General features: G+C 73.9%; 53 protein-coding genes and 1 pseudogene. 26 read left to right on the forward strand and 28 right to left on the reverse strand.

The genetic code is table 11. The annotated features are described in order from the left end of the window. From ACZ4W5_RS28500 to ACZ4W5_RS28520, 5 genes are all read right to left on the reverse strand, one after another. On the reverse strand, window positions 1-307 hold a 307-nt coding region (locus tag ACZ4W5_RS28500), incomplete at its 3' end, for an ADP-ribosylglycohydrolase family protein (protein WP_465657742.1). Then, window positions 304-1143, reverse strand: coding sequence for an ammonia-dependent NAD(+) synthetase (gene nadE, locus ACZ4W5_RS28505; protein WP_360233994.1), 840 nt, complete (start codon window positions 1141-1143; stop codon window positions 304-306). The genes ACZ4W5_RS28500 and nadE, both read right to left, overlap by 4 nt. 61 nt (window positions 1144-1204) lie before the next feature. After that, window positions 1205-3187 (reverse strand): ATP-dependent zinc metalloprotease FtsH, encoded by a 1983-nt coding sequence (ftsH, locus tag ACZ4W5_RS28510; protein ID WP_360233997.1) that lies wholly within the window; start codon window positions 3185-3187, stop codon window positions 1205-1207. Window positions 3188-3396: 209 nt separating this feature from the next. Then, the gene (locus ACZ4W5_RS28515; RefSeq protein WP_360234000.1) at window positions 3397-4053 is read right to left on the reverse strand and encodes a mycothiol-dependent nitroreductase Rv2466c family protein; all 657 of its coding nucleotides are present in this window, start codon (window positions 4051-4053) and stop codon (window positions 3397-3399) included. A gap of 40 nt (window positions 4054-4093) precedes the next feature. Continuing rightward, window positions 4094-5665: an alpha/beta hydrolase gene (locus tag ACZ4W5_RS28520; RefSeq protein WP_465657746.1), complete on the reverse strand. Its 1572-nt coding sequence runs from the start codon at window positions 5663-5665 to the stop codon at window positions 4094-4096. 386 nt (window positions 5666-6051) lie between these two features. Here ACZ4W5_RS28520 and ACZ4W5_RS28525 point away from each other — a divergent pair, with 386 nt between their 5' ends. The 3 genes from ACZ4W5_RS28525 to ACZ4W5_RS28535 all read left to right on the forward strand — a co-directional run bounded on the left by ACZ4W5_RS28525 (window position 6052) and on the right by ACZ4W5_RS28535 (window position 7872). Then, window positions 6052-6786 (forward strand): NUDIX domain-containing protein, encoded by a 735-nt coding sequence (locus ACZ4W5_RS28525; RefSeq protein WP_465657747.1) that lies wholly within the window; start codon window positions 6052-6054, stop codon window positions 6784-6786. Between the two features lie 103 nt (window positions 6787-6889). Then, entirely contained in the window at window positions 6890-7276 is a 387-nt protein-coding gene (locus tag ACZ4W5_RS28530; protein WP_360234009.1) for a PadR family transcriptional regulator, read from the forward strand. Then, window positions 7273-7872, forward strand: coding sequence for an HAAS signaling domain-containing protein (locus tag ACZ4W5_RS28535; protein ID WP_465657750.1), 600 nt, complete (start codon window positions 7273-7275; stop codon window positions 7870-7872). The genes ACZ4W5_RS28530 and ACZ4W5_RS28535 overlap by 4 nt, the downstream gene beginning before the upstream one ends. Window positions 7873-8145: 273 nt before the next feature. On the opposite strand, the gene ACZ4W5_RS28540 is transcribed toward ACZ4W5_RS28535, so the two are convergent. Next, window positions 8146-8823: a DUF6461 domain-containing protein gene (locus tag ACZ4W5_RS28540; protein ID WP_360234015.1), complete on the reverse strand. Its 678-nt coding sequence runs from the start codon at window positions 8821-8823 to the stop codon at window positions 8146-8148. 268 nt (window positions 8824-9091) lie between these two features. Here ACZ4W5_RS28540 and ACZ4W5_RS28545 point away from each other — a divergent pair, with 268 nt between their 5' ends. After that, the gene (locus ACZ4W5_RS28545) at window positions 9092-9265 is read left to right on the forward strand and encodes a hypothetical protein (protein ID WP_360234018.1); all 174 of its coding nucleotides are present in this window, start codon (window positions 9092-9094) and stop codon (window positions 9263-9265) included. Window positions 9266-9674: 409 nt separating this feature from the next. On the opposite strand, the gene ACZ4W5_RS28550 is transcribed toward ACZ4W5_RS28545, so the two are convergent. Next, window positions 9675-11129 (reverse strand): purine-cytosine permease family protein, encoded by a 1455-nt coding sequence (locus tag ACZ4W5_RS28550; protein WP_465657752.1) that lies wholly within the window; start codon window positions 11127-11129, stop codon window positions 9675-9677. A gap of 71 nt (window positions 11130-11200) precedes the next feature. Between ACZ4W5_RS28550 and ACZ4W5_RS28555 the strand changes: the two genes are divergently transcribed. From ACZ4W5_RS28555 to ACZ4W5_RS28570, 4 genes are all read left to right on the forward strand, one after another. Beyond that, the gene (locus ACZ4W5_RS28555) at window positions 11201-11905 is read left to right on the forward strand and encodes a TetR/AcrR family transcriptional regulator (protein ID WP_465657753.1); all 705 of its coding nucleotides are present in this window, start codon (window positions 11201-11203) and stop codon (window positions 11903-11905) included. Between the two features lie 56 nt (window positions 11906-11961). After that, window positions 11962-13629 carry an amidohydrolase gene (locus ACZ4W5_RS28560; RefSeq protein ID WP_465657755.1) on the forward strand — a complete coding sequence of 556 codons (1668 nt, stop codon included), beginning with the start codon at window positions 11962-11964 and terminating at the stop codon, window positions 13627-13629. Between the two features lie 289 nt (window positions 13630-13918). Further along, on the forward strand, window positions 13919-15316 hold the full coding sequence (locus ACZ4W5_RS28565) for an erythromycin esterase family protein (protein ID WP_465657757.1): 1398 nt from the start codon (window positions 13919-13921) through the stop codon (window positions 15314-15316). A 403-nt stretch (window positions 15317-15719) separates the two neighbouring features. Next, entirely contained in the window at window positions 15720-16931 is a 1212-nt protein-coding gene (locus ACZ4W5_RS28570; protein WP_465657759.1) for an MFS transporter, read from the forward strand. 40 nt (window positions 16932-16971) lie between these two features. Here the strand turns inward: ACZ4W5_RS28570 and ACZ4W5_RS28575 are convergent, their stop codons facing one another. Next, window positions 16972-18006: an alpha/beta hydrolase gene (locus ACZ4W5_RS28575; RefSeq protein WP_465657760.1), complete on the reverse strand. Its 1035-nt coding sequence runs from the start codon at window positions 18004-18006 to the stop codon at window positions 16972-16974. Window positions 18007-18048: 42 nt separating this feature from the next. Here ACZ4W5_RS28575 and ACZ4W5_RS28580 point away from each other — a divergent pair, with 42 nt between their 5' ends. Then, window positions 18049-18531 (forward strand): MarR family winged helix-turn-helix transcriptional regulator, encoded by a 483-nt coding sequence (locus ACZ4W5_RS28580; RefSeq protein WP_465657762.1) that lies wholly within the window; start codon window positions 18049-18051, stop codon window positions 18529-18531. 285 nt (window positions 18532-18816) lie between these two features. Here the strand turns inward: ACZ4W5_RS28580 and ACZ4W5_RS28585 are convergent, their stop codons facing one another. The 4 genes from ACZ4W5_RS28585 to ACZ4W5_RS28600 form a co-directional block, all read right to left on the reverse strand. Continuing rightward, entirely contained in the window at window positions 18817-19296 is a 480-nt protein-coding gene (locus ACZ4W5_RS28585) for a tectonin domain-containing protein (RefSeq protein WP_465657764.1), read from the reverse strand. Window positions 19297-19588: 292 nt separating this feature from the next. Continuing rightward, the gene (locus ACZ4W5_RS28590; RefSeq protein WP_465657766.1) at window positions 19589-20089 is read right to left on the reverse strand and encodes a hypothetical protein; all 501 of its coding nucleotides are present in this window, start codon (window positions 20087-20089) and stop codon (window positions 19589-19591) included. 36 nt (window positions 20090-20125) lie between these two features. Beyond that, window positions 20126-20482 (reverse strand): hypothetical protein, encoded by a 357-nt coding sequence (locus ACZ4W5_RS28595; protein WP_465657767.1) that lies wholly within the window; start codon window positions 20480-20482, stop codon window positions 20126-20128. 618 nt (window positions 20483-21100) lie between these two features. Then, the gene (locus tag ACZ4W5_RS28600; protein ID WP_465657769.1) at window positions 21101-22111 is read right to left on the reverse strand and encodes an aldo/keto reductase; all 1011 of its coding nucleotides are present in this window, start codon (window positions 22109-22111) and stop codon (window positions 21101-21103) included. A gap of 324 nt (window positions 22112-22435) precedes the next feature. Between ACZ4W5_RS28600 and ACZ4W5_RS28605 the strand changes: the two genes are divergently transcribed. Together ACZ4W5_RS28605 and ACZ4W5_RS28610 are read left to right on the forward strand one after the other, a co-directional pair. Then, window positions 22436-23287 carry an IS5 family transposase gene (locus ACZ4W5_RS28605; protein WP_465657804.1) on the forward strand — a complete coding sequence of 284 codons (852 nt, stop codon included), beginning with the start codon at window positions 22436-22438 and terminating at the stop codon, window positions 23285-23287. A gap of 125 nt (window positions 23288-23412) precedes the next feature. Then, the gene (locus tag ACZ4W5_RS28610; RefSeq protein ID WP_360234049.1) at window positions 23413-23838 is read left to right on the forward strand and encodes a BrxA/BrxB family bacilliredoxin; all 426 of its coding nucleotides are present in this window, start codon (window positions 23413-23415) and stop codon (window positions 23836-23838) included. Window positions 23839-24041: 203 nt separating this feature from the next. Here the strand turns inward: ACZ4W5_RS28610 and ACZ4W5_RS28615 are convergent, their stop codons facing one another. The 3 genes from ACZ4W5_RS28615 to ACZ4W5_RS28625 form a co-directional block, all read right to left on the reverse strand. After that, complete coding sequence (locus ACZ4W5_RS28615; protein ID WP_465657771.1) at window positions 24042-24239, reverse strand: hypothetical protein; 198 nt, start codon at window positions 24237-24239, stop codon at window positions 24042-24044. Further along, window positions 24236-24376, reverse strand: coding sequence for a hypothetical protein (locus ACZ4W5_RS28620; RefSeq protein WP_465657773.1), 141 nt, complete (start codon window positions 24374-24376; stop codon window positions 24236-24238). The genes ACZ4W5_RS28615 and ACZ4W5_RS28620 overlap by 4 nt, the downstream gene beginning before the upstream one ends. A 104-nt stretch (window positions 24377-24480) precedes the next feature. Further along, entirely contained in the window at window positions 24481-24669 is a 189-nt protein-coding gene (locus ACZ4W5_RS28625; protein WP_360234055.1) for a hypothetical protein, read from the reverse strand. A gap of 137 nt (window positions 24670-24806) precedes the next feature. Here ACZ4W5_RS28625 and ACZ4W5_RS28630 point away from each other — a divergent pair, with 137 nt between their 5' ends. Beyond that, window positions 24807-25250 carry a hypothetical protein gene (locus tag ACZ4W5_RS28630; RefSeq protein WP_465657774.1) on the forward strand — a complete coding sequence of 148 codons (444 nt, stop codon included), beginning with the start codon at window positions 24807-24809 and terminating at the stop codon, window positions 25248-25250. 47 nt (window positions 25251-25297) lie between these two features. Here the strand turns inward: ACZ4W5_RS28630 and ACZ4W5_RS28635 are convergent, their stop codons facing one another. Beyond that, window positions 25298-26335, reverse strand: a complete 1038-nt coding sequence (locus tag ACZ4W5_RS28635; RefSeq protein WP_465657775.1) for a medium chain dehydrogenase/reductase family protein — start codon at window positions 26333-26335, stop codon at window positions 25298-25300. A gap of 119 nt (window positions 26336-26454) precedes the next feature. On the opposite strand from ACZ4W5_RS28635, the gene ACZ4W5_RS28640 reads away from it, so the two are divergent. Both ACZ4W5_RS28640 and ACZ4W5_RS28645 read left to right on the forward strand, forming a co-directional pair. After that, window positions 26455-27096 carry a TetR/AcrR family transcriptional regulator gene (locus ACZ4W5_RS28640; protein WP_360234061.1) on the forward strand — a complete coding sequence of 214 codons (642 nt, stop codon included), beginning with the start codon at window positions 26455-26457 and terminating at the stop codon, window positions 27094-27096. A 74-nt stretch (window positions 27097-27170) separates the two neighbouring features. Next, a pseudogene (locus ACZ4W5_RS28645) lies at window positions 27171-27449 on the forward strand (ankyrin repeat domain-containing protein); the annotation flags it as partial. Between the two features lie 7 nt (window positions 27450-27456). Here the strand turns inward: ACZ4W5_RS28645 and ACZ4W5_RS28650 are convergent. Both ACZ4W5_RS28650 and ACZ4W5_RS28655 read right to left on the reverse strand, forming a co-directional pair. Further along, a complete protein-coding gene (locus ACZ4W5_RS28650) occupies window positions 27457-28200 on the reverse strand; it encodes a maleylpyruvate isomerase family mycothiol-dependent enzyme (protein WP_465657777.1) in 744 nt (247 codons plus the stop codon). A 121-nt stretch (window positions 28201-28321) separates the two neighbouring features. Beyond that, window positions 28322-28852, reverse strand: a complete 531-nt coding sequence (locus ACZ4W5_RS28655; protein WP_465657778.1) for an SRPBCC family protein — start codon at window positions 28850-28852, stop codon at window positions 28322-28324. A gap of 311 nt (window positions 28853-29163) precedes the next feature. Between ACZ4W5_RS28655 and ACZ4W5_RS28660 the strand changes: the two genes are divergently transcribed. Beyond that, complete coding sequence (locus ACZ4W5_RS28660; protein ID WP_465657779.1) at window positions 29164-30096, forward strand: LysR family transcriptional regulator; 933 nt, start codon at window positions 29164-29166, stop codon at window positions 30094-30096. Between the two features lie 34 nt (window positions 30097-30130). Here the strand turns inward: ACZ4W5_RS28660 and ACZ4W5_RS28665 are convergent, their stop codons facing one another. The 4 genes from ACZ4W5_RS28665 to ACZ4W5_RS28680 all read right to left on the reverse strand — a co-directional run bounded on the left by ACZ4W5_RS28665 (window position 30131) and on the right by ACZ4W5_RS28680 (window position 33729). After that, complete coding sequence (locus ACZ4W5_RS28665) at window positions 30131-30520, reverse strand: hypothetical protein (protein WP_465657780.1); 390 nt, start codon at window positions 30518-30520, stop codon at window positions 30131-30133. Between the two features lie 78 nt (window positions 30521-30598). Continuing rightward, the gene (locus ACZ4W5_RS28670) at window positions 30599-31369 is read right to left on the reverse strand and encodes a GNAT family N-acetyltransferase (protein ID WP_465657781.1); all 771 of its coding nucleotides are present in this window, start codon (window positions 31367-31369) and stop codon (window positions 30599-30601) included. Window positions 31370-31456: 87 nt separating this feature from the next. Continuing rightward, on the reverse strand, window positions 31457-32575 hold the full coding sequence (locus ACZ4W5_RS28675) for a hypothetical protein (protein ID WP_465657783.1): 1119 nt from the start codon (window positions 32573-32575) through the stop codon (window positions 31457-31459). 179 nt (window positions 32576-32754) lie between these two features. After that, window positions 32755-33729, reverse strand: coding sequence for a helix-turn-helix transcriptional regulator (locus ACZ4W5_RS28680; RefSeq protein WP_465657784.1), 975 nt, complete (start codon window positions 33727-33729; stop codon window positions 32755-32757). 132 nt (window positions 33730-33861) lie between these two features. Here ACZ4W5_RS28680 and ACZ4W5_RS28685 point away from each other — a divergent pair, with 132 nt between their 5' ends. Then, window positions 33862-34425: a DinB family protein gene (locus tag ACZ4W5_RS28685; RefSeq protein ID WP_465657785.1), complete on the forward strand. Its 564-nt coding sequence runs from the start codon at window positions 33862-33864 to the stop codon at window positions 34423-34425. A gap of 84 nt (window positions 34426-34509) precedes the next feature. Here ACZ4W5_RS28685 and ACZ4W5_RS28690 read toward each other — a convergent pair whose 3' ends face one another. Beyond that, window positions 34510-34725: a heavy-metal-associated domain-containing protein gene (locus ACZ4W5_RS28690; protein WP_360236992.1), complete on the reverse strand. Its 216-nt coding sequence runs from the start codon at window positions 34723-34725 to the stop codon at window positions 34510-34512. 293 nt (window positions 34726-35018) lie between these two features. On the opposite strand from ACZ4W5_RS28690, the gene ACZ4W5_RS28695 reads away from it, so the two are divergent. The 4 genes from ACZ4W5_RS28695 (at window position 35019) to ACZ4W5_RS28710 (ending at window position 39824) form a co-directional block, all read left to right on the forward strand. Beyond that, window positions 35019-36026, forward strand: a complete 1008-nt coding sequence (locus ACZ4W5_RS28695; protein ID WP_465657786.1) for a TIGR03619 family F420-dependent LLM class oxidoreductase — start codon at window positions 35019-35021, stop codon at window positions 36024-36026. Window positions 36027-36141: 115 nt separating this feature from the next. After that, window positions 36142-36858 (forward strand): DUF3152 domain-containing protein, encoded by a 717-nt coding sequence (locus ACZ4W5_RS28700; RefSeq protein ID WP_465657788.1) that lies wholly within the window; start codon window positions 36142-36144, stop codon window positions 36856-36858. A 251-nt stretch (window positions 36859-37109) separates the two neighbouring features. Next, window positions 37110-38030 carry a glutaminase gene (locus ACZ4W5_RS28705; RefSeq protein ID WP_465657806.1) on the forward strand — a complete coding sequence of 307 codons (921 nt, stop codon included), beginning with the start codon at window positions 37110-37112 and terminating at the stop codon, window positions 38028-38030. Window positions 38031-38315: 285 nt separating this feature from the next. After that, complete coding sequence (locus ACZ4W5_RS28710; RefSeq protein ID WP_465657789.1) at window positions 38316-39824, forward strand: NHL repeat-containing protein; 1509 nt, start codon at window positions 38316-38318, stop codon at window positions 39822-39824. Window positions 39825-39892: 68 nt separating this feature from the next. On the opposite strand, the gene ACZ4W5_RS28715 is transcribed toward ACZ4W5_RS28710, so the two are convergent. Then, window positions 39893-40915, reverse strand: a complete 1023-nt coding sequence (locus ACZ4W5_RS28715) for a MerR family transcriptional regulator (RefSeq protein WP_465657790.1) — start codon at window positions 40913-40915, stop codon at window positions 39893-39895. 26 nt (window positions 40916-40941) lie between these two features. Further along, window positions 40942-41610, reverse strand: coding sequence for a HEAT repeat domain-containing protein (locus tag ACZ4W5_RS28720; RefSeq protein WP_465657792.1), 669 nt, complete (start codon window positions 41608-41610; stop codon window positions 40942-40944). A 182-nt stretch (window positions 41611-41792) separates the two neighbouring features. Here ACZ4W5_RS28720 and ACZ4W5_RS28725 point away from each other — a divergent pair, with 182 nt between their 5' ends. Both ACZ4W5_RS28725 and ACZ4W5_RS28730 read left to right on the forward strand, forming a co-directional pair. Next, window positions 41793-43139, forward strand: a complete 1347-nt coding sequence (locus ACZ4W5_RS28725; protein ID WP_360237007.1) for a DUF2254 domain-containing protein — start codon at window positions 41793-41795, stop codon at window positions 43137-43139. A 420-nt stretch (window positions 43140-43559) separates the two neighbouring features. Next, window positions 43560-45131, forward strand: coding sequence for a serine/threonine-protein kinase (locus ACZ4W5_RS28730; RefSeq protein ID WP_465657794.1), 1572 nt, complete (start codon window positions 43560-43562; stop codon window positions 45129-45131). A 3-nt stretch (window positions 45132-45134) separates the two neighbouring features. Here the strand turns inward: ACZ4W5_RS28730 and glmS are convergent, their stop codons facing one another. Further along, window positions 45135-46961 carry a glutamine--fructose-6-phosphate transaminase (isomerizing) gene (gene glmS / locus ACZ4W5_RS28735; protein ID WP_360237013.1) on the reverse strand — a complete coding sequence of 609 codons (1827 nt, stop codon included), beginning with the start codon at window positions 46959-46961 and terminating at the stop codon, window positions 45135-45137. A gap of 38 nt (window positions 46962-46999) precedes the next feature. After that, window positions 47000-47275, reverse strand: a complete 276-nt coding sequence (locus ACZ4W5_RS28740) for a hypothetical protein (protein WP_360237016.1) — start codon at window positions 47273-47275, stop codon at window positions 47000-47002. A gap of 239 nt (window positions 47276-47514) precedes the next feature. Here ACZ4W5_RS28740 and asnB point away from each other — a divergent pair, with 239 nt between their 5' ends. The 4 genes from asnB (at window position 47515) to ACZ4W5_RS28760 (ending at window position 52817) form a co-directional block, all read left to right on the forward strand. After that, on the forward strand, window positions 47515-49371 hold the full coding sequence (gene asnB, locus ACZ4W5_RS28745) for an asparagine synthase (glutamine-hydrolyzing) (protein WP_465657796.1): 1857 nt from the start codon (window positions 47515-47517) through the stop codon (window positions 49369-49371). A gap of 238 nt (window positions 49372-49609) precedes the next feature. Further along, window positions 49610-50743: a hypothetical protein gene (locus tag ACZ4W5_RS28750; protein ID WP_465657798.1), complete on the forward strand. Its 1134-nt coding sequence runs from the start codon at window positions 49610-49612 to the stop codon at window positions 50741-50743. 140 nt (window positions 50744-50883) lie between these two features. Continuing rightward, the gene (locus ACZ4W5_RS28755) at window positions 50884-52314 is read left to right on the forward strand and encodes a pyridoxal phosphate-dependent decarboxylase family protein (RefSeq protein WP_465657800.1); all 1431 of its coding nucleotides are present in this window, start codon (window positions 50884-50886) and stop codon (window positions 52312-52314) included. 77 nt (window positions 52315-52391) lie between these two features. Beyond that, window positions 52392-52817 (forward strand): hypothetical protein, encoded by a 426-nt coding sequence (locus ACZ4W5_RS28760; RefSeq protein ID WP_360237028.1) that lies wholly within the window; start codon window positions 52392-52394, stop codon window positions 52815-52817. A 15-nt stretch (window positions 52818-52832) separates the two neighbouring features. Here ACZ4W5_RS28760 and ACZ4W5_RS28765 read toward each other — a convergent pair whose 3' ends face one another. After that, on the reverse strand, window positions 52833-53525 hold the full coding sequence (locus ACZ4W5_RS28765; RefSeq protein WP_465657802.1) for a hypothetical protein: 693 nt from the start codon (window positions 53523-53525) through the stop codon (window positions 52833-52835). Between the last annotated feature and the right edge of the window lie 224 nt (window positions 53526-53749).

The following is a 53749-nucleotide window of genomic DNA, read 5'->3' on the forward strand; positions in this document are numbered from 1 at the left end:
AGGGTGCGTGCATCGCAAGGCGGAGGAGGGAGTCCATGCGGAGCATCGGCGACCGACGACAACGCGGCGAGGTGCGTGCCCTGGCGTCGCGGGCCCGGCCTGATCCACAAGACACGCCCCCGGTGTCGTCGGTGGCCTCGCCGCGTTCCCAGCCGCCGCCCGCCACCGGCTCCGCGCGGCCGAGCGGGAAGCGGGCGGTCAGGGCGCCGGCCGGGCCGAACTCGTACGGCGCGCCGAGGGCGTCGCCCACGGCCGCGCCGAGGACCGCCCCGGCCGCGCGCCCCGGCCGCGCATCCGGCTCGGTCACACCTGGCCCGGGGTGACCGGCAGGGCGCGCTTGTGCTCGGTGCGGCGGTAGTGGCCGAGGACGGTGTCGAAGACCTGCTCGCTGACCGGGCGGCCCTCCAGGAAGTCGTCCAGGTCGCCGTACTCGACGCCGAGGGCGTCCTCGTCGGGCTTGCCGGGGGCGAGGTTCTCCAGGTCCGCGGTGGGGACCTTGCCGACCAGCTCCTCGGGTGCGCCCAAGTGGGCCGCCACCGCGCGGACCTGACGCTTCGTCAGGCCGGAGAGCGGCATCACGTCGGCCGCGCCGTCGCCGAACTTGGTGAAGAAGCCGACGGCCGCCTCGGCCGCGTGGTCGGTGCCGACCACCAGGCCGCCGCTCGCCCCCGCGACCGCGTACTGGACGACCATCCGCTGGCGGGCCTTGACGTTGCCCCGCACGAAGTCCTCGTGGGCGTGGTCGCGGAAGCTGACGCCCGCCGTCAGCAGGGCGTCGAAGGCGGCGTCGGTCGCGGGCTTGACGTCGACCGTCAGCACCTCGTCGGCCCGGATGAAGTCGAGGGCCCGCTGGGCGTCCGCCTCGTCCGCCTGGACGCCGTACGGCAGCCGCATGGCGGTGAACGCCACCTGGTGCCCCTCGGCGCGCAGCCGCTCGACGGCGAGCTGGCAGAGCCGCCCGGTGGTGGTGGAGTCCACGCCGCCGCTGATCCCCAGCACCAGGGTGCGGGCGCCCGAGGCCCGCAGCTGGTCGGCGAGGAAGGCGATCCGGCGCTCGGCCTCCTTCGCGGGGTCGGTGACGGGCACCACTCCGAGGGCCAGGGCGATCTCGCGCTGGACGTCCGCGGGCAGGGTTTCGGTCATGGTCGGGCTCCTTCGGGTCGGTACCCCGCCATCATCCACCCCGGCCGCGCCGCCCCCCGCCTCAGGGTGCCGTCCCGGCGCCCCCACTCACGTCCGTCCCGGGCGCCGGATGCCGCAGGATGTCGAGCACCAGCTTGCCGTCCACCGTCTCCTGGGCGACCAGCAGCGCCGCCAACTCGTCCAGGTGGTGCCGGTGTTCGCGCAGCAGTCCGAGGGCCCGCCGCTCGGCGCCGCGCAGCAGCCCGGCCACCGCCTCGTCCACCGCGTGCTGGGTCTGCTCGGAGTACGGGCGGCGCAGCAGGTCGTCGGGGTGGTCGCCGAGGTACTGCGGGGAGCCGCTGGAGTAGCCGACCGGGCCGAGGTCCGGGGAGAGGCCGAACTCGCGGACCATCCGGGTGGCCACCGAGGTGGCGTTGGCGAGGTCGTTGGCGGCGCCGGTGGAGCCCTCGCCGAAGACCACCAGTTCGGCGGCGCGCCCGCCGAGCTGCACGGCGAGCAGGTCGTTCAGGTAGCTCTCGCTGTACAGGTGCCGTTCCGCCTCGGGGAGTTGCTCGGTGGCGCCGAGGGCGACCCCGGCCGGGAGGATGGTCACCTTGGCGACCGGGTCGGCGTGCTCGCACAGCGCGGCCATCAGCGCGTGCCCGGACTCGTGGACGGCGACGGAGTGCCGCTCCTCGGGCAGCAGCGCGTTGGAGGACTCCCGGCGGCCGAGCAGCACCCGGTCGCGGGCCTCGTCGAGGTCGGCGGCGGTGAGGGTGGACCGGTCGGCACGCACGGCGTTGATGGCGGCCTCGTTGACCAGGTTGGCGAGGTCGGCGCCGGAGAAGCCGGGGGTGCCGCGGGCGATCCGGTCCAGGTCGGCGTCCGGGGCGAGGGTCTTGCCGCGGGTGTGCACGGCCAGGATGGCCGCCCGCTCGGCCTGGTTGGGCAGCGGTACGACGACCTGCCGGTCGAAGCGGCCGGGGCGCAGCAGGGCGGGGTCGAGGGCGTCCGGCCGGTTGGTGGCGGCGATGACGACGATGCCGGTGCTCTGGTCGAAGCCGTCCATCTCGGAGAGCAGCTGGTTGAGGGTCTGCTCGCGTTCGTCGTTGCCGCCGACCCGGGTGCCGCCCGCGCGGCGCCCGCCGACGGCGTCGATCTCGTCGATGAAGACGATGGACGGTGCGCGCTTGCGGGCCTCGTCGAACAGGTCGCGGACCCGGGAGGCGCCGACGCCGACGAACATCTCGACGAAGCCGGAGCCGGTGACGGACAGGAAGGGCACCGAGGCCTCGCCGGCGACCGCCCGGGCGAGCAGCGTCTTGCCGGTGCCCGGCGGGCCGACCATGATCACTCCGCGCGGCCCCTTGGCCCCGGCGGCGGCGTAGCGCTCGGGGCTGCGCAGGTAGTCGACCACCTCGCTGACCTCCTGCTTCACCCCCTCGTACCCGGCGACGTCGGCGAAGCCGGTGGCGGGCCGCTCGGCCTCGATGATCTTCGCCCGGGAGCGGCCGATGGCACTGAGGCCGCCGCCGAGCGAGCGCGCGGCCATCCGTCCGGACCAGAGGAACAGCCCGCCGAAGAGCAGCAGCGGCAGGAACAGCAGCAGGGTCGACCAGATCGAGCTGCCGCCGGAGCGGCTGCCGGTGACGTTCACGTGCTGGTCGGAGAGCGCCTTGCTGAGCTGGGAGGTGTCCAGGGCGGTGGGGATCTGGCTGGTGAACCGGGTGCCGTCCTTGAGGGTGCCGGACACGCCGCCGGTGTCGCTGACGTTCACGGTCTGCACCTGGCCGGTGTCGACCCGGTTGAGCAGGTCGGTGTAGCCGTAGCGGGGGCCGGTCGCGGCGGGCTTGGCGAGCAGCACCAGGAGCAGCAGGGTCAGCAGCACGGCGACCGGCAGCAGCCAACGGCGCAGCGCGGGCGGCGGCGGCTTGGGCGGGGTGCCGCCGGGGCCCTGCCCCGGTCCGCGGCCGGGGCCGCCCCAGCCGCCGGGGCCCGGGCCCTTGCCGCCGCCGGGCGGGGTCGCGGCGTGGCGGGCGGCACCCGGGCGCATTCGGAGGATCATCCACGCTCACCGCCTCTCGGACGCCGCCGGGCCCAGCCGGGCCCGGCTCGGCGCCCACCCCTCCATGGTCGACCCCTGCGGCCCCGGACGGGAGCCCGAGCCGGTACCGGCGGGGCGGCGGGGGCGGCCAGGAGAGTTCGGGGGCCGGCCAGGAGGAGTCGGGGACCGGTCAGGAGAAGTCGGGACCGATCAGGAGAGGTCGGCACCGGTCAGGAGAAGTCGAGCGACCCCGTCCTGGTCCGCTTGAGCTCGAAGAACTTCGGGTAGCCGGCCAGCAGCCGGACGCCCTCGAAGACCCGCAGCGCGTCCTCGCCGCGCGGGATCGCGGTCAGCACCGGGCCGAAGAAGGCCGTGCCGTCCACGTGGATGGTCGGGGTGCCGACCTCCTCGCCGACCGGGTCCATGCCCTCGTGGTGGCTCTTGCGCAGCGCGATGTCGTACGCGGTGCTGTTGGCCGCCTCGGCGAGCTCCTCGGGCAGCCCGGCGGCGACCAGGGCCTCGCGGATGACGGTGTCGTCGACCTCCCGGTCCTGGTCGTGGAAGCGGGTGCCGAGCTCGGTGTACAGGTCGCGCAGCACGTGCTCGCCGTGCTGTTCGGCGGCGGCGATGCAGACCCGGACCGGGCCCCAGCCGGTGGTCATCAGGCGCTGATAGCGCTCCGGCAGGTCGGTACGGCCCTCGTTGAGCACGGACAGGCTCATCACCCGGAAGGTGAGGTCGAGTTCGCGCTGACGGGCGACCTCCAGGATCCACCGCGAGGTGATCCAGGCGAAGGGGCAGACGGGGTCGAAGTAGAAGTCGACCTTGGGGGTGTTCTCGTTCGCTCGCGTGTTCACACGGATGATCCTAGGGGCCGATTGGACCATTCCGCAGGACCAATCGAATACTGCCGCAGTGGGCCACTTCTCAGCTGCAGGTGGTCCCGTCCGCAGGCACCGTACCGTCCAGCAGGTAGGCGTCAACAGTCTTCTTCAAGCACGGGTTTCCGGTGTTGTAGCCACCGTGGCCCTCGCCCTTGAGCGTGACGGTGACGCCGACGCCCGCGCCCAGCTGCTGGGCCATGGTCCGGGCGCCCTCGACCGGGGTGGCCGGATCCCCGGTGGTGCCGACCACCAGGATCGGGGCGGCGCCGGGGGCGGCGACCTCCGGGTGGTCGGCCTTGCCCGGGACGGGCCAGCCCGTGCAGCCGGTGAGGCCCCAGGCGGTGAAGGCGCCGAAGACCGGGGAGGCGGCGCGGAACTGCGGCAGCTGCTGTGCCACGTCCTGGTCGGAGTACCGCTGCCGCGCGTCCACGCAACTGATCGCCCGGTTGGCCGCGTTGAGGTTGTTGTAGTGGCCCTGCGGGTCGCGTCCGTTCAGCGAGTCGGCGAGCTGGAGGAGGGTGTCGCCGGTGCCCGCCTGCATCGCCTCGGTGAGTCCGGAGGCCAGCGCGGGCCAGGTCTGCTGGCTGTACAGGGCGCCGGCGATGCCGGTGACGGCCAGGCCCTCGGTCAGCTTCCGGCCGCTGCTGGTGGGCAGCGGCGACTGGGCGAGCTTCTGCAGCAGGTCGGTGATCCGCGCGGTGCCCTCGGCACCGCCGCCGCCGGTCGGGCAGGCGGCCGCCTCCTGGGTGGCGCAGGCCTTCATGAAGTCGTCGAGGGCGAGTTGGAAGCCCTGGGCCTGGCCGAGCGCGCTCTGCTCCGGGTCCTTCGTCGGGTCGACCACCGAGTCCAGCACGACCCGGCCGACCTCCTGCGGGAACAGGTGCGCGTAGACACCGCCGAGCTCGGTGCCGTAGCTGATGCCGAAGTAGGAGAGCTTCTGGTCGCCGAGCACCTGGCGCATCAGGTCGAGGTCCCGGGCCGCGCTCTCGGTGTCCACGTAGGGCAGCACCGGGCCGGAGTTGTGCTCGCAGGCGGCGGCGAACTGGGCGTTGCTGTCATCCAGCGCCTTGACCTCGGCGGGGGTGTCCGGGGTGCTGTCGACGGCGGCGTTGGCGTCCATCGCCCGGTCGTCCAGACACTTCACCCCGGCGCTGTCACCGACCCCGCGCGGGTCGAAACTCACCAGGTCGTAGCGGGTGTTGAGGGAGGCGTAGGCGGCGGCCAGGGCGGGCAGGGTGGCCACCCCGGAGGCGCCGGGGCCGCCGAAGTTGAACAGCAGCGAGCCGAGCCGGTGCTGTTCGTCCTTGGCCTTGGTGCGGATCAGCGCCAGGTCGATGGTCCCCCCGTCGGGCTTGGCATGGTCCAGCGGGGCCTTGAGGGTGGTGCACTCCCAGTCGCTCGGGGGCGCGGTGCCGCCGCCCTGCGCGGCGCTCGGGGCCGGGCAGGCCCGCCAGTCCAGCCGCTGGGCGGCCAGGCCGCCGGCGCTCGCACCGCTGACCGGGGAGGTGGGCGCGGGCTCGGCGGCGGACGGGCTGCCGCCCTGGCAACCGGAGACGGGGGCGAGCAGCAGCGCGGCCAGGCCGAGCGCGCCGGCGCCGCGGACGACGGAGGGCATGGGGCGGTCCACCTCTCGGGTTGGCCGGGCGGTACTGCCGGGTGCACCGGCGCGTGGCAGGACGGCGTACGCCTGGCGTACGCGTGGTGCGTCGGGGAGGCGTGCGCGCCCCGGCGCCCGGCACCGTCGGCGCACCACAGACCCTAGGGGCCCGGGCGCGGCGACGCCCGTCGGAATCTCCGGACGGAGGGCGTGCGCCGGACGGACTGCCATCGGCCGACCGGGTGAGGGCGCGGGGTTGGGTGCGCCGCGTCCGGGGTCGGGGGCCGGGTCGGGGGCCGGGTCGGGTGCGCTGCGGGTACGTCGCGGGTACGCCGCAGGCAGTTCGGGAGTCCGCCGCCGCGACACGGCGGGGATCGCGGGGCACCGTCGAAACGGAGGGCACGTTGAGCACCGACAGCGATTTCGACAGCGTGGACGTCTTCATCACCACCGGCCGGCAGGAGGTCCTGCTCCAACTGCGCGACGACAGGCCCGACATCGCGTGGCCCGACCACTGGGTGGTCCCCGGCGGCCACCGCGAGCCCGGTGAGACGCCGTACCGCACGGCGGTGCGCGAACTGCGCGAGGAAACCGGGCTGGACGTGCCCGGGCTGCTCCCCTTCCACCCGGTCCTGGCCGCCACCGACCCGGAGGGCCGGCGGCGCCGCGCCTTCCACGCCCTGGTCGACGTCGACCCGGCGGAGCTGGTCCTCGGGGAGGGCCGGGAACTGCGGCTGGTCCCCTTCACCGAGGCCCAGCGGATGAAGCTGCCGCCCGCGCTCAAGGGGTACCTGCGGCAGCTGGAGGCGCGGCTGACGGTCGGGCGGACGCCGGAGTGGGCGGTGGTCGACGACATCCACCGCCACCTGTCCGAGCACCGGGCGGGCAGCGGACTGCCGCTGCTGCCCCTCCAGGTGGTGAAGATCCAGGAGGAGGCCGGGGAGGTCGCCGAGGCCCTGCTCGGCGTGCTCGGCGCCAACCCGCGCAAGGGCGTCAGCCACACCGTGGCCGAGCTGCAGGGCGAGCTGTGCGACGTGATCACCGCGGCCATGGTCGCGCTGCGGGACACCACGGCGGACCCGGGCGCCGTCCTCGCCGAGCACCTGGCCGGCTGGCGGCCGGTGCGGCGGGAGGGGTAGTCCGCCCGCGCGACCGGCGGCGCTTTCCCTCCCGGCGCCCGCTCCCCGCCGTCGGGACGCGCCCCCTGGCCGGTACCTTGCTTCGCCTGCTATCTTGCATTGCATGGTACCTGGCATCGCAAGCACCGACGGCGGCGACGAGCCCGGCGCGGTCGACGGTCCGGTCGCGACCCAGCTGCGCAAGGGCGTCCTGGAGTACTGCGTCCTCGCCCTGCTGCGCGACGGCCCGCGCTACGGGGTCGAGCTGCTCCAGGAGCTCGGCCGCCACCCGATGCTGGCGACCAGCCAGGGCACCATCTACCCGCTGCTGTCCCGGCTGCGCCGCGCCGGGCTCGCCGACACCTTCCTGCGCGACTCGGCCAGTGGCCCGTCCCGCCGGTACTACACCCTCACCGAGGCGGGGCGGAGCGCCCTGGCGGAGTTCACCGCGCTCTGGCCCGCCTTCCGCGCCACCATCGACCACGTCCTCGCCCCGGGAGAGCACCCGTGAACAACCCCGTCGACCACCCCCTGGTCCGCGCTCACCTCGACGCCGTCGCCCGCGGTACCGCCACACTGCCGCCCGAGCGCCGCCGCGAGCTGCTGGCCGACCTGCGCGAGCACATCGAGGTCTCGCTCACCGAGGTCCCGATCGACGACGACGCCGTCCGCTCCGTCCTGGCGCAGCTCGGCACCCCCCGGCAGATCGCCGAGGCCGCCCTCGCCGAGGAGGGGCAGACGCCGCCCGCCCCGGAGTCGGCCCGCCGGACCAACCTCACCCTCGCGCTGGCCGTCCTCGCCCTGCCGGTCTCGCTGGTCCCGCTCGCCGGGCCCGTGCTCGGCTTCGCCGCGGCCGTCGTCGCGGCCGTCCGGGTGACCAGGTCCCGTCAGTGGACGCGCCGGGAGAAGCGGCAGGCCGCCGTGCTCATGGTCTCCCCGCTGCTGCTCACCCCCGCGATCACGGTGGCGTTCACGCTGTTCTCCACGGGCCTCACCCCCAGCGCCCTGCTCCTCGCCTGTGCCCTGGGCTTCTGCCCGAGCCCGATCGCCGCGCTCCGACTGTCCCGCGCCGCCACTCGGGTGCGCACGGCCGACCTCCCCGCCTGAGGGCGGGGGCACCGGGCGCCGGCTCCGGCCCTGTCCGGCCCGGCCCGGCCTTGACCCGCGAGTGGGCCGATCGGCACCCCTACAAGGGAGTTGTGCGCGGCGGAACCTCCCGATCGGCACATGTGCGGGCGCCTGCTGGCGGGCGAGGATGACGGTCATCGGGGCCCCGCCGGTGGGGCCCCGGAAGGGAGCCCCGCCATGACCGCCATCACCACCGTCCCCACCGTCACCATCGCGCCGCCGTCGCCCCTACTCGCATCCCCGCCGTCGAGCTCAGTGCAGTTCCAGCCCCGGTCTGCCACGCACCACGTACGCCGGCAGCCGCACCTCACCCAGGACGGCCCGGGGCAGGCACAGCCCGAAGCGCCGCCCGACCGCGCCGAGGGTCCGCCGCCGGACTCCGGCCGCGGGCGCGCGCCCAGGGGTGCAGGAGGTGACGCCGTCCGCTTCCAGGACGTTCGCGGCGATCAGCTCCGGTACCAGCAGATCGGGCTGCCGGCCCCAGCGCCACCGCTCCTGCCCCAGGCCGAAGCCGCACAGCACGGCGCCGTCCCGGGCGTAGTCGAGCAGGGCGGGCGGCTGCTCCGGCATCGGCCGGAAGTGCACCACCTCCACGCCCTCGCGCGCTATCTCGGTGAGCAGTTCGCCGCCGGTGGAGTCCCCGTACTCGATCGCGAAGGACCAGCCGTCCGCCTCGCCGACCCGGATCACGCCGTCGCCGTCGTCACCGGGCCGGTAGACCTCGATGTCCAGGTCCCAGATCTCCCGCCCGCTGATCGGCCCGGTGGCGGCAGCCGGGTCGGCACCCATCCGGCGGGCGAGTTCCTCCGGCGGGATCCCGCGCGCGAACACCACTCCGCCCACCTCGCCATCGGCGTCCGCCAACCATTGGATGCCCTCACCGCCCCGCTCCTCGGCCCCGCGCGAACTGTCACCGATGACGTCGATCATGACGCCCCTCCCCTCGCGCCGGCCCTGAAATGGCCAGGCGCAGCCGGTCCGCACCCTAACCGAGATCGCCGACAGCCAACGGCGAACGGCCGGGCGGAGGGGCGGCCCCGAAGTGGAACTCACCTGGGGCGCATAACCGTTCGCCCGGCACCACCTCCGCCCGCCGCCGACCGTCCCGGCCTCGGCGATCCGACTGCGGTCGCTTGCGGCCGACGCGAGGGCACGACTACCGCCTGCGCCACGGCAGTTCCCCCGCCCCAGCCGCCGGGTGACTACACCGGACCTCGCTCGGGTCAAGCGCATCCGCAACACGGTGCGCCGGCCGGTCGGCCCGTGGACCTCAGCGGTTCACAACCTGCTCCGCCGTCCGGAGGCCGTCGGTCAGGAACACGCCCGCCGCGCGCTCGGCCTCGACGAGCAGGGCCGCGAGGTCCTGACCTGAATTCGCGGCGAATCCGGCCCGGGCGGTTGGGCCAGGTCGTCGACGACCGGCGCCTGATCACCTTCGCCCGCCTCCCGCGCGACGTGGCCTACGCGCTCGAGTACGTGGCACCGTTCCGCGACGACGACGTGTGCTGCGGTGGCTGCGCTACCCGCAGCCGCTCCGGGCCCGCCTCGCATGGAGCCGGGCCGACCGGCGCCCGGTCGATCCCTGAGGCACCACCCAACTCCTTCTCCAGCGAGGCGAACTGCTCTGCCGCCACCGTGACCACCCGGAAGTGGAGGACGACCGGTGAGCGGGCCGACGCGGGACGTCGGGCCGGCCGACCTCCCGCGCGCTGCCCACCCTCGGCCACCCTCGGCCACCGTTGGCCCCGCCGCCGGACCGACGGGGCCAACTGCCCCGAGCCTCAGCCCTTCCCGCGCGACACCACCCGCCGCATCAGCAGGGCGTAGACCACGGCGGCGACCGCGATCCCGACCGGGAGGGCCAGGTCGACGCCGGTCAGCGCCGCGACCGGGCCGGTGTAGAGCGTGTCGACGCAGAGGGCCGAGGTCGTCACGCCCGCCACCAGGGCGAGCGCACCGGCCGGGTTGACGCCCGCGCGGTACCAGAACGGGCTGCCGGGCGACTCGTCGGTCAGCGCCCGCCCGTCGTAGCGGTTGCGGCGCAGCAGGATGTCGACGGCGTAGATGGCGGTGCTGGGGCCGAGGAGGACGACGGTCAGTTGGAGCACGTTGCTGACCGTGTCCAGGAAGTTGGAGACCAGCAGGGCGTAGAGGGTCAGCGCGACGGCGACGGTGCCGTCCACCAGGACGCTGAGCGTGCGACGGATGCGGATGCCCACGGCCTGGAGGGCGAGGCCGGCGCTGTACGCGGTGAGGGCGTTGACGGCGACGGTGCCGATGACCAGTGAGAGGAGGAAGACCGGGTTGAACCAGCCGGGCAGGATCGTCTGGAGCGCGGCCTGCGGGTCGGTCATGTCGACGGCGGTGGCCCCGAGCACGCCCAGGCCGCCGACCACGACGCTGGGCAGGAAGCCGCCGAGGGCGGTCCAGCCGAGCACGGCACGCGGGGAGGTGTCGGCCGGCAGGTAGCGGGAGAAGTCGGCGCTGGTGGTGTACGAGAGCGGCCCGGAGGCGATGAGGGTGACGCCGGCCAGGACGGCCGCCCACATCCCGCTGCCGCTGAGCGGCTGTGGCTGGCTCCAGCCGAAGTCGGCGTGCCGGAGGATCGCGTAGCCGACGACGGCGAAGGCGGCGGCGAGGACCAGCGTGATCGGCAGGTAGAGCCGCACGATCACGGCGTGCCCGTACACGCTGATGGTCAGCGTGAGCACCACGATCGCGATCACGATGGCGATCTTGATCGGGGTATTCGGGGTGATCCCGACCTGCTCGGCGAGGGAGAACGCCGCGACGGCGGCCGCCGCGAGGTTCAGCGCGAAGTAGCAGACGGAGATCATCCACCCGGTGACTGCGTTGTTCACCCGGTTGCCCCGGACGCCGTACAACGCCCGCGTGATCACCTCGCTGGGCGCGCCGGCGGCCGGTCCGGAGACGGCCAGCAGTCCGGTGCCCAGCCAGAACAGGTTGCCGACCACGACCACCGCGAAGGCCTGCCACAGGCTGAGCCCGCTCAGCACCAGGGCGCCGCCGACCACCAGGTTGAGGTAGTTGACGCTGGCCGCCGCCCAGACCGCGAAGAGTTCACGGGCGCGGCCCCTCCGTTCCGTCTCGGGGATGTGGTCGATGCCGTGGACCTCGACCCGCCCGGCCCGGTCCTGTGGGGACTGCGCGGACTGCGGGAGCGGTGGTCCGGTGGGGGAGTCGGACTGGGGGTGGTCCGGGAGCGTGGACGCCATTGGGGGCCCTCCGTGGGGGTGTCGTGCCCACCTGCTTGCTTATTGGTCGCACACTCAATAGCATCCGGCACATGACGTCAAGCGTTCAGCGCAAACGGATCCGGAAGTCCCCCGACGACCGCCGCGCGGAGATCGTCGAGGCCGCAGCCACCGTCGCCCTCACCGAGGGCCTGGAGTGCATCACCCTGCGCCGGATCGCCGAGCAACTCGACGTCAGACCCGGCCTGATCAGCCACTACTTCCCGGCCGTGGAGGACTTGGTCGCCGAGGCCTTCGGCAGCGCCGCCACCGCCGAACTGGAGTCGCTGCTGCCCGCCGACCCGCCGGACGGCTCCTCGCTCAACCACCTCGCCCGTTTCTTCGCCCGCACCACCGGCCCGGCGTACGACGACATGAGCCGCCTCTGGCTCAACGCCCGCCACCTCAGCCGCTACCGTCCCGTCCTGCGCGAGCGCGTGCTCGGCCAGGAGTCGCTGTGGCGGGGTCGGCTCACCGGCGCCGTCCGAGCGGGCGTCGAACGGGGCGAGTTCCGCACCGAGGACCCGGACCTCACGGCCATCCGGATCCTGGTGGTGATCGACGGCCTCGCCTCCCACGCCAACACCGGCCTGGGCAACCACCCCTCGGCCGTCATCCGGCTGGCCGCCGCCACCGCCGAACGCGAACTCGGCCTGGCGGACGGCACGCTGGCCCTCGCCTCCGAGCCGAAACCCCCCACCGCCGAACCCGGATCCCCCACCACCGAGCCCGGATCCGGCACCGAAGAGCAGTCCTGACCCCACCTCCGCCTCACCCTCCCACGCCCCCACCCCGCACCACCGCTGGAGTCGACGTGCGAACCTCCCTGGTCCTCCTCTCCGCCCGACTGCTCGACCCCGCGTCCGGCGGCTTCCTCCCGCAGACCGCGCTCGCCGTGGTCGACGGCCGGATCGCCGCCCTGGGCGACGACCGGACGATCCGCGAACTCGCCGACGCCGCAACGACGGTGATCGACCTCAAGGGCGCCGTGGTCACCCCCGGCCTGGTCGACGGCCACCTCCACCCGGTCACCGGCTCCGAACTCACCCACGGCCTGGACCTCTCCGGCTGCACCGACCTGCCGTCCGTCCGCGCCGCCCTCGCCGCCGAGGTCGAGCGCCTCGCCCCGGGCGCCTGGCTGCACGCCTGGGGCCTGGACCCGAACGCCTTCGGCGACCGCCCGGTCGAGTCCGCCGCCCTCGCCCCCGTCCTCGACGGCGTCCCCGCACTGCTCCAGCTCTTCGACGCCCACTCCATGCTCGCCAGCCCGCGCGCCCTGGAACTGGCCGGCGTGGACGGCCCGCGCACCTTCGCCCAGGCCGCCGAGGTGGTCTGCGACGCCGCCGGCCGCCCCACCGGCCTGCTGCTGGAGGACGCGGCCTGCGAACTGGTCGAACGCGCCGCCCCGCAACCCACCCACGCCGAGCGCCGGGAGCGCCTGGCCGCCGCCTTGCGCGCCATGGCCGCGAACGGCCTCACCGGCGGCCACGCGATGGACGCGGGCGGCGACAGCCTCGCCCTCTACGCCGAACTCGACGAGGCGGGCGACCTGCCGCTGCGCCTGCGGGTCGCCCCCTGGTGCCAGCCCGGCGTGGACCAGGACGGGCTGGACGCGCTGGTCGAACTCCAGGGCCGCAGCGGGAAGTTGTGGCGGGTGGACGGCGTCAAGCTGTTCATGGACGGCACGATCGACAACGGCACCGCCTGGCTGGAACGCCCGGACTGCCACGGCGAGTCCACCCACGCCTTCTGGCCCGACCCGGCGCACTACACCCGGGTGATCGGGCAGCTGCACCGCGCCGGCGTGCCGACGGCCACCCACGCCATCGGCGACGCCGCCGTCCGCCACGCCCTCGACTCCGTCGAGCAGGCCACGTCCACGGCCACCGCGACCACCGCCCCAACCGCCACGCCGACCGTCCCGACCACCACCCCCGTCCGACACCGGATCGAACACATCGAGACCGTCCCGGACGAGGTGGTACACCGCTTCGCCGAGCTGAGCGTGATCGCCTCCATGCAGCCCACCCACTGCTGCGACTTCACCCGCGCCGACCACACCGACAACTGGTCCCGCCGCCTCGGCGAGGAGCGCGCCGACCGGGCCTGGCGCTGCCGCGACCTGTGGGACGCGGGCGCCACCGTCGTCCTCGGCTCCGACTGGCCGATCGCCCCCTACCCACCGCTGGGAGTCATGGCGGGGGCCCGCCACCGCCGGCCCACCCGCGACCTCGGCCAGCCCCCGCACAACCCCGGCCAGGCCCTCACCGCCCTGGAGGCGCTGCGCGCGATGACCGTCAACCCGGCCTTCGCAGCGGGCGAGGAACAGCTCGCGGGCCGGATCGCGGTCGGCCACCGGGCCGACCTCACCGTCCTCGCCGCCGACCCCCTGGCCACCCCCGCCACCGAGCTCGCCGAGGTCCCGGTGCTGCTCACCGTCCTGGACGGCCGCCCCACCCACCGCGCCGACCGGCTCGGCTGACCCGGAGCACCGGCCTCACCCGAAGCACCCGAAGCACCCGCACCCGCACCCGCACCCGGCCCAGGGCGGGCCGCCCCCGGCCCCACCGCCTACCAGCAGCCCGCCCGTCCGTCCAGGTGGCCCCAGGGGAACCGTCCAGGTGCCCCCAAGGGGCCTGGGCCGGTGGGGTCTGCCCCCCGGAGAACCTGGCGGCCCGCCCCAGCGCGCCCCACCCCCTCCTCGGCAGAGGATTCTCTCACCGGCCCACACCGCCGGACGAGTTGAACCGACGAGCCGTGGAGAAGCCATCATGACCGTGACCCGGACCCCGATCGACCGACGGACCCTGCTGACCGCCACCACGGCGACGGCGACCGCCGCCCTGCTCATCCCGGCGACGGCCACCACCGCTACCGCAGCGGCGACCACCACCGCGGCCGCCGGCCCGACGGCCTCCCGGCCGGTCCCGCAGACCTCGGCGGTCTCCGCCGAACTCGACCGGATCGCCCACCCGTTGCGCTCCACCGAGCCCGACGCCCCGGCCGCCGGGCTGCGGGCGCTGGGCGCGATGATCGGCGACGCCCGGGTGGTCGGCCTGGGCGAGGCCACCCACGGCTCGCACGAGTTCTTCACCATGAAGCACCGGGTGTTCCGCTACCTGGTCGAGGAGAAGGGCTTCACCACCTTCGCCCTGGAGGCCAGTTGGTCGGCAGGCCTGCTGATCGACGCGTTCGTGCAGGGCCAGGGCGACGGCGACGCCCGTACGCTCGTGCGCCGGGTGATGGCCGGATCGCCCTGGCAGCGGCGGGAGTTCGCCGACCTCATCAGCTGGATGCGGGCGTACAACCGGAGCGGCCCGCAGCACCCGGTGCACTTCGTGGGCACCGACCTCGGCTTCCCCGCGATCGGCGAGCAGCCCTTCGCCGAGGTCACCGCCTACCTGCGGAAGGCCGCCCCCGCCTCGCTGTCGAGCGTCGAGCAGTCCTACGCCGCCCTGCGGCCGTTCACCGACGCCCTCGGCTACCTCAGCCGCACCCCGCTGCCCGAGCGACGGCGCAACGCGGACCTGGCGCAGCAGGCGCTGGACCTGGTCACCGCCGCCGGCCGGGACGGCGACGCGGACTACGAGTGGGCCGTCCAGCACGCCCGCAACATCGCCCGGACCTTCGCCTTCACCACCATGCAGGTCGACGACGGCGCCTCCGTCGTCGCCGCCCAGGTGCTCCGCGACCGGGCGATGGCCGACAACACCCTGTGGTGGCAGCGCCGCCACGGCGGCAAGGTGCTGCTCTCGGCGCACAACGGCCACGTCGGTTACCGGTCCGGCGACCCGGTCCGCTACCCCACGCCGCAGGGCGCCCACCTGCGCGAGGCACTCGGCGCCGGCTACGTCGGCATCGGCTTCACCTTCGGCAGCGGTTCCTTCCTCACCGAGGCCGACGCCTTCGCCGACGACTGGCGCAGCACCACCGTGCCGCCGGCCACCCTCGGCATGAACGAGTACCTCCTCGACCGGGTCCGGCCCCGCGACTACTACCTCGACCTGCGCCAGGCCCCGCCCGCCGCCCGCACCTGGCTCGACACCGCCCGCCCCACCTACGACGCCGGCACGACCTTCACCAGCACCCCGCTGCCCACCCTCGCCCTCGGCGGCAGCTACGACGTGCTGATCCACCTCCACCGCGTCCGCGCGGCCGACAAGCTCTGAGCACTCCCTCTCCCCCACCGCGACACCAGTCGCCTGTTCCGCCGCTGCAAGGAGTTGCTCTTCCCCGGGCCTGGCGAAAAGGGTCGCCCAATGCTCCGGTATCCCGGCACCCCGACGGAGGCTGCGGAGGCGGTCTGACATGAGGCCGACCCGCACCTCCCCAAAGTCCGCCACTTCCCGTCGGGCCCGTACCTCCCAGCAGGCCGCCGCGGCCCAGCGGCAACCGCAGAACCGGGGCCTGGGCTTCGTGGCCCTGCTCGTCCTCGGTACGGCGGCCGTCAGGCGGGGTCAACGGCGGCGCCGGAGGCGACCGCAGCGGAAGCGGCAGCCACGCCGTACGGCCGGTCGGCCCAGTGTGCGACCGCACGCCGTGGGCCCGTACCGTCCGGGTGCCTATCGTGGGTTGGTGACTGATCATCGCACTGCCGGCCCCGTCATCGGCGGGGCGGGTTACCTGCTCGCCGCCTTCGCCTTCGCGGTCTGCATGACCGGGACCACCCTGCCCACCCCGCTGTACGGGCTCTACCAGGAGCGGATCGGCTTCTCCGAACTGACGGTGACGGTGGTGTTCGCCGTGTACGCCTTCGCGGTGATCGGGGTGCTGCTGCTGGTCGGGAACGTGTCCGACAGTGTCGGGCGCCGGCCCGTGCTGTTGTGCGGACTGGTCAGCGCGGCCCTGAGCGCCGTCGTGTTCCTGGCCGCGGACAGCGTGCTGCTGCTCTGCCTGGGGCGGCTGCTGTCGGGGCTGTCGGCGGGGGTGTTCACCGGCACCGCCACGGCGTACGTGCTGGAGCTGGCACCGCCGGGGCGCCGGGGGCGCGCGGGCTTCGTCGCGACGGCCGCCAACATGGGCGGCCTGGGCTGCGGCCCGCTGGTGGCGGGGCTGCTCTCCCAGTACGCGCCGCGCCCCTTGGTGCTGCCCTTCGTGGCGCACCTGGTGCTGCTGGCCGCCGCCTTCGGCGTGCTGCTGCGGCTGCCGGAGACGGTGGTCGGCGCCCGTCCGCTGCGCACCGCCCGGCCGGTCCGGCCCAGCCTGCCCCCGGAGGTGCGGCGGGTGTTCCTGGCGGCCGGGATCGCGGCCTTCGCCGGGTTCTCCCTGCTGGGGCTGTTCACCTCGGTCGCCCCGGCCTTCCTCGCCGAGGGGCTGGACGTGCACAACCGCGCTCTGGTCGGCCTGATCGTCTCGTCCGCCTTCCTGGCCTCGACCCTCGGTCAGCTGCTCGTCCCCCGGCTGGGCACCGCACGGGCCGTGCCGCTGGGCTGCCTGGTGCTGATCGCCGGTCTGGCGCTGCTGGCAGGTTCGCTGGCGTGGGCCGTCCTGGCGCTGCTGGTGTCGGCCGCCCTGGTGGGCGGCGTCGGGCAGGGCATGGGGCTGCGCGGCGCGGTGGGCGAGGTCGCCGCCGCGAGCCCGGCGGAGCACCGCGGCGGGGCGCTCTCGGCCCTCTTCGTGGTCGGCTACTTCGGCATCTCGATCCCGGTGATCGGCGTCGGGCTGCTCACCGGGCCGCTCGGCCTGGCCCACGCCGGCCTGGTGTTCGCCGCCTGCATGGCTCTGCTGGCCGCCGCCTCCGGCGCCTACCTGCTGCGCCTGTCACGGGCCGGGGCCGCAGTCTGACCCCAACCCCGACCCGCGCCCGCCCAGCCCCGACCCGCGCCTACTCGGCCAAGGCCCGCGCGGCCGCTCCGGCCCGCCCGGCCCGGAGCCGCTGGCGCAGGAAGAGGGCAGCGCGGTCGAGGGCCTCGTCCGCCTCGTCGAGGACGCCGGCGAAGGACTGGAACACGTGCGGCGCGTCGGCGGTGACGTCGAGGATGACGTCCACGCCCGCCTCGCGGGCCCGCGCGGCCAGGCGGGTGGAGTCGTCCAGCAGCAGTTCGTTGGCGCCGACCTGGATCAGCATCGGGGGGAAGCCGGTCAGGTCGGCGTGCAGGACGGGACTGAGCAGGGGCTGCCGGGGGTCGGCCCCGCCCAGGTACATGGCTCCGGTGCGGTCGAGGGCGGCGCGGGTGAAGACCGGGTCGATGCCCTCCTTGGTCCGGATGCTCTCGCCGCTCCGGGTGGCGTCGAGGCCCGGGGAGAGGAGCAGCAGGGCGGCGGGCAGCGGCAGGCCCGCGTCCCGGGCGGCGAGGCAGGTGGTGACGGTGAGTCCACCGCCGGCGGAGTCGCCCGCGAAGACGATGGCGGCCGGGTCCCCGCCCCGGTCGAGGAGGGCCCGGTAGGCGCTCAGGCAATCCTCGACGGCGGCCGGGAAGGGGTGTTCGGGGGCCAGCCGGTAGTCCGGCGAGTACGCCCCTACACCGGTCCTGGCCACCAGGTTCCCGGTCAGCGAGAGCGCGGTCTCGGGGGAGCCGAAGACCCAGCCGCCGCCGTGGAAGTACAGGATCGTCGCCCCCGACCCGCCCTGCGTCCCGTCCCCGCCCTCCGTCCCGTCCTCGGCCCCGCCGTCCGTCCCGTTCTCGGAAGCACGATCCGAGCCGCCCGCCGGACCGCTCCCCTCCGGCCCCTTGGGCCGGACCCGCAGGGCCGGGCGGCCGCCGAGGGTGGTCGGCTCGGTGCGGATGGCGTCGTGGGGCACGATCATTCCCCCCATCAGGGCCCGGAAGCCGGCCCGGATCTCCTCCACCGACCGGGGCCCGGTCGACGCCGACTGCCGCAGCATCGCGTCGACCTGGCTGCGCTGCTCCCTGCTCATGGACACACTCCTGCCTGAGTAGCTTCCCGTACACTATATGCCGTGGAAGATACATTGAACGGCGCCACCGCCGCAGCCGGCCTCGCCGGGTTCTTCGCCGACCTGGTGCGGTGCGAGACACGGCTGTACAACGCCCTCAACGACCGGCTCCGCGAGCGGCACGGGATCGTCACCTCGCAGTACGAGTTCCTGGGCTACCTGCACCGCCACCCCGGGTGCCGGGTGGCCGACCTCGCCGCCGAGTTCGCCATCGGGGTCGGGGCGACCAGCAAGGGCATCGACCGCCTGGAGAAGCAGGGGTGGGCCGCCCGCCGGCCGAACCCGGCGGACCGCCGCTCCTCGCTGCTGGTCCTGACCGAGGAGGGCACCCGGCTCGTCGAGGCGGCGGAGCGGACCGTCACCGAGGGCCTGGCCGAGCTGCTCTCGGACACCCTCGACGCCGCCGCGCTGTCCTCTGCGGCCGGGGCCCTGGCCACCCTGCGCGCCGCCCTCGAACGCGACCAGGTCGGCATCCCCACAGGCTGAATCAGCGCAGCCGTCCGGCGGGGCCCGGAATCGGCGACCCCGCCGGTCGCGACCACGACCGGCGCGGCTCCCTTGGTCGTTGTAGGCGGCGCTTCTGTCAACTTGTGCTGTGCTGTTCCTCCTACGAGCTCACATCGAGACGAACCCGCCCCGCACCGAGGCCGGTGCGGGGCGGGCGATGTTGTTGTGCTGTTACTCCGGCGTGGTCCGCATGGAGCCTGGCCGGGGAGGTGCGGGTGTCTGGTCGACCTCGGTCAGGGACACGCGCGGCCTTGCCAGGATGGGTCAGCTCGGCTGGTCGCCGATGTAGCGGTAGATCTCGCCGGCAGCGTTGATGTGCCACGCGTTGCCGTCGGCCCCGGCGGCGACGTCGATGGCGGTGCCGGCGATCTTGACCCAGGGGTTGGTGCCGCCGGCGTCGTTGTTGGTGTACCTGTAGATGCTGCCGGCGGGGTCGACGCCCCACACGTTCGTCCGGGAGCCCACCGCGATGCGCTTGAGGCTGCCGCTGACGCCCCTCCACGGGTTCGAGCTGTCCTGGTCCCCGATGTACCGGAAGACCTGGTTGCCGCTGTTGACGCCCCACACGGTGCCGTCGGCGCCCGCGCCGATGTCGCTCAGCGCTCCGGGGATCTTGATCCACGGGTTGGCGTCGTTGTTGGTGTACCGGAAGATGGCGCTCGCGCCGTTCACACCCCACACCGTGGTGCGGGACCCCGCCGAGATGGCGGAGAGGCCACCAGCGAACTTCACCCAATCAGCCATTTCCAACTAGCCTTTCGTTGAGTGGTGTTGACAGTCATCATGGCCAACGGCCGAACCGACGAAGCGAGATAGTTTCTGCCCAAATGACTGATGTGGCGAGAATCTGATGTTTCACGTTCCGCCGCCTGGCGGAAGAGGGGTGCTGACAGCCTGGCACGGAGCGGATTGGGCCGAAGGAGCTGTCCCACTCAGGAGCGATCGACGAAAGCGCCGGTTTATGCATCCGCCTACGAAGGGCCCGCCAACCGAGAGGCCCGAGCCCACGAACCACACCTCGCGCCGATTCAAGCACTCAACACCGCTCAGAAGCGCGAACTCCCCCAATCCCTATGGAGGTTTCATCGACGATCCCCAGCCCGGCGGCCACAGCCTCGCCCGGCGGCAGCGTCAGCGACGGCCGGTCGGGCTCGTAGGGGGTGGTCAGGCTGTCGATGGCGTACGCCGTCAGGTACGGGGAGACGGGCTCCGGGCGGGCCACGGTGACGGCGACCAGGCCCTGCGGGTCCACGTTGAACAGGTTTCGGGGCAGCAGGACCATCCCCGCGACGATGTCCTCGAAGCGGCACCCTGCGCGGCAGGCCAGGCCCACCGACGGCCGGCCTCGTTGGACAGGCGACGCGGCCGATGATCCCGGCGTCCGATGCCCGGTCGTCGGTGAAGCGACGGCGCAGGGCCAGGAACCGGTCGAACACGGGCGATCGATCTTCACCGGGCGGAACTCGGCTCGGGCCGGGGTGATGTGCAGCACCGCCCCGGCGTCCACCTTCGGGAACGTCTGGATCTTGCGGTCCACCGTGATCAGGTCGTCCGCGTGGGCGTAGGCCGCGAGCTACGCGGCGACCGAGGTGTACACCGACTTGGAGGTCTTCAGGTCGCCCAGGACCGTCTTCCCGCCGAGCTTCACCATGAAGTCGAAGCTGCCCGCGTACTCGTGCTCCCACGACCAGGCCACGTCCTCCGCGAACAGCAGCTCTGGCTGGTACCGGTCGAGCCACGCCTCGATGTGCGGCACGTACGGCGCGACGTCGTGGTGCGGGTAGGACACCTCTTCGCCGCGCAGCCGAAGCTCGAAGTAATCGTGCACCAGCGAGCCGACGTCGGCGCGGACCTTGGCACAGCGCTTTGCCGCGTAGGTCAGGAAGTCAACGGCGGCCTGGCGGTCGCGGGCGGCGATGCGCTGGACCACCTCAAGGTCGGTGACAGCGGCCTCGGCGGCCATGCCGACCGCCCAGGTCTGGACTCGGACATGGGCTCTCGTTTTTGTTCCGGGAAATGTACAAGGCCCGCCCCGGACGGGGGCGGGCCTGGATGTGACTTTGCTTCGCAGTTGGCCACTTCGGCAGGCCAGCTGGCCAGTCTTTCCCAGCTTGTTGGCCAGTCCGAGCGTCGCTCAGGGGCCCCAGCTCCCGGGGCAACGAGCGGCACGATTGTCCCGATAACCGCAATCTCCGGCTGCCTGGTCGCCACGGTTGGTGAAACCCGTTCCCTCGGGACTTCGCTTAGGGCGTCCGCCAGTAGGTGCTGCGGGTGCTGGCAGCAGGCAGGGCCGCATGGCCCGCTCCGCTCGCACCCTCCTTCTCCACGAAGGATTCGACGAGATCCGCCACCACCGCACCGGGCACTGACGCTGCCCACCACTGCGCCCCGCCCGCCCGGCCACCCAGGCCCGGCGAGCGGGGCGCCGCGGTGCGCGGCGCGGCCGCGCTGCGGGCAGATTATGCAGTTGCGCGCGACCGCCCGCAAGCACCGCCGGACCCAGAAGGCCGAGGCCAAGGACTCGTCGAAGGCCTGACGGTAGCCCGGACTACCGGGAGCCCGCCACAGGGCGCGACTTGTAGAAGGACTCCTCCAAGTAGGCGGCCTCGTGCGGCTGGTAGGGCTCCTCCAAGTAGGCGGCCTCGTCTTCGTCGAGTTCGACGTCCACCGCGGCGACCGCGTCGGCCAGCTGGGCCGGCTTGGTGACCCCGACGATGGGCGAGGTCACCGCCGGGTTGCGCATGACCCAGGCCAGGGCGACCTGGGCCGGGGACAGACCCCGCTTGCCCGCGATCTCGTGGACGCGCTCGGCCACTGCCTGGTCCCCGTCGCGATAGAGGATCCTGCCGCCCTCGTCGGTCTCGGCACGCGCCGTGGCGGTCTCCCGGACCCGCGTCAGCCTGCCCCGCGCCAGTGGGCTCCACGGGATCACGCCGATGCCCTGGTCGGCGCAGAGCGGGAGCATCTCCCGCTCTGCTTCCCGGTGGATGAGGTTGTAGTGGTCCTGCATCGACACGAACCGGGTCCAGCCGTTCAGGTCAGCCAGGTACAGGGCCTTGGCGAACTGCCAGGCGTACATGGAAGAGGCTCCGATGTAGCGGACCTTCCCGGACTTGACCGCGTCGTGCAGCGCTTCGAGGGTTTCCTCGATCGGGGTGTCGTAGTCCCAGCGGTGGATCTGGTAGAGGTCGATGTAGTCGGTCCCCAACCGCTTCAGGGAGGCGTCGAGCTCGGCGAAGATCGCCTTGCGGGACAGCCCGGCGCCGTTCGGGCCGGGGCGCATCCGCATCCAGACCTTGGTGGAGAGAACGACCTCCTCGCGCCGGGTGAAGTCCTTGACCGCCTGACCGACGATCTCCTCGCTGCTTCCGGCGCTGTACCCATTGGCCGTGTCGAGGAAGTTGACGCCGCCCTCGAGGGCCTGCTTGATGATCTCCCGGCTGGCGTCCGCGCCCAGTGACCAGGGCTCGCCGCCCCGGTCCGGCTCGCCGAAGCTCATGCAGCCGAGGGCGATGGCGGAGACTTCCAGACCGGTCGTTCCGAGTTTGATGTATCGCATGCTTCGGAACCTAGGAGTTGGAGTGCGTTCTAACGCAAATTCGGAGGCGTGGGGCATGCGCGCCCTGTCAGGTTTCGACCGTTTCGGTCAGACGTACCAGAGAACCCAGTAGTAGCAAGTAGCGAACTGTCAATTCTCGGCCGAGTGCGTGGGGACTACTCAGCCCTCCCGACGGCAAACCGCCCTCGCGGGTCCGTCGCCACGACCGATCATCGCTCGATTGCCAAGGGCGTCCGCCAGGAGGCGTGGTGGGCGGTAGCAGCAGAGCAGGCACGGCCTGCCCGATCATGGACTTCTCTACGCTTCATGATCACCGGGGGATCCGTGCCTGCCGTCCCATCACGCATTCTCGACCCGATCCGCAGCCAATTCCTCGCCCTGTTGCCTGTCCGCGAGGACCGGCACCCGCTGGGCTGCCACAACCCGCGCATCAGCGACGCCCTGGTCTTCGACCGCCTGGTGCAGGTCCTGGTCTTCGGCTGCGGATACGAACGAGTGGCCGACCACCTGTGCTCCGCCACCACCCTGCGCCGCCGCCGTGACGAGTGGATCGCCACCGGCGTGATGGAGACCCTGCGCCTGCTCGTCCTCGCCAGCTACGACCGGATGATCGGCCTCGAACTCGGCCACCTGTCCGCCGACGGCTGCATCACCAAGGCGCCGTCAGGCGGCGTGTGCGCCGGCAAAAGCCCCGTCGACCGGGCCAAACTCGGCATGAAACGCTCGCAGTTGACGGACAGACACGGCATGCCACTGGTCACCGACCCGGCACCGGCCAATACCCGCGACCACACCCTGCTGCCCGCCATCCTCGACCGCTTCGCCGCCCTGGAAGCAGCTTTAGGGCCGCCGCCCGCGGACCCACGCCTGAGCCTGGACGCAGGCTACGACTACAGCATGGTCCGCCAAGACCTCGACACCCGGCGGATCACCGGCAAGATCGCCAGGCTCGGCCCGAAGACCCCGATCCAGGCCGGCGGGCGCTGGGTGGTTGAGCGCACGAATTCCTGGATGAACAACTTCGGCAAGCTCCGCCGCTGCACCGAGCGGCGAAGAGCCTCCGTCGAGTTCTTCATTGCCCTGGCCAGCGTCATCATCACTGTCCGCTGCCTGATCCGACGCGCCTGGACCCGCTACCGCTGGGACACTCGCCCTCGAAGCCCCCGCATCCGGTGACCTACTGGCGGACGCTCTGAGCCACCCCCGCCACCAGCCAGACACAGTCTCCGGACCGTCCATCCAACCGAGCCATACCTCGATACGCTGAGCCACCAGACGTTCTCTCTCAGTGAGGAGTGGGCATGCCGTACCCACCGCAGATGGTCAAGGCGTTCAAGGAGGAGCTGACCAAGATCGGCTTCACCGACCTGGTCACCGCCGAAGCCGTGGACAGCGCGATGAAGAAGGCCGAGACCGGTGTCACCCTGGTGGCCATCAACTCCGTGAGTGGATGTGCGGCGGCCATCGCCCGGCCCGGCGTGCGCCTCGCCCTGGAGAACCCCGACCACCGCCCCGACCAGTTGCTCACGGTCTTCGCCGAGCAGGATCCGGAGGCGACGGCCCGGATGCGCTCCTACCTCGAGGACCTCCCGCCCTCCGACCCCTCCTTCGCCCTCTTCAAGGACGGCGAACTCGTCTACTTCATGCCCAGGTACCGCATCGAGAGCCGCGACGCCAACGCCGTCGCCGCCGATCTCGACAACGCGTTCGACCAATTCGGCGAGTAGCCCGTCCCACTCCGCGCACCCCGGCCCAGGAACCCCGGTGAAGCCCTGGGCCGGGAGCAGATCCTGAGAGGCCGCGCTGACCCGCTGCCACAGGAGGAGGGTGCGGTCGGCCAGGAGCTCGGGGCCTCCCGCGCTCAACTGGCCGGGTAGCGCGAAAACCCTGGCCATCTACGGTGCACAGTCACACTGGAAGTGGCGGGTTGTCAGCCTGCGGCGGTGAGCGAGGGCAGGGTGTCCGTGAAGCCGGGCACCTCGGCCTCGACGCGGGCGTTCGCGGCCTGCTCGTCGGCCTCGCGCTCGTCCGGCGTCAGCGGGTCCGGCACGGGGGCGTAGATGAAGAGGACGTTCCCGATCGCGGTAGAGGTGCGGTCGATCGCGTCGAAGCGCTCGCGCAGGGTCATTCGGTGGCCTCCAGGGCTTCGCGGATTCGGGTGCGGAAGTCGGCGGACTCGGCCAGGACCCCGGCCGTCGTGTCCTTGCCGGATCTCGCCCGGCCGATCAGTGCGATGTTCTTCGAGGTCGCCTCACTCCTTCGCAACCGTTGAGCCGCGCCGGTTAACAACCGCGCCGACGGACCCCGGAACGCAAAGACGCCCCGCCCTCCCTGGGCAGGGAAGGCGGGGCCTCGGAGGTACCGCTCTGTCAGCTCAGCGAGTCCTCCAGCGCGAGCAACGCCGTACGGGTCTCCCGGAGTTCCTGGCGGAGCCGGTCCCGGGTCTGGGGGTCAAGCCCCTCGAAGGAGGCCGGGCTCAAGGCCGCGACTGCGCGGTGGACAGTGCTGACCACCTCGGGGCTGCGAGTCGGCGGGACCTCGCCGGCAGGGGCAAGCACGGCGGCCCCGATGGTCTGGAGCGCAGCCCGGCGGTGGTAGCCCTCAAGCCGAAGCTCTCTCCCCTACGCTGACGCCAGGCCCCGGGCAGCAGGCCCGGGCCGCCGGACCGATGCGCACCGACACCGGGGGGAACCGCGTGATCCGCGTACAGCAGCGCACCTACACCCTGATCCCGTGGCCGTGGCGGGTGATGTCCTGGGCCCAGGCCCCCGAGGGGCTGGAGTTCACCCTCTACGACGTCGTCGACCCGGTCGCGCCGCCCGTGCGCGGCGTCGAGGTGCCCGGCACCCCGGAGGAGGCCGCCCGCTGGAAGGCCGGCCACGACGCCTACCTGAGCCTGCTGCGCGAGGCCGAGGAGACCGTCCGGCACGCGCACGGCGTGCGCTGCCGGCCCGGGTTCATGGTCGACATGCGCTCGGTGCGCCTGCGCCGCTACGACTTGATGCCCCACCGGAGGTCCCGCTCCCGGCGGCTGTTCGCCGAGTGCCTGGACCGGATGCACACCTACGAGGACGCCTACCGGCCGATCCTGGCGGAGATCGAGGCCCGCATCGCGGCGGCCTCCGCCGACACCGCCTGACCGACGGCAGGCCTGGCCGGGCCGGGCCGGTGCAGAGCCGAGCCCGGTCAGCGGACGATGACGACCTTGCCCGCGACGGTGCGCGACTCGGCCAGGGCGAGCGCGGCCGCGGCCTCGTCGAGCGGGAACTCGGCGGCGATCTGCGCGCTGAGCGTGCCGTCGTCCAGCAGGGCCAGCACCTGGGTGAGGTCCTCGCGCAGACGGGCCCGGAAGGCCTCCGGGCGGCGCCGGCCCGCCCAGAAGTTGTAGAAGTGCGCGGACCGGCCGTTGGGCAGGCCGTTCCACAGCGCCAGCCGGGCGAACAGCTTCAACACCGGGAGCTGGGAGTTGCCGGCCTCGTCCTTGGTGGCGGCGGTTCCGTAGGACACCAGGACTCCGCCGCGGCGCAGCAGCGACCACGACTGCTCCAGCCCGGCGCCGCCGACGTGGTCGAACACCGCGTCGACGCCGTCCGGCGCGAGCTCCCGGATGCGCCGGTAGAGGTCGGGGTCGCGGTAGTCGACCGGGGTCGCCCCCAGGGCGCGAACGGTGTCGTGGTGCCGCGCGGAGGCCGTGCCGATCACCGCGATCCCGGCGTGCCGGGCGAGTTGGACCAGGGTCGAGCCGACACCACCGTTGGCGCCGAGTACGACGATCGTGCCTCCCCGGCGCACCTTCGCGGTCCGGTGCAGCATCTGCCAGGCCGTCACGCCGTTGACCACGACGGTCTCCGCGTCGGCGGCCGTCACGCCGTCCGGCACCGGGACGAGGTCGGCGGCGTCGAGCAGCAGATGGCTGGCCCAGGCGCCGGTCTTGGTGACGGCGGCGAAGCGGCGCCCGACCATCGCGGGGTCGGTGCCCGGGCCTGCGGCGACCACGGTGCCGACCACGTCGTAACCGGGCACGAAGGGGAACGGCGGCTGGTCGTAGTACTTGCCGCGACGCATCTGCTGCTCGGCGAAGGAGACCCCGGTGGCGTCCATCCGGAGCAGGACGTGGCCGGCGCTCGGCGGCGGGAGGTCGCGGGTGCGCAGCCGGAGGCCGCTCGGCTCGACCTCGCCCGGCAGAACGACCTCGGTGGCGTGGGTGACGACGGTGTTGTTCACGGTGTGCTCCGTTCGGCTCAGTGATGACGGTGGCGCTGGCTACGGCCGTAAAGTTACATGCGTAAGCTCACGGCTGACAAGAGCTGCCGCTCGTAAGTTTTCACCTGTAAGCTCACGCCATGGGAAACGAACCGAGCACAGCCCCCGTCCGCGCCCGCAACCGTCGCGGGGAAGGCGCCCGCCTGCGCGAGGACATCGTGGCCGCCGCAGTCGAACTGCTCGACGAGGCCGGCACCGAGACCGCCGTCACCCTGCGGTCGGTCGCCCGCCGGGTCGGGATCGCCGCCCCCTCGATCTACCGGCACTTCCCCGACCAGCCGGCCATCATGCTGGCCGTGGTGCGGCAGGCCTTCGAGCAGATGGAGGCCCGGCTGCGCGCCGCCGTCGACGCGGCCGACGACGACCCCCGGCAGCGGCTCACCGCCCTCTGCCACGCCTACCTGGAGTACTCCCGGGAGCACCCCGAGCGCTACCGCACCATGTTCGGCGGCGTCTGGGTGCCCGCGCTCCAGGACACCACCGTGACGGCGGACGACATGGGCGCCCTCGGTCAGGAGCTCCTGCACCTGTTCGTCGAGACCCTGGAGGCGTGCGTCGCCACGGGCGCGTCCACCAGCACCGACCCGTTCGCGGACACCGTGGCCCTCTGGCTGGGCCTGCACGGACTGGCCCACCAGCAGGCGGTCACGGTCGCCTTTCCGTGGCCGGAGGGCATCGCCGACCGGCTGATCGTCACGCTGGCGCACCTCAAGGCCGAGTAGCCGGGCGGCTGGAGAGCCGCGCCATCGGACAGCGGGACAGCCGAACGCCCGGCACCGGACGAACCGGTGCCGGGCGCGGCCCCGTTGCCTACGGACGGGCGGTGCTCAACGAGACCGACATCGACGTGAACCACGTCAACGACCTCGGCTGGACGGCCCTCCTGGAGGCGGTCCTGCTCGGTGACGGCGGCCCCGCGCACCGCGAGATCGTCGAGGTCATGCTCGCCCACCGCGCCGACCCCCGCCTCCCCGACGCCGACGGTGCTACCACCCGCACCCTGGCCGAACGGCGGGGCTTCCACGACCTGGCGGCCCTGTTCCGGCAGGCGGAGGAGCACCCGCCCGCCTCCTGAGCGGACCTCACCCCCAGCCGGGCACCGGCGGCAACGGCCAGGCCGGCAGCACCTCCGGCGCCGGCAACCCGCCGTCCACCCGCAGGCCCGTCAGCAGGCCCGTCAGCGGGCCGCGCCCGGCCAACCAGGCGAGCAGCGCGTGCCCGGGGCCGCTCACCACCCGGCCCGCCCCGCCGATCTCCCAGCTGCGGCCGAGGTCCTCGGCCTCCACCCGGGCCAGCGGCACCGACCGTACGGCCGACGCCGCGGCCGTCTCGGCCAGGGCCGCCCGGACGAACGCCGCGGGCCAGTCGGCCGGCCCGCGGCCGAGGCCCAGGTCGACCGCGTGCACCTCCAGCTCCCGCCAGGCCCGCCACAGCAGGTACCAGGCCGGGTGCCGCCAGCCCGCCAGTGCCGGGACCAGGACGTTCCGGCGCCCGGCCGGCAACTGAGCCGCGTCCCGCAGCAGCCCGTCCAGCCCGTCCCGCAGGTCGTCGACCAGCGCCCCGGCAGCGCGCCCCGCGCCCTCGCGCAGCCGCCGGTCCAGCTCGGCGGCGTCGGCGCGCGGCCCGGGCGCGCTACCGGTACGGGCCAGGGCGAGCGTCCAGCGGTACGCGTCGGCGCTGCGGGCGAGGTGGGTGAGCACATGGCCCCGGCTCCAGCCGGGGAGCAGCGAGGGCTCACGGGCCTGCCGGTCGGTCAGCGACGCGAGGTCCGCGCACAGGCGTGCCGCCGACGCCCGGACCTCCGCGAGCAGCCCGGCGAAGTCCATCGGACGGTCGGGCTCCGCGAGCCCCGGCCAGTCGAGCCCGGAACGGGCCGGCTCCGAACAGTCGAGCTCCGAACAGTCGAGCTCGGAACAGTCGAGCTCGGAACGGGCCGGTTCCGGCACCTCAACCCCCGTTCTCCGCCATCGACTTGATGCCCTCCAGCGTCGCCGTCATCCCGGTCCGCAGCTCCCCCAGGCGGAAGGCGACGATCTTCTCCTCCGCCTCCGGCCGGGCGTCGATGGCCCGGGTGACTCCGCTACGGCCGGGGCCGAGCACCACCGAGTGCCGCAGCAGGGTGCCACCGTCCTCGGGGCGCAGCTCGAAGCGCCACCGGGCCAACGCACCGCTCGCGTCCGTCACCGGGGCGCCGAAGCGGCCGTCCGCGTCCAGGACGGCCCAGGCGAAGGCGCGGTGCTCGACCACCTCCACCACCTCGGAGACCGTCCGCCAATCGGGCATCCCCGCCCGCCGGTTGTACCCCTCGAAGCGGGCGCCCGGAGCGGGGCCGTCCGCACCGTCCAGCCAGGCGACCCGCTGGAGCTCCGGGCTGTGCCGCGCGGGCAGTGCGATGTCCGTCACCAGCGCCCAGAGCCGCTCCACCGTCGCCCCGACGAACACCTCGCAGTCCGCGCCGGGACCATCGGCGTACCGCATTCCGTTCCCCCTCCACTGCCCGACTGTCCGTCCTGCCCGTACGCATGAGCACACGGGCGCACGGGCACGCGCGGATGCAGCTTGTGCAGCTGATGCAAACGGGTCGGCACCCGCCCCGCCCCCGCCTCTACGCGTCCGGAGCGCCGCGAAGGCAGCGGGCGGGTTGCCGCCCTCCTGCGGGCCCTGCCATCGATGATCGAGGCTGCCGGACTCCCAAGTCAATCCGCTGATTTCCTGGGGAACTTCCAAGGTCGGGCTTGGGTCGGGCCTCTTCTCCTGCCGTCCCGGATCCGGCAGTACCCTGGGCGTTCATGACCCTCGATGACCTCCGCGTCTTCGCCGCCGTCTGCCGGGCCGGCTCGCTCAGCGCCGTCGCCCGCGACCTGGCGTGCAGCCAGTCCGCCGTCAGCCAGCACGTGAAGCGGCTGGAGCGCGAACTGGGCCTCGCCCTGATCGAGCGGCACCCGCGCGGCGTGGTGCCCACCCAGGCCGGACGCCAGCTGCAGACCGCCGTGGCCAACGGGCTGGGCGGCATCGACCACGCGCTGCGCACCATCGCCGAACTCGCGCGCGGCGAGGGCGGATCGGTGCGGATCACCACCGGCGCCACCAGCATCCGGCACTTCATGTCCGCCGCCGTGGTCGACTTCCGCGAACGGTTCCCGCAGGTCAGCCTGGAGTTCCAGACCGGTGTATCCAGCCGCAGCTGTCTGGACGCGCTCACCGCCGGCCAGGTCGACCTGGCCTGGATCACCCTGGGCACGCCCGTCCGCGGCATCGAGCAGCGTCCCGTCGCCGAACTGCCGTGGGTGCTCGCCGTGGCGGCCGCCGACCCGCTCGCCGCCCGGGAGCGCATCGAACCCGTCGACCTCCAGGACGCCCGGCTCATCGGACTGCCGCAGAACTCCGTCTCCCGCTCCCAACTGGACGACTGGCTCGGCAAGTCGGGCATCCGCCCGGTCTTCGACACCAGCGTCACCGACTGGGACACCGCGATCCTGCTCGCCGAACTCGGCCTCGGGCACGCCGTCGTCCCCGCGCTCCCCGAGTGGCAGGGCCCCGGCCATCCCGGGCTCCGACTGGTGCCGCTGCCCGACCTCCCGGGCCTCACCGTCGGCTGGGCCGCGCGCGAGTGGCTCACCCTGGGTCCGCTCGCCCGGGCCTTCGCGGACACCGTCGCCGACCACTGCGGGCGGGCGGCAGCAGGGCCGGTCAGCCCCGTAGCCCCTCGTCGCGCTCCCTGACCGAGCATTCCCCGGCCGACTATCCCCCGGCCGACTACTCCCCGGCTTCGTACTCCCTGACCGACCGCAGCCCGCCACCGCCCAGGAGCCGGGCCACCGGCAGTCCCTCGTCCCGGGACGTCACCGCCGTCAGTCGCTCGAAGTCCCCGGCCAGGACGTCCAGCAGGCTCAGCACCTGCTCGCCGGTCCGCAGCTCCAGCACCAGTTCGCAGCGCAACTGAGCGGGCAGCTCCGGACGGTGGGACACCCCGTGCCACAGCACCGCCCGCAGGTAGTGCCGCCCCTCGGGCGCCGCGTGCGCCGTCAGCCACGCCGGGTCCAGCCGCTGGGAGAGGCCGAGGCCGGCGGCCCGCGCCTCCAGTCGCAGCAGCGCCGGGGTGTCGACGGCCATCAGGTCACGGGGCAGGGCCCGTTCCGTGTTCATGCCCCCATCCTGGCGCACCCGTACGACCTCCAACGGCCGGGCCGTCAGAAGGGCCGCCAAAGGGCGGTCGGCGGGCCGTCAGCGCGTCTGGAAGGACAGGCTGCGGCCGATCTCGACGAAGCCCCGGCGCGCGTACCACGTGCGCGGCCAGTCGACCGCGTCCGCGAGCAGGAACAGCTGCGGGATCCCGGCCGCCGCCGCCAGGGCCAGGCCGCTGGCCAGCAGGGTGTCACCGTGACCGGCCCCGCGGTACGGGATCGCGGTGACCAGGTCCTCCAACTGGGCCAGCCCGAGGGCCGGTTCGAGGTAGAGGTCGACCCAGGCGGCGACCTCGCCGTCCGCCGCCCGGGCGGCCAGGAAGTGCACCTGCTCGGCACCGCGCCGCCTGGTCGGCCGACGGTCGGCGAGCTGCCGGAGCAGTTCCGCGTCCTCGTACCACTCCCGCTGCTGCCGCAGGACGGCCTCCCGCAGTTCGGCGAACTCCGTCGGCAGGGCGGCCGGTTCGGGCAGCGTGCAACCCGCCGTGTCCCTGGCCATGACCACCACGGCGCTGCGCTCGTACCCGGCCCCGGCCAGCACCGGCGCAGCCCGCTCGCCCCACGCCTCGTCCAGCACGGTGATCGCGTACTGCGAGCGCTGCCCGAGCCAGCGCACCGCCAGCCCCGGCAGGGCCGCCGGGTCGGTGCCCGGTCCGGTGACGATCAGGTGGTTGTGCTCGTGGGAGAGCACGAACTCCGGGTTCCGCACGGCGAAGACCCCGGGGAACTCGGGCAGTTCGACGACCTCGGCCGCCTGGCGGCGGGCAAAGGCGACGTGGAAGGCGGCTACCCGCTCGAGCAGATCGGACATCCCGCCATGATCGCCCGGCCCGCGACCGTCGGCCAAGCGAATATCCAGCCTCAGGTACGACCGAGGAACCGCCGGATCCGCTCGCTGCTACGGGCTCGGCAGCGCCTCGTGCAGATAGCCCGGGTCGAACCGGTCCACCGAAGGCAGCAGGCGCGCGTCCGGGCCCGCCGACTCACGCCCGTCCTGCACACGCCCGTCCTGCCGGGCCAGTTGGGCCTTGGCCATGCGCAGGACGTCGGACGGATCGGGATCGTCGTCGCTCCTGTCCAGGTACCCGTACCGGTCCTGGGTCAGCTTCTTGGCCTTCCGCACGCACGACCGCAGCCTGGCACGGGCCAGGACGGGGTTCCCGACCCGGAGGAAGTGCTGGGCCAGCCACAGCTGGCGCAGGTCCGGCCGGTCCACCCGCAACCGCACCATCGCCTCCACGTCCGGCTCCACACCGGCGAGGACGCCCCGACAGCCGAGGTAGAACAACTGCTCGTGGTCGAGGGCGGGATGCAGCTCACGGGCCGTCCTGAGGGCATCGTGCACCTGCACCCGGTCGCCGACCTCCGCCACCCGCAGCAGAGCGAGGTACACCACCCACTCCCGCACGTGCTGACAGCCGAGGTCGTGCGCCCGGGTGAAGTGCCGGTCGGCCAGCTCCAGGTCGCCGTCCTGGATCGCCCGGTAACCGAGGTCGCACCACCAGTCCGCCTCCGAACCCAGCGGGCCCACCGCCATCAGCAGTTCCATCGGCGGGTGCTCCGGGTGGTACTCCATCAGCATGTCGCGCACCTCCGGGGCACTGCGGTGCTCCCGCAGCCCCGGCTCCCCCCGGTACAGGTCGGTCAGCCGCTCAGCCAGGGACCGGCCGGTCGTGGCCAGGGCCTCCCGCAACCGCTCGTAGGTGTCCTGCTCCAGGCGGCCCCACCGACCGGAACGGATCCACCGGGCGAGCGCACCCTCGACGAACTCGTCGGTCGCCACGTCCAGTCCGTTCACCACGGCGTCGGCGAGCGCCTTCAGCGCCCGGTCCGGATCCTCCTCCACCGCCCGCAGCCACTGCGCACGCGCGAGCCGCAGCCTGCGAACCCGACGCCGCCCCGGCAGGGCAAGGAGTTGAGACACCCCCTCCAGCCTCAGGGCCGCCCCCCGGTACCTGCGGTCCGCCTGCCGGAACAGCCCCTTGATCCGCCACACCCTGACCAGTGCCACACCCACCCCCATCCCTCCTCTTCCCAACGTAACGCCCCTACGAAGCCCGGCCGTTCCGGCCCCACCCCCTACGGCGCCCTCCACTTCCCCCACCACCAGCCCACCAAAGCCGGGCCCACCACGACCACCCATCGCCGAGTCGCCACAGCAACACCCCCACACCAGAAGTCGACCGGGCCGACTTCCTACGCCTCCGCGCCGCCTTCCGCCGCGCGGCCGAAGCGGGTGGACCACTCCGCGATCAGTGCCCGCAGCTCCGGCGGGTGGACGATCCGGAACTCGGCACCCAGGGAGCCCAGGGCCATGGCGGGCCAGTCCAGCGAGTCGGCGGTCATCCGCAGGCGGCAGCGGGTGGCGTCCACCGCCTCGACGTCGCCCCAGCGGCCGACGAGGGCGCGGACGCGCTCGGCGGGGGCCTCCACCAGGGCCTCGACCCGGTTGGGGCGGGGCATGGCGCTGAGGCCCGCGCGGACGAACTCGGCGGCGTCGGCGGCCGGGAGGGTGCGGGGCGCGAAGCGGGCGCCGGTGGCCTCGGCGGCGGTGAGGCGGTCCAGGCGGAAGGTCCGCCAGTCGCCGCGGTCGAGGTCGTAGGCGACCAGGTACCAGCGCCGGTCGAGGCAGACCAGCCGGTGCGGTTCAACGTGCCGCTCGGTGCGCCGCGCGGACGCGGTGGTGTACGAGAAGCGGAGCCGTTCGTCGTCCCGGCAGGCCAGGGCGACGGCGGTGAGGGCGTCCGGGTCGACGCGGGAGGCGGGGGCGGTGCCCCAGTCGACCGGGACGGTGACGGCGCGCAGCGCCTCGACCCGGCGGCGCAGCCGGCCCGGCATCACGTGCACGACCTTGGCCAGGACCCGGACGGAGGCCTCGGCGACCCCCTCCACCGGGCTGTCGGCGGCCGCCTGGAGCCCGACCGCGAGGGCGACCGCCTCCTCGTCGTCGATGACCAGCGGGGGCAGGGCCGCGCCGGCGGCCAGCTGGTAGCCGCCGTCGACGCCGCGCTGGGCCTCGACGGGGTAGCCGAGCTCGCGCAGCCGGTCGATGTCACGGCGCAGGGTGCGGACGGAGACGCCGAGCCGGTCGGCGAGTTCCTCGCCCGGCCAGTACCGGTGGGTCTGGAGCAGGGAGAGCAGTCGCAGGGTCCGGGTGCTGGTGTTCGCCATGTCCCGATTCTGGGCGCTATTCAGGACAGGAAGTGGCCGCAATGCTCCGTAATGTGGTTCTCGTCAGGGGGAGCGAGCCCCGGACCACCACCGAGCAGGCACCGATCAGGACCCGAACGGAAGGCCAGAGCCATGACCGCGACCACCACCCCCAGCAGCACCACCACCCCCACCACCCCCGCCCCCGTCACCGGCGAGCGCGCCGACCTCCTGATCGCGCTGGAGAAGCAGCGGCACTTCCTGCGCTTCACCACCCGCGGCCTCACCGACGAGCAGGCCGGCCTGCGGACCTGTGCGAGCGAGCTGTGCCTGGGCGGCCTGGTCAAGCACGTGCGCACGGTGGAGCGGCTGTGGGCGGAGTTCATCGTGCAGGGCCCGTCCGCGATGCCCGACTTCTCCGCCATGACCGAGGCCGACTTCGCCCGCCGCGCCGACGAGTTCCGGCTGCTGCCGGGCGAGACGCTGGCCGGGGTGCTCGCCGCGTACGCCGAGGTGGCCCGCCGGACCGACGAGCTGGTGGCCACCCTGCCGGACCTCGACGCGACCCAGCCGCTGCCGAAGGCGCCCTGGTTCGAGGCGGACGCCGAGTGGTCGGCCCGCCGGGTGCTGCTGCACGTCATCGCCGAGACCGCCCAGCACGCGGGCCACGCCGACATCATTCGCGAGTCCCTGGACGGCGCGAAGAGCATGGGCTGAGCCGGGTGGGGCCCGCCGTCCCGAGGCGACGGGCCCCGGGGCGGCGGGCCCCCGGCCCGTCCGGGGTCAGACCTCCGTCCGGGGTCAGACCTCGTCGACGAGGGTGAAGCCGGCCGCGTCGACCGCGCTGCGGACCGCAGTGGTCTCCAGCGGCTGGGCGGAGGCCACGGTGACCCGTCCGCTGGGCGCGTCCGCGACGACCTCGGTGACCCCGGGGATGGCGGCGAGCCCGGCGCTGACGGTCCTCTCGCAGTGGCCGCAGCTCATGCCGTCGACGGTGAGGACGGTGGTGATGGACATGACGGTGCCTCCGGTTACGGGTCGTGGTGCGGGTTGCAGCGCGGGCTGCACTGCGGATCATGATGCGGACCGTGGTGCGGATCGTCGTGATCGACCCGCACCACAACAGCCGATTCCGACGGCGATCCCCAGGAACACGCCGCACGGGTGGCACCTTCGAGTGGTTCCGGGAACCGGCGGCGCCGTCCGCCCGACGGGAGCCCCGACGGGAGCCCCGACGCCTGGCGCTCCGGGCGCCCGTCGGCCGACACTGGGTGCTCCGGCCCCCGCACGGAAGGCGTAAGGACGACCCCATGCCCCTCGGACTCGCCCTCCCCCAGTACGGCCGCTTCGCCGACCCCGCCCTGACCGTCCGGATCGCAGCCGCGGCCGAGGCGCTCGGCTACGACCGGCTCTGGACGGCCGACCGGCTCCTGGTCGCCAACGCCCCGCGGACCCCGTACCCCGGCGGCAGCGGCGCCCTCCCGGAGAGCCACCGGACCTTCCTCGACCCGCTCACCCTGCTGACCGCCGCCGCCGGCGCGACCAGTCGGGCCCGGCTGGGCACCAGCACGCTCAACGCGCCCTGGTACCCCCCGGCCCTGCTCGCCCGCACCCTGACGACGATCGACCTGCTCAGCGCCGGCCGCCTCGACGTCGGCTTCGGGCTCGGCTGGTCCGAGGACGAGTACCAGGCGGTCGGCGTCCCGTGGCGGGGCCGGGCGGCCCGGCTGGAGGAGACCCTGGACGTGCTGGAGGCGTTCTGGACCGGGGGCACCGACGTCCGGCACACCGGTGAACTCTGGACCGTCCCGTCGTCGACCGTCCTGGCCCGCCCGGCCCAACGGCCGCGCCCGCCGGTCCTGTTGGGCGGGGTGAGCCCGGCCGCGCTGGAGCGGGTCGGACGGCGCGCCGACGGCTGGCTGGGCGTCGGCCTGCCGCTGCCCGCCCTGCGCCCGCTCTGGGAGCGCGTCCGGGACTCCGCCCGGGCCGCCGGCCGCGACCCGGCGACGCTGCGCCTGGTGCTGCGGGTCAACCCGGCGGTCACCGCCGCCCCGGCGCCCGCGGGGGACGTCCCCCAGCGCGGCACGGTCGCCCAGATCGCCGACTACCTGGCCGCCGCCGTACGGGAGTTGGGCGCGGAGCCGCTGATCGACCTGCACCACGCGGCGCGGTCCCCCGAGGAATTCCTGTCCCTCGCCCGGGAGTTCCGTGACGCCCTGGCCGTTCCGCCGCTTCCGGCCCGCCCCCCCGGCGACGGACTGAGCGACGGACTGAGCGACGGACTGAACCCGCCGCCGCAGCCGGACCGTTCCTCCTGATGTACCCCGTTTTGAGCCCGCCCAGGAGTTGCACCACCGCCATGGCCGACACCACCGCGCCCCCGCCCCACCGAATACGCCGACCGCACGGCCGTACGGCGGCGGGCGGCGGCCGATGACGGCGGCTGCCGCCCGCCCGCGCCGCTGGCGCCGCTGGCAGCACTGGCGGCCCTGGCACGCCATACTCGCCGTGGCGCTGGTCGCGGCGGTGACCGCCGGCCTGCTGTGGTGGCAGCCCTGGCGCAGCGAGCCCGCGCCGCTGGCCTTCACCACCGCCCCCGGCGGCTCCGCCCGCTTCGGCACCGGGGAGCACCTGTACCGCTACAAGGTGCGGGTGGAGGACGGGATCGCGGAGAGCCCGGCGCAGTTCGCCGCCGAGGTGGACGCCGTCCTCGGCAACACCCGGCGCGGCTGGGCGGCCGGGAACACCGCGTCCTTCCAGCGGATGGCCGCCGACCCGGTGGACTTCACGGTCTACCTGGCGACCCCGGGCTCCACCGACCGGATCTGCGGCCAGTACGGGCTGGACACCGGCGGCTGGGTCAACTGCGGCGTCCAGCACCAGGTGGTGATCAACCTCAGGCGCTGGACCGAACTGTCCGATTTCTACCGGAACCAGCCGGAGCTGTACCACGCGCTGGCGATCAACCACGAGGTCGGGCACATCCTCGGCAACGGCCACGTCGACTGCCCGGGCCCGGGCGCCCCGGCGCCGGTGATGATGCAGCAGATCAAGGGCCTGCACGGCTGCGTCCCGAACGGCTGGCCCTACACGGACTCCGGCACCCTGCTGACCGGCCCGCCGGTCCAGGCCCCGACCGACGCGCCGTAGCCCGCAACCGACGGACCGCAGCCCGCGACCGACGCGCCGAAGCCCGCCACCGACGCTCCGTAGCCCGCACCCGCCTCCCTTCCCTCCTCCCCCCGGCACGCCACGCACCGGCACCCCCGCCTGGCGCACAGCACTCCCCCGAGCACGGATAATCACAGGTCGGACCGGGGGTCGCCGCACGGCGCCCCCGGCCGGATCGTGTCCGTACCCGTCCGTGCGTGGAGTGAAGAATCTTGTTCGATGTGGAGAACCTGGACTACCCGGTCCTGCTGGCCGCCGCCGAGGCGGCCGCCCGGGCGACCACGGGCCGGGGCCACGTCGCCGACTACATCCCGGCCCTCGCCGAGGCCGACCCGGAGGCCTTCGGCATGGCCGTGGCCACCGTCGACGGCGAGCTGCACGGCGTCGGCGACTGGGAGCAGCCGTTCTCGATCCAGAGCGTCTCCAAGCTGTTCTCGCTCGCGCTCGCCCTCGCCTACAGCGCCGACGGCGGCGAGGACCTCTGGCGGGGCGTCGGCCGGGAGCCCTCCGGCAACCCCTTCAACTCGCTGGTCCAGCTGGAGACCGAGCACGGCATCCCGCGCAATCCGTTCATCAACGCGGGTGCCCTGGTGGTCACCGACCGCCTGCAGTCCCTGACCGGCGACGCCTCCGGCGCCGTACGGCAGTTCCTGCGCCGCGAGTCCGGCAACCGGCTGCTGGACACCGACCCGGTGGTCGCCGTCTCCGAGGCCGAGCACGGCCACCGCAACGCGGCGCTCGCCCACTTCATCGCCAGCCACGGCAACCTGCGGAACCCGGTCGACACCGTGCTGGACCACTACTACGCGCACTGCGCCATCGCCGCCAGCTGCCGCGACCTGGTGCTCGCGGGCGCCTTCCTCGCCCGCTACGGCGTGCGCACCGACGGCACCCGGCTGATGAGCCGTGGCGAGGCCAAGCGCCTCAACGCCGTCCTGCTCACCTGCGGCACCTACGACGCCGCCGGCGAGTTCGCCTTCCGCGTCGGCCTGCCCGGCAAGAGCGGCGTCGGCGGCGGCGTCCTCGCCATACTCCCCGGCCGCGCGGCCGTCTGCGCCTGGGGGCCCCGCCTCGACCAGGCCGGCAACTCGGTCGCCGCCGTGACCGCCCTGGACACCCTCACCACCCTCTCCGGCTGCTCGGTGTTCTGACCAGCACCACGTCCGCACCGCCCCGCCCCCGCCACCCCGGCGGGGTCCACGGGCCGGACAGGTGCTTGTACGACAAAGCGTCAGTGGTCCATGCTGGCCGCATGAACCGCCACACGCACCTGAGCCGTCGACTCGACGTCGACCTCGGGCACGCGTGCTCGGCGATCTGTCACCGCGCGCTCTGACGCGGTGATCAGCCCGGCGCCCCCGGCGCCGTCGGGAACCCCATCCGGGCGATCACGTGCACCACCACGCCGCCCACTCCTCCTCCCGATGGGGACTCCCATGCGCCTCGCGCTGCCCGCACTCGTGACCGCCGCCCTGCTGACCCTCGCCGTCCCGGCCCACGCCACCGGCCCGACCGGCGCCACCGTCCCGTCCGGCGACGGCCCGTCCGCCACCGACCCGTCCGGCGCCACCGACCCGTCCACCGCCGGCCCGTTCAGTCCGCTCCCGCCGCACAACCCGTACGCGGGGCCCGACGGCACCGCCACCATGCACGGCGACACCGGCTCCTCCGACGCCACCCCGCTGCCCGGCCCGGGGCCCGGCCCGCTCGACTCGGAGCGGGTGGCCCTCCAGTCCGCCTGCCCGACGGTGCTGGTCGGCTCGGACGGACGCCCGGTCGCGCTCTGCACCACGATCTTCGGCCTCGTCCCGACGGTCCACCTGCTCGACCCGGCCGACGGCGGTTCCGTCGCCGAACTCCCCATCGCCAAGGGCTCGTTGCTCGGCGGCGTGTACGCCTACCTGGACCAGGACGACCGCCTGGTCGTGGTGGACGGCAACCGCGACCTGCTGCGGATCGGCCACCACCGCACCGCCACCGGCGCCTGGGCGCTGACCGTGGACAGCCGGCTGTCACTGGCCGGCGCCGTGCCCGAGGGCGACGCCGTGACCGGCCTGTCCCCGGACTGGCAGGGCCGGGTCTGGTTCGCCACCGGCGGCGGGGTGGTGGGCACCGCCGACGACCGCACCGGCACCGTCCGCACCCTCGCCCTCCCGGCCGGGGAGAAGGTCGCCAACTCCATCTCCACCGCCCCGGCCGGCACCCTGGTGGCCACCACCCACGCCACCTACCTGCTGACCGCCGAGGCCGACGGCACTCCGCTCATCGCCTGGCGCCGGCCGTACGACCGCGGACCGGGCCGGAAGCCCGGACAGCTCAGCTGGGGCACCGGCTCCACACCGACCTTCTTCGGCCCGCGCACCGGCACCGAGTACGTCACCGTCGTCGACAACGCCGCGCCGACCGTGCACCTGCTGGTCCAGCGCACCGCCGACGGCTCCGAGGTCTGCTCCGTCCCGGTCCTCAGGGCGGGCGGCAGCGGCAGCGAGAACTCCCCGGTCGGCGCCGGGAACGCCGTCTTCGTCGCGAGCACCTACGGCTACCCGTACCCCAAGCTGCCCGCCGACGCCGGGCCCAGCGTGCCCGCGTCCGGCCGCTTCTCCGGCGGCCTCAGCCGGGTCGACGTCCGCGCCGACGGCTCCGGCTGCGACCTCGTCTGGGACACCACCGTGCGCTCCGCCGCCGTGCCGAGGCTGTCCACCGGTGACGGCCTGATCCACACCGTGCTGCGCCGGCCGGTCATCCCGGGCACCGACGCCACCTCGATCCTCGATCCGTACTACTACGCCGAGATCGACCCCCGCACCGGCAGCGTCACCCGCACCCACTACCTCGGCGCGGGCTTCCTCTTCGACACCCTCCAGATGGTCGGCTCCATCGCCCCCGGCGGCGTGGTCTACCAGGGCACCACCACCGGCGTCCTGCGGATCAGCAGCGTCGGCTGACCGTCCCACGGCCACCGCTCGGCGGCGCGGCTATGCGGTTACGCGGCTACGCGGCGCGCGGCAGTCCGCTACCGCGCGCCGCGCAGCGTGAGCACGTACGCCGCCGTGAGCGCGACCACCCGGTCGGCGTCCCGCGCCAGCCCGGCGAGCGCGCCCGCCGCCGTGCTCCCCGGGATGTCCGCGAGCGCCTGGGTCAGCCGCCGCCGGGCGGGCTGGTCGACCCCGTCCCGGGCCAGGCGCTCGACGAGCCGCCCGGCGATCCGGTCCGCCAGGGCGGGGTCACCGGCGTCGGCGGCGCCGTTGGCCAGCTCGGCCAGCGCATCCGCCGCGTCGGCGTCGTTGCGCTCCTCGACGATCATGTCGATGAGCGTCGGGACGGCGTCGGCCACCCGCCTGGCCCCGAGCGCCAGGGCCGCGTACCGGCGGACCACCGGATCGGGGCCGGCCAGGGCGTCCCGCAGCAGCGCGGTCGCCGCGTCGGCCGGGATCTCGGCGACGGACCGGACGGCGCGTTCCCGCACCTCGGCCGAGGGCGAGCCGAGGCCCGGCGCCAGCACGGCCACCGCCGCCTCGCCGGCCTGCGCCAACGCCCACCGCAGGGCCCCGGCGGCGTTCGGGTCCGACTCGGCCAGCACCGCCTCGGCCAGCGCCTCCAAGGGGACGGGGGCGTCCTCGGCCGCGGCCAGGGCCGCGCGCTGCCGCGCCCCCGCGCTCTTCGACTCCAGCCCGTGGAGCAGCGCGACGGTCCGCAGGACGTCCTCCCAGCCGGCGGGCTCGGCCGCGCCGATCCGGCGCAGCCGCGTCAGCAGTTCGGTCTCCGCCGCGATGCGTTCCAGCGTGCGGGCGACGAGGTCGTCGACCAGCCCCGAGGGCGTGAAGCCCGGGTCGTCCAGCGCCCGCCCGACGTCGTGCAGCGACAGGCCGAGGGAGCGCAGGCTCTCGATGTGGAAGATCCGCCGGATGTCCGCGTCGGAGTACTCCCGGTAGCCGGAGCCGGTGCGGCCCGACGGCCGTACCAGGCCGAGCGACTCGTAGTGCCTGAGCATCCGGGCACTGACCCCGGACCGCCGGGCGACCTCACCGATCAACACCGTCCACCACCGATCGACATGCCCTGCTACCCCTCCCGGTCGGTCCCGAGGACGGCGATCCGCTTCGCCTCCTCGATCGCCGACTCGAAGCCGGCGTCCGGGTCGCGGCGCAGCGCCTCCGTGGCGAGCGCGTGGGCGCGCACCCGGGGATCGGGATCCGCCGTCGCGGCCGTCAGGACCGGCACCGCCGCCTCCCCGAGCGCGACCAGCGCCCGGCTGAGGCTCAGCTGCGCCTCCCGGCTGCCGCGCCCGAACTGCGTCGCCAACCCTACGGCCAGGGCGGGCCGCTCGTCCTCGGGCGCCAGCACGACCGCGGCCCGCCAGGCGCTGCGGGCCACCTCCTCGTCGGGGTCGGACAGCAGCGCCGGGGTGACGGCCGGCCACGCCCGGGGGTCCCCGATCTTGGACAGGGTGTGCAACGCCTGGCTCCGCGCCTGGGCGCGCTCCGAGCGGACCTCCTCGAGCAGCGGCGGGACGGTCACCGCCGCGGGGTGGCGGGTGAGCGCCCAGGTGAGCATCTCCCGCACCGGGAAGTCGGGCTCGACGGCGCACCGCTCGACCAGCCGGTCGACGAACCCCGGGTCGGGGTTCGTACCGACGGCCAGCGCGGCCCGCAGCCGTACCGACGGGTCGTCGTGCGCCAGCCCCCGCAGCACCCGCACGGTGTTCGCGTCCTCGGTCGATGTCGTCGTCATCAGGACCACCTCCTGGACGCCAGTGAAGGGCTTGTCACAGTGTCAAGGTCAAGCGGACGGGGTCGAGCGGTCCGGCACCGCCGAGCGGGCGCCGAGCCGGGAGGCCGCCGGGAACCTAGGGTGGGTCCGGGGAGTGACCGAGGGGGGTGTGCCGACGGGCCGGGCGTACGGAGGTGGGCGAGGTGATCCGCGGTGTCCACCTGGAGGCACAGTGGCGGCGCGAGGCGCTGCGGACCAACCTGTGGGTCGTCCCGGTGCTGGAGGTCGGGTTCGCCGCGGCCCTGTTCGCGGTCACGGTCGCGCTGGACCGGGGGGCCTACGACGGGACGCTGGGCCTGCCCTCCTGGGTGATCAGCGGGACGGCGGACTCGGCGCGGCAGATCCTGGCGGCGATCGCGGCGGCGCTGATCACCGTGGTCGGCGTGGTGTTCTCGATCATGATCGTGACGCTCACCCTGGCCTCCACCCAGTTCGGGCCGCGGATGCTGCGCACCTTCATCCGGGACCGGACCACCCAGATGACCCTGGGCACCTTCGTCGGCACGTTCGTCTTCGCGATCCTCTCGCTGGTCGTCATCGGACCGGGCCCGAGGGGTGACTTCGTCCCCCACCTGTCGATCACCGCGTGCATGGTCCTGGTCATGCTCGACCTCGCCGTACTGATCTACTTCATCCACCACATCGCCACCTCCATCCAGCTGCCCCGGGTGATCGCGAGCATCGCGGCGGAGCTGTCGGAGGCGATCGAAGCGGGCGCGGGCAGGTCGGACCGGCCGACCGGGGGCGGCGCGGGACCGACGGCCGCGGAGCTGAACGTCCGGCTGGACACCTCGGGGGCGACGGTCCCGGCCCCCGCCAGCGGCTACCTCCAGTTCGTCCGGCACCGCACCCTCGTCCGGATGGCCACGGAGCTCGACGCCGTCATCCGGCTGGACCACCGGCCGGGGCACTTCCTCGTCCAGGGCCACCAGCTGGCCACCGTCTGGCCGCCCGCGGCCGCGCCCGAGGTGGCCCGCAGCTTCGCCCGCGCCCATGTCGTCGGTTCGACCCGCACCCTCGCCCAGGACATCGCCTTCGCCGTCGACCAGTTGGTGGAGATCGCCATCCGGGCCCTGTCCACCGCGGTCAACGACACCTTCACCGCCCTGACCTGCATCGACTGGCTGGGCGAGGGCCTGTGCCGGATCGCCGCCCGCTGGGACCCGAATCCCGTCCACCGCGACGAGGCCGGGTACATCCGGGTGATGACCGTCCCGGTGAGCTACGAGCGGCTGGTCCAGCGGTCGTTCGAGAAGATCCGCCAGGCCGCCCACGGCATGCCCGCCGTGCTGATCCGCCAGCTGGACGCGCTGGCCGAGATCATGGCGGAGACCCGGACCGAGCAGCAGCGCCGGGTCCTGCTCGAACAGGCGGAGATGATCGAACGCCTGAACCTGGAGTCCGTCCCGGAGGCCGCCGACCGCGACGACGTCCGACGGCGCTACCTCTCGGTCCTGGCCGCCTACGCCCGGGCCGGCCGGTCGGGCTGACCCCTGCCCCTGGGCCCTGCCCGAGGCCCGGGACAGGGGCCGCCCGGGGGCCCGGAACGGAAGCACGGAACTCGGTAGCGCTACGTGGATATGACATGTACTCTGCGTATCGCTGGTTGAACACGCTGCGGGCCTGGTCGCCACTCCGTGGGGGGAGTCACGCCCAGGCCCGATCGCCGGCCCGGGGCCCGGTTGCGCTCGTGGGGGAGCGTCAGCCGGGCCCTTCGGTGGGTCCACGTCGTTATGCCCAGCCTGACGGTGTTTCAGTCATGACAACCCGTCGGCATCTCGAAACCGCACCGCCACCGCATCGCCTCCGCGCCACCCTCGCCCGCCCTCCCCCGCCCTCCCCCGCCGTCGGCCGTACCGGCTCTGCCAGACTGTGGCGGACGTACAGGCCGAGGGACGGGGGAACCGACGGTGGCGGACAGCGGGGACGGCGTTGCGGCCGTGACCTCGGCGGGGCGGCTGGTCGGCGGCCGGTACCGGCTGGCGCGGCGGCTCGGGGCGGGCGGTTTCGGCAGCGTCTGGCAGGCCCACGACGAGGTGCTCGGCGTGGACGTGGCCGTCAAGGAGGTCCAACTGCCGCCCGCCGCCTCGCCCGAGGAGCACTCCGAGCGGCTGCTGCGCGCCCAGCGGGAGGCCCGGCACGCGGCCCGGCTGCGCGACCACCCGAACGTCGTCGGCGTCCACGACGTGGTGATCGACGGCGGCGTGCCGTGGACGGTGATGCAACTGGTCGTCGGCCGGTCCCTGGAGGAGCGGATCGCCCGGGAGGGCCCGCTCCCGACCGCCGAAGCGGTGACGGTCGCCGAGGCCGTGCTCGCCGCGCTCGGCGCCGCGCACCAGGCGGGGATCGTGCACCGCGACGTGAAGCCGGCGAACATCATGCTGGCCGACGACGGCGGCGTGCTGCTCGCCGACTTCGGGATCGCCGTGCAGCAGGACCAGACCGCCCTCACCGCCTCGGGCGCCTTCATCGGCTCGGTCGACTACCTCGCCCCCGAGCGCGCCCACGGCAGCCCCGCGGCCCCGGCGGGCGACCTGTTCTCGCTCGGTGCCACGCTCTACCAGGCCGTCGAGGGCCGGCCGCCGTTCCGCCGGGACACCCCGGTGGCGACGCTCACCGCCGTGCTGTTCGAACAGCCGCCGCCGATGGCCCTGGCCGGCCCGCTGGCCCCGCTGATCGACGGCCTGCTGGCGAAGGACCCGAACGCCCGCCTCAGCGGCGCGCAGGCGGCCGCCCTGCTCGCCGAGCACCGGCCACCACTACCGCACCAGCCGCTGCCGCCGGCCCGGCCCGCACACCCGCCGACCGCGCTCGCCACCCAAGCGGTCTCCCAAGCGGTCACCCAGCCGGTCGCACCACCGGTCGCCCCGCCGACCCTCCCGGGCCGGCCGGGAGAACCGGGCCTGCCCGCACCGACCGGCCACCGGGGGCGCCTGCTCGCGTCCGTCCTGGTACCGGCCGGGCTGATCGCCGGGTACGGCGTCTCGCTACTGCTGACCGGCGGCACCGTCAGCCTCGAGGCCGGTGGGAACGTGACCCCGCAGACGGTCGCCGCCATCAATCACGCGTCCGGACCGGGCTTCCCGCTGTACTCCGCGCTCGGGATCGCCGACACGGAGCGGGCCATCGGCTTCCTGTCCTGGGTGTGGCTGGTGCCCGCCCTGCTCGCCCTGGTCTGCGCGGCCGCCCTGCCGCACCGCCCGTACCCGGCCCTCCGGCGCCTCGGGTACGTCTGCGCCCTGCCGCTGCCCTGCGCTCTCATCGGCGTGGACTTCACCGTGGGCCCCGACGACCTCGCCCGCCGGCTGCCGCCCACGCTGCAGGCAAACCTCACGCTGACCTTCGGGGCCGGCTGGTGGCTGCTGCACGCCGCCGCCGTGCTGACCCTGGCCGCCCTGATCTGGCAGCACGTCAGGACGGCGCGCGCGGACCGGGCCCCGGTCGTCCGCACAGCGACCGGGGCCCGGGGATCCGACAGCTGACGGCTACTCCACCGTCACGCTCTTCGCCAGGTTGCGCGGCTTGTCCACGTCCCGGCCGAGGGCGACCGCCGCGTGGTAGGCGAGCAGCTGGAGCGGGATGTTGAGGAGCAGCGGGTCCAGCTCGGGCTCGCTCTTGGGGACCAGGATGCAGTGGTCGGCCAGCTTGTCCTCGGGCCGGCGGTGGGCGACCGCGATGACCCGGCCGGAGCGGGCCTTGATCTCGCCGAGGGTGGTGAGGTTCTTGTCCAGCAGCTCGTCGTCCGGGACGAGGGCCACGGTCGGCAGCTCGGGGCTGATCAGGGCCAGCGGCCCGTGCTTGAGCTCGCTCGCCGGGTAGGCCTCGGCGTGGACGTAGGAGATCTCCTTGAGCTTCTGCGCGCCCTCCCGGGCCACCGGGTAGCCGCGGACCCGGCCGATGAACATCATGCCGACGGAGTCGGCGTACTCGGCCGCCAGCTTCGCGATCGCGTCGGACTGGTCGAGCACCTCGCGGATCTGGTCGGGCAGCGCCTGGAGGGCGGAGACGATCCGACGGCCGTCGGCCGGCGAGAGGTCGTGGATCCGGCCGAAGTGCAGGGCGAGCAGGGCGAAGGCGACCACGGTGGAGGTGAACGCCTTGGTGGAGGCCACGGAGACCTCGGGCCCGGCGTGCAGGTAGATGCCGCCGTCGCACTCCCGGGCGATCGCACTGCCCACGGTGTTCACGACGCCGAGGACCCGGCCGCCCTTGCGCTTGATCTCCTGGACGGCGGCGAGGGTGTCGTAGGTCTCGCCGGACTGGCTGACCGCGACGTACAGGGTGTCGGCCTCGATCACCGGGTTGCGGTAGCGGAACTCCGAGGCGGGCTCGCTGTGGGCGGGGATGCGGGCCAGCTCCTCGATCAGCTGGGCACCCATCTCGCCCGCGTAGTAGGCGGATCCGCAGCCGAGGATCTTCACCCGGCGGATCTCGCGCAGCTCCCGGGCGTCCAGGTTGAGGCCGCCGAGGTGGGCGGTGCTGAACCGCTCGTCGAGCCGGCCGCTGAGGGTGCGCTCGACGGAGGTGGGCTGCTCGTGGATCTCCTTGAGCAGGTAGTGGTCGTAGCCGCCGGTGTCGAAGGAGTCGATCTCCCAGTCGACGGTGGACGGCTGGCGGTGGGTGGTGCGGGCGTCCGCGGTGAAGGTGCGGAAGCCGTCGGCGCGGACGGTGGCGAGCTCGCCGTCCTCCAGGTGCACCACCTGGCGGGTGTAGCGGACCAGGGCGGAGACGTCGGAGGCGGCGAACATCTCCTTCTCGCCGATGCCGAGCACGATCGGGCTGCCGTTGCGGGCGACCACGATGCGGTCGGGCTGCTCGGCGTCGAGCACCGCGATGCCGTAGGTGCCGACGACCCGGCCGAGCGCGGCGCGGACGGCGTCCTCCAGCTCGACGCCCTCGGCGGTGTGCGCGGCGATCAGGTGGGAGAGCACCTCGGTGTCGGTCTCGGAGCGGAAGACCGCGCCGTCGGCGGTGAGCTTGGCACGCAGTTCGTCGGCGTTCTCGATGATGCCGTTGTGCACGACGGCGATCCGCTCGGCGTTGTCCAGGTGCGGGTGCGCGTTGGCGTCGCTGGGCACGCCGTGGGTGGCCCAGCGGGTGTGGCCGATGCCGGTGCCGCCCTTGAAGCGGGCCGGCACGGCGGCGGCGAGGTCGGCGACCCGGCCCTTCACCTTGCGGAGCTTGATGCCGCCGGTGCGCCCGGCGACGGCGACGCCGGCCGAGTCGTAGCCGCGGTACTCCAGCCGGGCCAGTCCTTCCAGCAGGAAGGGGGTCGCGTCCTTGGGGCCGATGTAGGCCACGATTCCGCACATGCGTGGACTCCTCCAGAAATAGCGAATGAACCCGGGGCTCAGCCGTAGACGATCCGGCGCAGCTGACGGGCCGAGAGCTCCGGCGCCGCGACGCGGCGGGCGGGCAGCTCCTCGGCGAGCCGGGCGAAGATCCGTTCGTTGGTGAGGCCGCGTGCCTGCAGCTCGCCGTGGCGGCGACGGACGTACTCCTCGGTGGTCTCGGAGAAGTACGCCAGCACCTCCGCCACGACCCGCGCCGCTTCCCGGGGCCCGAGCGGGCTGGTCCGGGAGAGGTGGGCGAGGAGGTCTTCGTGAGGGTGGGGTGAGCTCGGCACGAATGAGAACTCTAGGTGGACCGGCTCGCCGAAGCCAAAGATCTTGCCCGAATTCGGGCAGGCTTCGCGGCTTTCGGCCCGGGTAACCGCGCGGACCCCCTGCCGTCACCTTCCGGACAGGCTCTTGATGCCGCGCCGAGGGCGCCCGTACCGTGACCCCCGCCACACGTGCCCGAAGCACACGAACCCCAAGCACACGAACCCGAAGCACACCAACCCGAAGACCGGAGGGCTTGCTGATGTGCGGGATCACCGGATGGGTCGCCTTCGACCGCGACCTCACCGCCGAGCGCGACGTCCTCGAAGCCATGACGGCCACCCAGGTCTGCCGCGGCCCGGAGGCCGGCGGCGTCCACCTGGAGCCGCACGCCGCGCTCGGCCACCGCCGCCCCGGAGCGGCCGGAGCCGCCGACGGCGGGGCGCGGCCGCTGTCCGTCGAGCACGACGGCCGCCCACTGGCCGTGCTCGCCTTCGGCGGCGAGGTCCACAACCACCGCGAACTGCGCGCGGAACTGGAGGCGGCCGGTCACCGCTTCCGCACCCGGGACGCCGCCGAGGTCGTACTGCTCGGCTACCTGGAGTGGGGCGAGGGCCTGGCCGAGCGGCTCAACGGCGCCTACGCCTTCGCGATCTGGGACTCCCGGCACGAGGAGCTGCTGCTGGTCCGCGACCGGCTGGGCGTCAAACCGCTGCACTACCACCCCACCCCGGACGGCGTGGTGTTCGGCTCCGGCGCCGGGGCGGTGCTGGCCCACCCCGCGGTCCGCGCGGTGGTCGACCTGGACGGGCTGCGCGAACTGCTCTCGCTCACCCGCACGCCGGGCGCCACCCCGTACCGGGGCGTCCACGAGGTCCGTCCCGGGCACCTGGTCCGGGTGCGCCGCGGCGGCGTCACGGAGCGCCGCTACTGGGGGCTGGAGGCGCGCGAGCACCTCGACTCCCTGGAGTCCACGATCGCCACCGTCCGGGCCCTGCTGGAGGACATCGTCCACCGCCAGCTCGATTCGGACCTGCCGCTCTGCTCGCTGCTCTCCGGCGGCCTGGACTCCAGCGCCCTCACCGCCCTCGCCGCGGCGGCGCTGCACCGGTCGGGGGCCGGCCCGCTGCGCACCCTCGCGGTGGACTTCACCGGCCGGGACGAGGACCTCCACCCCGACCCGGCCCGCTCGACGCCGGACGGCCCGTACGCCCGGATGCTCGCCCGGCACGTCGGCGCCGAGCACGACGTGATCACGCTGGACGCCGCCGAGCTCACCGAACTGCGCCGCGGCCACGCCGTGCTGCGCGCCCGGGACCTCCCGGGCGGGCTCGCCGACCTGGACGCCGCCCTGCTGCTGCTCTTCCGCCGCGTCCGGGAGCGGGCCGCCGTCGCCCTGTCCGGCGAGGCCGCGGACGAGCTGTTCGGCGGCTACCCCTGGTTCCACGACCCGGCCGCGATCGCCGCCGACGACTTCCCCTGGGCCGCCCGGCTCGACGGCGGCCTGGCCGGACCTGGCTCCGCCCCGCGCGAGCAGCTGCTCGACGCCGACCTGCTGCGCAAGCTCGACCTGGCCGGCCACCGCCGGGCCCAGTACCGGGCGGCGCTCGCCGAAGTCCCGCACCTGCCCGCCGCCGACCCGGTGGAACGGCGGATGCGCGAGGTGTCGTACCTCAACCTCACCCGCTTCTCCGGCGTGCTGCTCGACCGCAACGAGCGGATGAGCCGGGCCAACGGCCTGGAGGTGCGGGTGCCGTTCTGCGACCACCGGCTGGTGCAGTACGTCTTCAACACGCCGTGGGCGATGAAGACCTTCGACGGGCAGCAGAAGAGCCTGCTGCGCGCCGCCGTCCGGGACCTGCTGCCGCCCGAGGTCGCCGACCGGGTGAAGAGCCCGTACCCGATCACCGCCGACCCGCGCTACCCGCAGCTGCTGCGCGCCGACCTCGCCCGGCTCGCCGCCGAACGGACCTCCCCGGCGCTGGAGCTGCTGGACCGCCGGCGGCTGGCCGACGCGCTCGCCCCCGACACCGACCCCGGGTCGGTGCGGCTGGGCGTCGACCTGGCGCTGGACCTCGACGTCTGGCTGACGGAGTACCGGGTGACGCTGGAGCTCTGACGCACCGTCCCCCCGCACGGAGGGCGCGAGGCGCACCCGGCCCACGGCGCACCACCCCGAACGGGTGGTCCGCCGGGAGCCCCGCCCGCCGGGAGCCGTCCCGGCCCGCCGGGGCCTCCCGGCCATGCGGTAGCGTCGCCGACACCTCCCGAATGGCGGGCGAAAACGCGGGATCGCGCTCCCGGTGCCGTCAGGATGGGAGCGAACCGTTCACCTCGATCCGCCGGGGGATCCCGTCATGCAGCCGCGAGTCTTCGCGATTCTCACCGCCGCGCTCCTGGGCGTCCTGGGCCTGGGCTCGGTGGCCGTCACCGACTGGAAGCCCGCCACGGCCTCCGCCGCTCCGGCCGTCGCCGGTCCTGGCGCGGGCGCGGGCGCTGGTGCCGGTGCCGGTGCCCAGCCGGTCACGGCCGGCGCCGCGAGCGCCACCCCCACCGGCGACCCGGCGGTGTGGACCCGCTCGACGCTGCGCAACAAGATGATGGCCGAGATGGACGCCACCGACCCCGGTGTCGCCCTCGCCGACCTCGACCGGATCACCAAGGAGAAGCCGTACACCGTGCGCTTCTGCCACCCGATCGCGCACGAGCTCGGCCACGCGGCGGTCAAGCGCTTCAACGCCGACTTCCAGAAGGTCATCTCCTTCCCGCACGAGACCTGCGCGGCCGGCTACCTGCACGGCGCGGTCGAGGAGATGCTCAACGCCTCCACCCAGCCCGAGGTGGACCTGCTCAAGCTGTGCGCCCCCAAGAACAGCGGCCCCTGCATCCACGGCGTCGGCCACGGCACCATGTTCGTCGCCAAGCAGGACGTCGCCAAGGCGCGCGACCTGTGCAACAAGTTCACCTCCGACCAGAACCGGATCCGCTGCTCCGAGGGCCTCTTCATGCAGCTCTTCGGCCCGGACGAGGAGGACGAGCAGGCCAAGGCCAACCTGCCCGCCGACAAGCTCGCCCAGGACCCGCTGTACCCGTGCAAGGACCAGCCCTCGCTGTTCCAGTCCGCCTGCTACTTCTACGCCCCGACCTTCTACCTGTCCTCGCACGACTACCCGAACCACCCCGAGGTCTACGCCGACGCCCTCAAGTGGTGCCTCAACGGCAAGGCCAGCGGCGGGGCGGTGGACTGCAGCCGCGGGGTCGGCTCCCGGACCATGAAGTACAACCTGGACCGCGAGGACTGGGCCGCCCAGCAGTGCGCCACCGCCGCCGACGGCTGGCAGCGCAAGGCCTGCGCGGAGGGGCTGGTCAGCTACTACACGGTCAACTACACGGACGGCGGCGCGGCCGGGCGGCTCTGCGCGAAGATCACCAACAAGGAGATGCAGGGCTACTGCCGCTCCGCGGGCGGACTCTCCTCCTCCCTCGACTGACCTCGACCGACCGGTCCCGCTCCCGCCCCGTCCCGCTCCCCGGGCCCGCGCCGCACGGCGCGGGCCCGTTCCGTACCATCGGCTGACCACCCGGTGCGCCGAGGACGCCGCGCCTCCCCCACACCGCCGGAGCACGCCCGATGGACACCCGCAGGACCGACTTCCGCGCCGCCGCCCACGCCACCGCCGACCTCGTCTCCGACTACCTCGCCGAACTCCCCGGCCGTCCCGTCTGGCAGCCCATGGACGACGCGGCACGCGGCGCCCTGCTCGACGCCCCGCTGCCCGCCGAGGGCCGCCCGCTCGCCGAACTCGTCGAGGCCATCGGCCGGGACGTCCTGCCCCACCCCATGGGCAACGGCAACCCGCGCTTCTTCGGCTGGGTCAACTCCGCGCCCGCGCCCGCCGGGGTGCTCGCCACCCTCGCCGCCGCCGCGATGAACCCCAGCTCGGCCGGCGGCGACCACGCCGACGTCCACCTGGAGCGCGCCGTGGTCCGCTGGATCGCCGAACTGGTCGGCTTCCCGCACCCGGCCGGCGGCGGACTGCTCACCTCCGGCACCTCGATGGCGACCATCGTCTGCCTGGCCGCCGCCCGCAACCGGGCCGCCCGCCGGGCCGGCCACGACCTCCGCGAGGAGGGCCTGGCCGGGCTGCCGCCGCTGGTCGGCTACGTCACCGGCGAGACCCACTCCTGCGTCCGCAAGGCCGCCGAGCTCCTCGGCCTCGGCAGCCGCCACCTGCGCACCGTCGCCACCGGCCCCGACGGGCTGCTCGACCCCGCCGGACTGCGAGCCGCCGTCGAACGCGACCGCGCCGCCGGACTGCTCCCCTTCCTGGTGGTCGCCTCGGCCGGCACCGTCGGCACCGGCGCGGTGGACGCCTTCGAGCCGATCGCCGACCTCTGCCAGGAGCAGGGCCTGTGGCTGCACGTCGACGGTGCGTACGGCGCCTTCGGCCGGCTCGACCCCGCCATCGCCCACCGCTACGCGGGCCTGGAGCGCGCCGACTCGCTCGCCCTCGACCCGCACAAGTGGCTCGGCGTCCCGGTGGACTGCGGCTGCGCCCTGGTCCGGGACACCGGCGAACTGCGCGGCACGTTCAGCCTCGTCCCGTCCTACCTGCGCGACGAGACGGCCGGGGAGCTCGGCTGGTTCTCCGAGTACGGCACCGAGCAGACCCGCCCGTTCCGCGCCCTCAAGGTCTGGGCCACCATCGCCCACCGCGGCCGCACCGGCCTCGCCCAGGACATCGCCCGGTGCACCGCACTCGCCCGCCGGCTCGGTGAACTCGTCGCGGCCGACGGGGAGTTGGAGCTGCTCGCGGAGGTGCAGACGTCCATCGTGGCGTTCCGCCACCGGGCACCCGGGCTGGACGCGGCGGCCCGCGACGCCCTCAACCGCGAGCTGCCGGCCGCCGTCCAGCGGCGCGGCCGGGTCTTCGTCACCGGCGCCCGGCTCGGCGGGCACGAGGTGCTCCGGGCCTGCCTGCTCAACGCCGCGACCACCGAGGAGGACCTGCGCCTGCTGGTCGACGAGGTCCGGGCCGCCGCCCGCACGCTGTTGTCGTAACACACCGGCGCCGACCTTAACCACCGAGTCACGGACGGGTCGCGATCAGGAAACACCGGTCGGGCACGGTGGAGGCCATGGAGAACTCGCAGCCTTCCGCCCACCGTGCCCGCCGCTGGCGCCGCGACACCGTCGAGCTGGCCGCCGCCTTCCTCTCCGTCACCGCGGCCGACCTGATCGCGAAGGTCGTCCTGCACGGCTCCGACGGCGCGCTCGTCCTCGCCACCTCGGCCCTCGCACTGCTCGCCGTCACCCTGCTGCACGCCTGGTGGTCCCCGCACGCCCCGCCCCCGACGACGGTCTGGCGGGTCCGCACCACCACCCTCGCCCACACCCACAGCACGCTCGCCGACCACCGGATCACCCTGCTCTCGCTCCACCGCCACCCCACGGCGGACGAGCTCTTCCTCCAGACCCCCCACTCCCTGGACCCGGCGGCCCTCACCGCCCTGCTCACCACCACCGGCCACACCGTCGAGGACACCCCGACCCGGATCGCCTGAGCGGCGCGGATCCGCTCAGTCCTCGACCTCGACGGCGGTCCGGATCTCCAGGGCCCGCTTCGCCAGGTCGTCCGGCCGGGCCGTACCCGTCGTGTCGATCACGGCGCCGACCGTCGTTCCGTCCGCCCAGATGCAGAGGGTCCGGGCGTCGGTGGAATCGCCCAGGACCGCGCAGTCCATCGCTCCGCCGAGCGGCCCGGCCGGGTAGTCCCGGCGGCTGCGCACCGGCTCCTGGGTGTCACTGGTCGAATCAGCGCCCCAGACCGCTCCGAACTGTGCGTCCAACTCCCCCCGGGCGTCCGGGAATCCCCCCGTCATCGCGGCGACCAGCAGGGTGGTGCGGCCCGAGCCCGCGGGGCCGTAGCCCGCCACCGACACGTCCCGGTAGCGGCTCAGCGCGGTCAGGTTCCGATGCAGGCGGTTGCGCTCCGCCGTGACCTCGGTGGTGTCCGGCATCCGCTCGTGGTCACCGATCCGGTCCGCCAGCACGATCCGGTGCGCGGGCGGGGCCCCCGCACCGGTGACGGCGGCCACGGTGAGCCCGGCGAACAGGGCGACGACTACCGCGCCGCCGATCCAGACGGCGCGGGACGTCCTGCGGTACCAGGGCAGCGGGGCCACCGGCTCCAGGGTGTTGGCCCAGATCGCCTGGAGACCGGTGGGCCTCCCGGTCGGTTCTTCGTGCTCCGTGTCCGCCGTGTCCGCCATGTCATCCCACTTGTATCAACTGCTCAACAGGTCGCCGGATGATACGTCAGCACGCGAAGGGCCCGCACTCGCCTTTCGGAACCGGCCGACGTTAATGGCGGCGGGGGGGGGGGGGGGGGGGGGGGGGGGGGGGGGGGGGGGGGGGGGGGGGGGGGGGGGGGGGGGGGGGGGGGAACGCAGCGGGGGGCGGGGTGGGGTGGGAACGGAGGAAGAACAGGGAGGGG

The organism is Kitasatospora sp. NPDC029367, from assembly GCF_055569135.1.

What these genes read in the sequence shown, in the direction of transcription:
- nadE (WP_360233994.1), bottom strand. Translation starts at nt 1,143, where the DNA reads ATGACCGAAACCCTGCCCGCGGACGTCCAGCGCGAGATCGCCCTGGCC.
- ftsH (WP_360233997.1), bottom strand. Translation starts at nt 3,187, where the DNA reads ATGATCCTCCGAATGCGCCCGGGTGCCGCCCGCCACGCCGCGACCCCG.
- ACZ4W5_RS28515 (WP_360234000.1), bottom strand. Translation starts at nt 4,053, where the DNA reads ATGGTCCAATCGGCCCCTAGGATCATCCGTGTGAACACGCGAGCGAAC.
- ACZ4W5_RS28520 (WP_465657746.1), bottom strand. Translation starts at nt 5,665, where the DNA reads ATGCCCTCCGTCGTCCGCGGCGCCGGCGCGCTCGGCCTGGCCGCGCTG.
- ACZ4W5_RS28530 (WP_360234009.1), top strand. Translation starts at nt 6,890, where the DNA reads ATGGTACCTGGCATCGCAAGCACCGACGGCGGCGACGAGCCCGGCGCG.
- ACZ4W5_RS28540 (WP_360234015.1), bottom strand. Translation starts at nt 8,823, where the DNA reads ATGATCGACGTCATCGGTGACAGTTCGCGCGGGGCCGAGGAGCGGGGC.
- ACZ4W5_RS28550 (WP_465657752.1), bottom strand. Translation starts at nt 11,129, where the DNA reads ATGGCGTCCACGCTCCCGGACCACCCCCAGTCCGACTCCCCCACCGGA.
- ACZ4W5_RS28555 (WP_465657753.1), top strand. Translation starts at nt 11,201, where the DNA reads ATGACGTCAAGCGTTCAGCGCAAACGGATCCGGAAGTCCCCCGACGAC.
- ACZ4W5_RS28565 (WP_465657757.1), top strand. Translation starts at nt 13,919, where the DNA reads ATGACCGTGACCCGGACCCCGATCGACCGACGGACCCTGCTGACCGCC.
- ACZ4W5_RS28575 (WP_465657760.1), bottom strand. Translation starts at nt 18,006, where the DNA reads ATGAGCAGGGAGCAGCGCAGCCAGGTCGACGCGATGCTGCGGCAGTCG.
- ACZ4W5_RS28585 (WP_465657764.1), bottom strand. Translation starts at nt 19,296, where the DNA reads ATGGCTGATTGGGTGAAGTTCGCTGGTGGCCTCTCCGCCATCTCGGCG.
- ACZ4W5_RS28600 (WP_465657769.1), bottom strand. Translation starts at nt 22,111, where the DNA reads ATGCGATACATCAAACTCGGAACGACCGGTCTGGAAGTCTCCGCCATC.
- ACZ4W5_RS28610 (WP_360234049.1), top strand. Translation starts at nt 23,413, where the DNA reads ATGCCGTACCCACCGCAGATGGTCAAGGCGTTCAAGGAGGAGCTGACC.
- ACZ4W5_RS28615 (WP_465657771.1), bottom strand. Translation starts at nt 24,239, where the DNA reads ATGACCCTGCGCGAGCGCTTCGACGCGATCGACCGCACCTCTACCGCG.
- ACZ4W5_RS28640 (WP_360234061.1), top strand. Translation starts at nt 26,455, where the DNA reads ATGGGAAACGAACCGAGCACAGCCCCCGTCCGCGCCCGCAACCGTCGC.
- ACZ4W5_RS28650 (WP_465657777.1), bottom strand. Translation starts at nt 28,200, where the DNA reads ATGGACTTCGCCGGGCTGCTCGCGGAGGTCCGGGCGTCGGCGGCACGC.
- ACZ4W5_RS28655 (WP_465657778.1), bottom strand. Translation starts at nt 28,852, where the DNA reads ATGCGGTACGCCGATGGTCCCGGCGCGGACTGCGAGGTGTTCGTCGGG.
- ACZ4W5_RS28660 (WP_465657779.1), top strand. Translation starts at nt 29,164, where the DNA reads ATGACCCTCGATGACCTCCGCGTCTTCGCCGCCGTCTGCCGGGCCGGC.
- ACZ4W5_RS28665 (WP_465657780.1), bottom strand. Translation starts at nt 30,520, where the DNA reads ATGAACACGGAACGGGCCCTGCCCCGTGACCTGATGGCCGTCGACACC.
- ACZ4W5_RS28670 (WP_465657781.1), bottom strand. Translation starts at nt 31,369, where the DNA reads ATGTCCGATCTGCTCGAGCGGGTAGCCGCCTTCCACGTCGCCTTTGCC.
- ACZ4W5_RS28680 (WP_465657784.1), bottom strand. Translation starts at nt 33,729, where the DNA reads ATGGCGAACACCAGCACCCGGACCCTGCGACTGCTCTCCCTGCTCCAG.
- ACZ4W5_RS28685 (WP_465657785.1), top strand. Translation starts at nt 33,862, where the DNA reads ATGACCGCGACCACCACCCCCAGCAGCACCACCACCCCCACCACCCCC.
- ACZ4W5_RS28690 (WP_360236992.1), bottom strand. Translation starts at nt 34,725, where the DNA reads ATGTCCATCACCACCGTCCTCACCGTCGACGGCATGAGCTGCGGCCAC.
- ACZ4W5_RS28695 (WP_465657786.1), top strand. Translation starts at nt 35,019, where the DNA reads ATGCCCCTCGGACTCGCCCTCCCCCAGTACGGCCGCTTCGCCGACCCC.
- ACZ4W5_RS28700 (WP_465657788.1), top strand. Translation starts at nt 36,142, where the DNA reads ATGACGGCGGCTGCCGCCCGCCCGCGCCGCTGGCGCCGCTGGCAGCAC.
- ACZ4W5_RS28710 (WP_465657789.1), top strand. Translation starts at nt 38,316, where the DNA reads ATGCGCCTCGCGCTGCCCGCACTCGTGACCGCCGCCCTGCTGACCCTC.
- ACZ4W5_RS28720 (WP_465657792.1), bottom strand. Translation starts at nt 41,610, where the DNA reads ATGACGACGACATCGACCGAGGACGCGAACACCGTGCGGGTGCTGCGG.
- glmS (WP_360237013.1), bottom strand. Translation starts at nt 46,961, where the DNA reads ATGTGCGGAATCGTGGCCTACATCGGCCCCAAGGACGCGACCCCCTTC.
- asnB (WP_465657796.1), top strand. Translation starts at nt 47,515, where the DNA reads ATGTGCGGGATCACCGGATGGGTCGCCTTCGACCGCGACCTCACCGCC.
- ACZ4W5_RS28750 (WP_465657798.1), top strand. Translation starts at nt 49,610, where the DNA reads ATGCAGCCGCGAGTCTTCGCGATTCTCACCGCCGCGCTCCTGGGCGTC.
- ACZ4W5_RS28755 (WP_465657800.1), top strand. Translation starts at nt 50,884, where the DNA reads ATGGACACCCGCAGGACCGACTTCCGCGCCGCCGCCCACGCCACCGCC.
- ACZ4W5_RS28760 (WP_360237028.1), top strand. Translation starts at nt 52,392, where the DNA reads ATGGAGAACTCGCAGCCTTCCGCCCACCGTGCCCGCCGCTGGCGCCGC.
- ACZ4W5_RS28765 (WP_465657802.1), bottom strand. Translation starts at nt 53,525, where the DNA reads ATGGCGGACACGGCGGACACGGAGCACGAAGAACCGACCGGGAGGCCC.